Origin of the sequence: Massilicoli timonensis (genome assembly GCF_900199515.1) — a bacterium.
GTDB lineage: Bacteria > Bacillota_I > Bacilli_A > Erysipelotrichales > Erysipelotrichaceae > Massilicoli > Massilicoli timonensis.
In genome coordinates this window covers 716,112-773,782 of sequence record NZ_LT963434.1, presented here as the reverse complement: position 1 = coordinate 773,782, position 57,671 = coordinate 716,112, and the positions used below count along the sequence as shown (strand labels likewise).

The 57,671-nt window shown below is 52.6% G+C and carries 52 protein-coding genes (2 of these 52 cut by a window edge); 14 read left to right on the top strand and 38 right to left on the bottom strand.

The genetic code is table 11. The features are described from left to right. Positions 1-81: the 5' portion of a helix-turn-helix domain-containing protein gene (locus tag C1712_RS05840; RefSeq protein ID WP_102267631.1), read on the bottom strand. Its footprint begins 444 nt before the window's first position; only the first 81 of its 525 coding nucleotides appear in the window; its start codon is at positions 79-81; the stop codon falls past the left edge of the window. A gap of 288 nt (positions 82-369) precedes the next feature. Between C1712_RS05840 and C1712_RS05835 the strand changes: the two genes are divergently transcribed. Beyond that, entirely contained in the window at positions 370-561 is a 192-nt protein-coding gene (locus C1712_RS05835; protein WP_102267628.1) for a helix-turn-helix domain-containing protein, read from the top strand. After that, the gene (locus tag C1712_RS05830; protein WP_102267626.1) at positions 561-1,598 is read left to right on the top strand and encodes a site-specific integrase; all 1,038 of its coding nucleotides are present in this window, start codon (positions 561-563) and stop codon (positions 1,596-1,598) included. Before C1712_RS05835 ends, C1712_RS05830 begins: the two co-directional genes overlap by 1 nt. On the opposite strand, the gene C1712_RS05825 is transcribed toward C1712_RS05830, so the two are convergent. The 5 genes from C1712_RS05825 to C1712_RS05805 form a co-directional block, all read right to left on the bottom strand. Then, positions 1,576-2,490, bottom strand: a complete 915-nt coding sequence (locus C1712_RS05825) for a hypothetical protein (protein WP_102267624.1) — start codon at positions 2,488-2,490, stop codon at positions 1,576-1,578. The two genes, C1712_RS05830 and C1712_RS05825, sit on opposite strands and share 23 nt — an antisense overlap. A gap of 149 nt (positions 2,491-2,639) precedes the next feature. Next, the gene (locus C1712_RS05820) at positions 2,640-4,166 is read right to left on the bottom strand and encodes a recombinase family protein (RefSeq protein WP_102267622.1); all 1,527 of its coding nucleotides are present in this window, start codon (positions 4,164-4,166) and stop codon (positions 2,640-2,642) included. Continuing rightward, the gene (locus tag C1712_RS05815; protein ID WP_102267620.1) at positions 4,151-5,809 is read right to left on the bottom strand and encodes a recombinase family protein; all 1,659 of its coding nucleotides are present in this window, start codon (positions 5,807-5,809) and stop codon (positions 4,151-4,153) included. The genes C1712_RS05820 and C1712_RS05815 overlap by 16 nt, the downstream gene beginning before the upstream one ends. A gap of 3 nt (positions 5,810-5,812) precedes the next feature. Beyond that, positions 5,813-7,441 carry a recombinase family protein gene (locus tag C1712_RS05810; protein ID WP_102267618.1) on the bottom strand — a complete coding sequence of 543 codons (1,629 nt, stop codon included), beginning with the start codon at positions 7,439-7,441 and terminating at the stop codon, positions 5,813-5,815. A gap of 122 nt (positions 7,442-7,563) precedes the next feature. After that, positions 7,564-7,776, bottom strand: a complete 213-nt coding sequence (locus C1712_RS05805) for a DUF6870 family protein (RefSeq protein ID WP_102267616.1) — start codon at positions 7,774-7,776, stop codon at positions 7,564-7,566. Between the two features lie 721 nt (positions 7,777-8,497). Between C1712_RS05805 and C1712_RS05800 the strand changes: the two genes are divergently transcribed. Further along, positions 8,498-8,872: a helix-turn-helix domain-containing protein gene (locus tag C1712_RS05800; protein WP_102267614.1), complete on the top strand. Its 375-nt coding sequence runs from the start codon at positions 8,498-8,500 to the stop codon at positions 8,870-8,872. 59 nt (positions 8,873-8,931) lie between these two features. On the opposite strand, the gene C1712_RS05795 is transcribed toward C1712_RS05800, so the two are convergent. The 5 genes from C1712_RS05795 to C1712_RS05775 all read right to left on the bottom strand — a co-directional run bounded on the left by C1712_RS05795 (position 8,932) and on the right by C1712_RS05775 (position 15,059). Next, the gene (locus C1712_RS05795) at positions 8,932-9,357 is read right to left on the bottom strand and encodes an RNA polymerase sigma factor (RefSeq protein ID WP_102267612.1); all 426 of its coding nucleotides are present in this window, start codon (positions 9,355-9,357) and stop codon (positions 8,932-8,934) included. Positions 9,358-9,822: 465 nt separating this feature from the next. Further along, positions 9,823-10,194 carry a metal-dependent transcriptional regulator gene (locus C1712_RS05790; protein ID WP_102267611.1) on the bottom strand — a complete coding sequence of 124 codons (372 nt, stop codon included), beginning with the start codon at positions 10,192-10,194 and terminating at the stop codon, positions 9,823-9,825. Positions 10,195-10,226: 32 nt separating this feature from the next. Continuing rightward, entirely contained in the window at positions 10,227-11,591 is a 1,365-nt protein-coding gene (locus C1712_RS05785; RefSeq protein WP_102267609.1) for an MATE family efflux transporter, read from the bottom strand. Between the two features lie 4 nt (positions 11,592-11,595). Beyond that, on the bottom strand, positions 11,596-13,329 hold the full coding sequence (locus C1712_RS05780) for an ABC transporter ATP-binding protein (protein WP_102267607.1): 1,734 nt from the start codon (positions 13,327-13,329) through the stop codon (positions 11,596-11,598). Continuing rightward, positions 13,329-15,059 (bottom strand): ABC transporter ATP-binding protein, encoded by a 1,731-nt coding sequence (locus C1712_RS05775; protein WP_102267605.1) that lies wholly within the window; start codon positions 15,057-15,059, stop codon positions 13,329-13,331. Before C1712_RS05775 ends, C1712_RS05780 begins: the two co-directional genes overlap by 1 nt. A gap of 246 nt (positions 15,060-15,305) precedes the next feature. Between C1712_RS05775 and C1712_RS05770 the strand changes: the two genes are divergently transcribed. The 9 genes from C1712_RS05770 to C1712_RS05730 all read left to right on the top strand — a co-directional run bounded on the left by C1712_RS05770 (position 15,306) and on the right by C1712_RS05730 (position 23,979). Next, positions 15,306-16,283: a helix-turn-helix transcriptional regulator gene (locus C1712_RS05770; RefSeq protein ID WP_102267603.1), complete on the top strand. Its 978-nt coding sequence runs from the start codon at positions 15,306-15,308 to the stop codon at positions 16,281-16,283. 226 nt (positions 16,284-16,509) lie between these two features. Further along, positions 16,510-17,451: an ABC transporter permease gene (locus C1712_RS05765; protein WP_219718841.1), complete on the top strand. Its 942-nt coding sequence runs from the start codon at positions 16,510-16,512 to the stop codon at positions 17,449-17,451. Next, positions 17,448-18,266, top strand: coding sequence for an ABC transporter permease (locus C1712_RS05760; RefSeq protein ID WP_102267601.1), 819 nt, complete (start codon positions 17,448-17,450; stop codon positions 18,264-18,266). The genes C1712_RS05765 and C1712_RS05760 overlap by 4 nt, the downstream gene beginning before the upstream one ends. Before the next feature lies 1 nt (position 18,267). Beyond that, a complete protein-coding gene (locus tag C1712_RS05755) occupies positions 18,268-19,050 on the top strand; it encodes an ABC transporter ATP-binding protein (RefSeq protein WP_102267599.1) in 783 nt (260 codons plus the stop codon). A gap of 4 nt (positions 19,051-19,054) precedes the next feature. Continuing rightward, entirely contained in the window at positions 19,055-19,840 is a 786-nt protein-coding gene (locus C1712_RS05750) for an ABC transporter ATP-binding protein (RefSeq protein WP_245858072.1), read from the top strand. Between the two features lie 11 nt (positions 19,841-19,851). After that, positions 19,852-21,498: an ABC transporter substrate-binding protein gene (locus tag C1712_RS05745; RefSeq protein WP_102267597.1), complete on the top strand. Its 1,647-nt coding sequence runs from the start codon at positions 19,852-19,854 to the stop codon at positions 21,496-21,498. A 251-nt stretch (positions 21,499-21,749) separates the two neighbouring features. After that, entirely contained in the window at positions 21,750-22,352 is a 603-nt protein-coding gene (locus C1712_RS05740) for a hypothetical protein (protein WP_102267595.1), read from the top strand. A gap of 124 nt (positions 22,353-22,476) precedes the next feature. Continuing rightward, the gene (locus tag C1712_RS05735; protein WP_102267593.1) at positions 22,477-23,199 is read left to right on the top strand and encodes an MBL fold metallo-hydrolase; all 723 of its coding nucleotides are present in this window, start codon (positions 22,477-22,479) and stop codon (positions 23,197-23,199) included. Between the two features lie 114 nt (positions 23,200-23,313). Further along, complete coding sequence (locus C1712_RS05730; protein ID WP_245858070.1) at positions 23,314-23,979, top strand: SprT-like domain-containing protein; 666 nt, start codon at positions 23,314-23,316, stop codon at positions 23,977-23,979. A gap of 294 nt (positions 23,980-24,273) precedes the next feature. Here the strand turns inward: C1712_RS05730 and C1712_RS13110 are convergent, their stop codons facing one another. Further along, positions 24,274-24,939, bottom strand: a complete 666-nt coding sequence (locus tag C1712_RS13110) for an ATP-binding cassette domain-containing protein (RefSeq protein WP_281254629.1) — start codon at positions 24,937-24,939, stop codon at positions 24,274-24,276. Positions 24,940-25,765: 826 nt separating this feature from the next. On the opposite strand from C1712_RS13110, the gene C1712_RS12660 reads away from it, so the two are divergent. Further along, complete coding sequence (locus C1712_RS12660) at positions 25,766-25,918, top strand: hypothetical protein (RefSeq protein WP_180963085.1); 153 nt, start codon at positions 25,766-25,768, stop codon at positions 25,916-25,918. Positions 25,919-25,975: 57 nt separating this feature from the next. Here C1712_RS12660 and C1712_RS12655 read toward each other — a convergent pair whose 3' ends face one another. From C1712_RS12655 to C1712_RS05700, 4 genes are all read right to left on the bottom strand, one after another. Further along, complete coding sequence (locus C1712_RS12655) at positions 25,976-26,152, bottom strand: hypothetical protein (RefSeq protein WP_180963084.1); 177 nt, start codon at positions 26,150-26,152, stop codon at positions 25,976-25,978. 66 nt (positions 26,153-26,218) lie between these two features. Continuing rightward, positions 26,219-26,899, bottom strand: coding sequence for a DUF4367 domain-containing protein (locus tag C1712_RS05710; RefSeq protein WP_102267588.1), 681 nt, complete (start codon positions 26,897-26,899; stop codon positions 26,219-26,221). Beyond that, on the bottom strand, positions 26,896-27,414 hold the full coding sequence (locus tag C1712_RS05705) for an RNA polymerase sigma factor (protein ID WP_102267586.1): 519 nt from the start codon (positions 27,412-27,414) through the stop codon (positions 26,896-26,898). The genes C1712_RS05710 and C1712_RS05705 overlap by 4 nt, the downstream gene beginning before the upstream one ends. 192 nt (positions 27,415-27,606) lie before the next feature. Then, on the bottom strand, positions 27,607-29,016 hold the full coding sequence (locus tag C1712_RS05700) for a relaxase/mobilization nuclease domain-containing protein (protein WP_102267584.1): 1,410 nt from the start codon (positions 29,014-29,016) through the stop codon (positions 27,607-27,609). Between the two features lie 227 nt (positions 29,017-29,243). Here C1712_RS05700 and C1712_RS05695 point away from each other — a divergent pair, with 227 nt between their 5' ends. Beyond that, positions 29,244-30,725: an RNA-binding domain-containing protein gene (locus tag C1712_RS05695; RefSeq protein ID WP_102267582.1), complete on the top strand. Its 1,482-nt coding sequence runs from the start codon at positions 29,244-29,246 to the stop codon at positions 30,723-30,725. A 169-nt stretch (positions 30,726-30,894) separates the two neighbouring features. Here the strand turns inward: C1712_RS05695 and C1712_RS05690 are convergent, their stop codons facing one another. The 22 genes from C1712_RS05690 to C1712_RS05580 all read right to left on the bottom strand — a co-directional run. After that, on the bottom strand, positions 30,895-31,194 hold the full coding sequence (locus C1712_RS05690; RefSeq protein WP_425436023.1) for a CD1845 family protein: 300 nt from the start codon (positions 31,192-31,194) through the stop codon (positions 30,895-30,897). Positions 31,195-31,202: 8 nt separating this feature from the next. Next, positions 31,203-31,508 (bottom strand): hypothetical protein, encoded by a 306-nt coding sequence (locus C1712_RS05685; RefSeq protein ID WP_102267578.1) that lies wholly within the window; start codon positions 31,506-31,508, stop codon positions 31,203-31,205. Positions 31,509-31,675: 167 nt separating this feature from the next. Beyond that, entirely contained in the window at positions 31,676-32,965 is a 1,290-nt protein-coding gene (ltrA, locus tag C1712_RS05680; protein ID WP_102267576.1) for a group II intron reverse transcriptase/maturase, read from the bottom strand. 597 nt (positions 32,966-33,562) lie between these two features. After that, a complete protein-coding gene (locus C1712_RS05670) occupies positions 33,563-33,907 on the bottom strand; it encodes a plasmid mobilization protein (RefSeq protein ID WP_102267574.1) in 345 nt (114 codons plus the stop codon). After that, a complete protein-coding gene (locus C1712_RS05665) occupies positions 33,904-34,971 on the bottom strand; it encodes a DUF3849 domain-containing protein (protein WP_102267572.1) in 1,068 nt (355 codons plus the stop codon). Before C1712_RS05665 ends, C1712_RS05670 begins: the two co-directional genes overlap by 4 nt. Before the next feature lies 1 nt (position 34,972). After that, positions 34,973-37,591, bottom strand: coding sequence for an SNF2-related protein (locus C1712_RS13325; protein WP_245858192.1), 2,619 nt, complete (start codon positions 37,589-37,591; stop codon positions 34,973-34,975). Positions 37,592-41,646: 4,055 nt separating this feature from the next. Continuing rightward, positions 41,647-42,003, bottom strand: a complete 357-nt coding sequence (locus C1712_RS12985) for a TnpV protein (protein ID WP_245858069.1) — start codon at positions 42,001-42,003, stop codon at positions 41,647-41,649. A gap of 848 nt (positions 42,004-42,851) precedes the next feature. Continuing rightward, positions 42,852-43,067 carry a transposon-transfer assisting family protein gene (locus C1712_RS05655; protein ID WP_102267568.1) on the bottom strand — a complete coding sequence of 72 codons (216 nt, stop codon included), beginning with the start codon at positions 43,065-43,067 and terminating at the stop codon, positions 42,852-42,854. 1 nt (position 43,068) lies between these two features. Further along, positions 43,069-46,032: an LPD16 domain-containing protein gene (locus tag C1712_RS05650; RefSeq protein ID WP_102267566.1), complete on the bottom strand. Its 2,964-nt coding sequence runs from the start codon at positions 46,030-46,032 to the stop codon at positions 43,069-43,071. A gap of 2 nt (positions 46,033-46,034) precedes the next feature. Beyond that, positions 46,035-46,316 (bottom strand): hypothetical protein, encoded by a 282-nt coding sequence (locus tag C1712_RS05645; protein WP_054334841.1) that lies wholly within the window; start codon positions 46,314-46,316, stop codon positions 46,035-46,037. Next, a complete protein-coding gene (locus tag C1712_RS05640) occupies positions 46,313-48,412 on the bottom strand; it encodes a type IA DNA topoisomerase (protein ID WP_002576342.1) in 2,100 nt (699 codons plus the stop codon). The genes C1712_RS05645 and C1712_RS05640 overlap by 4 nt, the downstream gene beginning before the upstream one ends. Then, on the bottom strand, positions 48,393-49,085 hold the full coding sequence (locus C1712_RS05635; RefSeq protein ID WP_102267564.1) for a conjugal transfer protein TraG: 693 nt from the start codon (positions 49,083-49,085) through the stop codon (positions 48,393-48,395). The genes C1712_RS05640 and C1712_RS05635 overlap by 20 nt, the downstream gene beginning before the upstream one ends. Positions 49,086-49,278: 193 nt before the next feature. Beyond that, the gene (locus tag C1712_RS05625; RefSeq protein WP_002576344.1) at positions 49,279-50,061 is read right to left on the bottom strand and encodes a DUF4366 domain-containing protein; all 783 of its coding nucleotides are present in this window, start codon (positions 50,059-50,061) and stop codon (positions 49,279-49,281) included. Continuing rightward, positions 50,051-50,305 carry a DUF4315 family protein gene (locus C1712_RS05620; protein WP_002576345.1) on the bottom strand — a complete coding sequence of 85 codons (255 nt, stop codon included), beginning with the start codon at positions 50,303-50,305 and terminating at the stop codon, positions 50,051-50,053. Before C1712_RS05620 ends, C1712_RS05625 begins: the two co-directional genes overlap by 11 nt. Before the next feature lie 33 nt (positions 50,306-50,338). Then, positions 50,339-52,072, bottom strand: coding sequence for a C40 family peptidase (locus C1712_RS05615; protein ID WP_102267562.1), 1,734 nt, complete (start codon positions 52,070-52,072; stop codon positions 50,339-50,341). Next, entirely contained in the window at positions 52,065-52,445 is a 381-nt protein-coding gene (locus tag C1712_RS05610; RefSeq protein ID WP_002576347.1) for a DUF3851 domain-containing protein, read from the bottom strand. Before C1712_RS05610 ends, C1712_RS05615 begins: the two co-directional genes overlap by 8 nt. Beyond that, positions 52,442-54,889, bottom strand: a complete 2,448-nt coding sequence (locus C1712_RS05605) for a VirB4-like conjugal transfer ATPase, CD1110 family (RefSeq protein WP_102267560.1) — start codon at positions 54,887-54,889, stop codon at positions 52,442-52,444. Before C1712_RS05605 ends, C1712_RS05610 begins: the two co-directional genes overlap by 4 nt. Then, positions 54,819-55,235, bottom strand: coding sequence for a PrgI family protein (locus C1712_RS05600; protein ID WP_007045884.1), 417 nt, complete (start codon positions 55,233-55,235; stop codon positions 54,819-54,821). The genes C1712_RS05605 and C1712_RS05600 overlap by 71 nt, the downstream gene beginning before the upstream one ends. Before the next feature lie 15 nt (positions 55,236-55,250). Further along, the gene (locus C1712_RS05595) at positions 55,251-55,787 is read right to left on the bottom strand and encodes an MT-A70 family methyltransferase (RefSeq protein ID WP_087290320.1); all 537 of its coding nucleotides are present in this window, start codon (positions 55,785-55,787) and stop codon (positions 55,251-55,253) included. 12 nt (positions 55,788-55,799) lie between these two features. Then, the gene (locus C1712_RS05590) at positions 55,800-56,669 is read right to left on the bottom strand and encodes a VirB6/TrbL-like conjugal transfer protein, CD1112 family (protein WP_102267558.1); all 870 of its coding nucleotides are present in this window, start codon (positions 56,667-56,669) and stop codon (positions 55,800-55,802) included. A 69-nt stretch (positions 56,670-56,738) separates the two neighbouring features. Continuing rightward, positions 56,739-56,957 carry a Maff2 family mobile element protein gene (locus tag C1712_RS05585; RefSeq protein ID WP_007045882.1) on the bottom strand — a complete coding sequence of 73 codons (219 nt, stop codon included), beginning with the start codon at positions 56,955-56,957 and terminating at the stop codon, positions 56,739-56,741. Positions 56,958-57,175: 218 nt separating this feature from the next. Beyond that, on the bottom strand, positions 57,176-57,671 hold the 3' portion of the coding sequence (locus C1712_RS05580; protein WP_102267555.1) for a VirD4-like conjugal transfer protein, CD1115 family. Its footprint extends 1,334 nt past the window's final position; only the last 496 of its 1,830 coding nucleotides appear in the window; its start codon lies beyond the right edge, outside the window; it ends in the stop codon at positions 57,176-57,178.

Here is a 57,671-nt window from a genome sequence, read left to right as displayed (position 1 = left end):
AAAGCCCACAGCCTGACCGAGCCACTTTTGGGTCATACCCCTTAAATTTCTAAAGAAACGGATTCTTTCACCGATTGCCATTGCGCTTCCTCCTAACGATCTATTGATAATATACATTATACAGATACGCTTAGCATATGTCAAGACTACAAAAACAAAAAAGTTTAATATTTTCTCGTAACCACTTGACTTTACGGAATTTGCTTAGTATAATAATGATACAGACTTAAACTAATAGCGTTAAGTCTGTGAAAACTGAATAACCGTCGTACACCACGGTAATGGCGTACCCGCCCGGGCAAATCGGAAGGCGGTCAGAAAGCATTCCGACACGAAATAAGGATGACTATTTTTAAAGGAGTTGATTTTATGACAGATAAGACTTTTATGCGAGCAGATGAAGTTGCAGAGGAACTTGATGTTTCAAAGGCTTACGCCTACAAGATTATCCGACAGCTCAACGATGAACTGAGAGCAAAGGGATTTATTACAGTTGCAGGGCGTGTCAGCCGACAGTATTTTAGTGAAAGAATTTACGGAGCAGAAAGGAGAGATGATTAATGCCCGTTTACAAGAATAAAGACAACGGCACTTGGTATGTGATGACGCAGTATACCGACTGGAAAGGCGAACGCAAACCAAAGTGCAAGCGTGGCTTTGCCACAAAACGAGAGGCGCAGGATTGGGAACAGAAATTTCAGCAGCAAAGCTCAGGAGATTTGGATATGCCCTTTTCTGCCTTCGTTGAAATTTATTGCAGAGAACAGCAGCCACGATTAAAGGAAAGCACTTGGCAGACCAAAGAGAACATTATTCAGCAGAAAATTCTGCCGTACTTTAAAGACCGCAAAATTAACGAGATTACCACCAAAGATGTGAGAGCGTGGCAAAATGAAATGCTGGCTTACCGCAACGAGGAAAACAAGCCCTACTCATCATCTTATCTTAAGACTTTGCACAATCAGCTTTCAGCCATCTTTAACTATGCAGTCAGATTTTATGACTTGCGCAGCAATCCCGCCTCAAAAGCAGGCAATATGGGCAGTGAGGAACGAAAGGAAATGCTGTTTTGGACGAAGGAAGAGTATCAAAAGTTTTCCGAGGTGATGATGGATAAGCCGCTTTCCTATTACGCATTTCAAATGCTTTATTGGACAGGTATCCGTGAGGGTGAGTTGCTTGCTCTTACCCCTGCCGATTTTGACTTTGAAAAAGGAACGGTAAAAATCAGCAAGACTTATCAGCGTTTGAAAGGTCAGGATGTAATCACCTCACCGAAAACAAAGAAAAGCAACCGTACCGTGCAAATGCCTGATTTTCTTTGTACCGAAATGCAGGAATTTTTCAGTATGCAGTACGGGCTGAAAAAGAAAGACCGTGTTTTTACCGTTACCAAAAGCTATCTGCACCACGAGATGGACAGGGGTGCAAAAGAAGCCGGGGTAAAGCGTATTCGTATCCACGATCTTCGCCACCCGTATGTCAAGCACACGACAAAAAAATATAATTCTGAAAAGCAGAAAACCCAAACTACCAATCTTAGTGCTGATAGTCTGGGTTTTCTGTTTTTGCTTTTTATTCTACGACTTTGCCCGTAGTATAGGTGGGATTATCTCCATCATTTCCTTCAAAGACTACTTCTGTTGTAGCACCGCATTCTTCACAACGGAGATATAGTTTTTTCACCATTCCATCTTCATCCGAATCATCACCATCAATGCTTAATTTCTTACTTTGGCAAACTGAGCAATGGTATTGAGAAAGTGGATCGAAAACTTTCTGAAGGATGTTTTCATAAACGCCAACAAGAGAAATACAAAGCGTAACACAGGTTGAGGCTTCGTAGTATGTAGCACTACGCGAATGTGTAATCTTATTGGCGTAATCCCAGGTGGATTCTGTTAGTTTCTTAATAATACTTCTGTAATCTGCGTTTTCCGATCCTTTCAAATAGAACTGAATAAATAGTTCACATTTTCGCTTGAAATTCGATGCTTGGGGCTGCTCCCCATCACCAGCCATTGCAGGGGCATAAATGTGGTTGCCGAGCTCAATCAATGTTTCTCTGCACTGAACACCTATCGCTTGAAAATCTTCAATCTCCTTAGCGGTATCAATTAGCGCAGCGACACTTTTGAGCTTTCGGAAAAGTTGAGGAGCAATTTCTGCATCGAGCGTCACACCATTTACAAAATCCTCTGGACTATATTCACCCTGGGCTGCGCTCATTCTCTGCATTAAGCCCATGTGGAAAGAATACACTTCATCTGCTCCAAAATAATATGCACTTTGGGGATAGAGATTCATCGGAATCCCGTCGCCCTCCACTACCCACCAATCTCCATCAGTATCGGTTTTGACATTCCAGACGCGCACATCAACACCCAAATCATCGAAGTGTTGCTCTGTTTTTGCGCTCAATACTGTGCATTTCCCTTGAGATTGCCATTCTACATAGCTTTTCACATCTTCAAATGTTCGATTTCCCATTTTTGTTCCCCCTGGTACAGCTTTCATAGTAAATAGAATTTAACTATATTGTACCACTTGTCGTTTGACTATAAAAGCGCCAAAGAGCAGAAAACCCAAGCCACTAAGATGGATTTGATGGCCTGGGTTTTCCGTTTTTGTATCTTCAATTATCCAAAGAGGTCATGGACCTTGTAAACAATCTCAATGCGATTGTCGGGGAATACATACACCTTTTCAATCAGCAGATCGGTCAACTCGGAGGTTAGCGCATCTGCTTCCTCAATCGAGTGAGCAATCTCTTGTCGGCTGCTTTGGCGGGCCTGTTCTTCCCGCTTCAACTTTGCCTGAGCGGTGACAGCAGCATAGGCATTTTTGACTTTCAGTATTTCTGCGTCATAAACTGCTTTCTCCGATTTATATGTGTCCAGCTCGATCTGCCCCAAGAGATACCGTTCAAAGAGAGCTTGCTTCTGGTCCTTCAGAACTTCCATCTGCTTCTCATACTCAGAGCATTTGGCAGCGGTGGCCTCCAAGTGAATGGTGCCGTCTTTATGTACGGGCAGCAGGATTTCCAGCTGCTTTTTCAAAGTGAGGAGGACGGCTTCCTCCAGACCGGCAGCATCTGCCCGGACATCTCGGCAGCGGCTGTTCACATCAGCGGTAGAATGGCGGCACATATAAAATGGTCTTTTGGGGACGATGCGGGAGAGTGCATGATCACAGCAGCCACAATAGACCTTGCCTTTTAGTGGGTACTCCCTGGTTTTCTTGGTCGGCAAGGAGAATCGGCGCTGCACAGCCTGCACCTTTTCAAATAGTTCTTTATCAACGATTGCCGGATGATGGTCTGGGATAATGAACCACTTGTCCCGGTCCTTCTTGCGGCTCCTTGTGCCGCCCACTTCAATGACTGCACGACGCCCGATGACATAGGAGCCGATATAGCGTTCGTCCTCCAGGATACGGAGAACCGTAGAACTGCTCCAGCGTCCACGGGAGCGGGAGACATCGTGGTACTGCTGCCCATGAGTTGCTTTGTATTCTCCGGGGGTCGGGATGCCTCGCTTAAAGAGTTCCCTGGTAACGGCTGCCGCTCCAATTCCGGTTGCGGCAAGTTGGAAAATAAGCTGTACCACAGCAGCGGTTTCCGGGTTCGGTTCCATTCTGCCATCGGCGCTTTTGCGATACCCGTAAGGGCAAACTTTGCTCTGGTATTCGCCGCGCTGCATTTTGGCGTACTTGGCGCTTTTGGTCTTGATGGACATATCACGGCTGTAATACTCGCTGATCAGATACTTGAAAGCTACATCCATACCGCCAGTATCGCCCTTGTGCTGATCGCTGTCAAAATCATCGTTGATGGAAATGAACCGGGTGTGAAACAGCGGGAACACACGCTCAATGAAATAGCCAGTCTCAATGCTGTTTCGTCCAAATCGGGAAAAGTCTTTTACGATGATACAGTCGATCTTATTGGCCCGTACCATCTCAATCAGCTCCTGGACTTTGGGACGCTCAAAGTTTGTCCCGCTATACCCGTTGTCGATAAACTCAAGGACTTCTGCATGAGTGGACTCCGGCATGGAAGAAATAAATTCGTTCAGCGCAAGGTGCTGGTTTTCAATGCTCATACTGTCGTATTTATAATCCTCCAGGGAAAGGCGGATATAAAGGGCAATCACATATTTCTGCACTGGCTCAGCACCTCCTCACAATGCTCAAATTCGCTCTGGAAGCGGAAACGAACCGTAATCCGCTTTTCTCTTGAGACCTCTACACGGTCAATCAGGCGGTCAATCAGAGCTGCCGTCAGCTGGCGATCTTCCTTGATATGCTGTGCATCCTGGGACAGCATTTTATACTGTTCCAGCTGCTTGGCGAGAATCGCAAGCCCTGCTTTCAGCTGCTCGATTTCTTTGCTGATGGCCTCGATTTTGGCTTCGTATTTTTCTTTGAAGGTAAAATACTCGTCTTTTGAAAGACGGTTCTGGATCAGGCCCTCATACAATCCACGCTGATAGGTTCGCAGCTGCTGGATTTCCTGTTTCCGGCTGGCGATTTTAGCCTGTATGTTTTTCTGTTCCTCGGCTTCTTTGGAGAGGTTTTCCAGACCAAGAGAGTATTGCCCCAGCGTGGTATCAAGCTGTTCCTGTATCATATCGGCCAAGGTATCCAGCAGCTCTTTTTCAAAGATAAATGCACCAGGACAAACGCCCTTTTTGATACGGTTGTTGCTGATACAGTGGTAGACATATACCTCCTGTGACTTTCTGCGGACGCATTTCTGTCGGTGAAGGCTGCGTCCGCAGTGGGCGCAGAAGATTTTGCCTTTCAAAAGATTGGGGGACCAGGAATGGATCTCCCTGTCTTTTGCCTGCTGTGCAGCCTGGTCCAACGCTTTCTGAACAGCGGCAAACAGCTCCCGGCTGATGATGGCTTCATGGGTGCCGCGTACCGTTGTCCATTCATCGGCGCTGGCTCTGACCTGCTTGTGGTCAATGATTTTAGATACCCCTTGCACCAGATCTCCGGTATAAACCTCTGCGCGAAGAATTTTGGCTACGGTGCGGGTTTGCCAATGCCCATTGCCTACCAGATTTTCATGGGTGATCTCTCCCAAAGTCCTCTTGTAGTGGCTGGGAGAGAGATACCCGGCCTCGTTCAATCGTACCGCTATGGTGTTTAATCCTGCGCCCTCGGCGGCCCATTGGAACATGGTTTTGACTACCTCGGCAGCCACAGGATCAACAATCAGCTGGTGGCAATCATCTGGAGCTTTCAAATATCCATAGGGTGTGCGCCCACCAACATACTTGCCGTCTTTCATGGCCTGCCGCTGCTGGGCTTTGATTTTCCTGGCAATATCCATCGCATAGGCTTCGTTAATCATGTTCCGCAGCGGGATGATGATACCATCGTGGGCATTATCCGGGGAAGAAGAATCGTAGCGGTCATTTACGGCAATAAAGCGGACTTTCTGCATGGGAAAGTAACGCTCGATATAGTAGCCTGTGTCTATGACATTTCGCCCCAGGCGGGAGAGGTCCTTTACAATGACGCAGTTGATAAGACCCGCTTCAATATCGGAGAGCATCTGCTGGAAGCCGGGGCGGTGGAAGTTCGTACCCGTTGCGCCATTGTCAATGTAGGTCTGTACCACAATAATCTCCGGGTTCTGCTCCAGATACCGGGCGATAATCAGCTGCTGGGTTTCGATAGAAACGGTGTGGGTATGCTTATCCTCAACGGAAAGCCGCACATAAACTCCAGCGCGGCAAGAGGGATCTATCTCCGGTGCAGGGAGCACCACAGTTTCCTTTCTGCTTTTTCTTGCCACAAATCATCCCACCTTTCTTTGGCTTGTTTGCTCTGCCAGCTGGATCAGCTGGATCGCTTTCTGGTATTCGTCCTGGTATGTAAAGGTGATCTCCAATTCCTTTTTTCCAATCACCTTGATACTCTGTATCATGTGAACCACAGCTTTGCGGTCCAGGGTCTCCATCGTAGAAAACTGTGTGAAGTGGGAAATCCAGCGGTTCCGTTCACTCCGGTTCTCCAGAACATCAGCCAGCTTTTCCTTTAAGACCCGAATACTCTCTTTCGCGTTTTCCGCAATCCTCGTGTATCTGGCCTTATAGTCGGTATATTCCTCTTTGCTGATGGTGCCGGTAATCAGGCTTTCATACAGTCGGGCCTTAAATTCAAGCGCCTGTTCCACCTGCTGCTCATTGGCGGCGATGTGGGAGGCGTATTCATTGGCAAGTGCTTGGTTGATGCTGCTCTGGTCGATGCCGTCCAGGATGGCTTGCAGGCAGCTTACATTGTCGATGTAGCCTTTCAGACTGTCCTTGACGCACTCTACAAGATCGCTTTCCTTGAGCATTACCGGGTTGGTGCAGCCATGCTTTTTCCCGGTGGGGCAATAATAATAGTGATATTCCTTGCCCTTGACCCGGTTTGTTTTTCGCGTCATGCGGCTCCCACAGCACCCGCAGATCAAGACGCCGGAAAACAGATACACTGTATCCTGCTTGGGAGAAGTCCGGGTATCCAGTCTGCGGATACGCTGGACCAGTTCAAAATCCTGCTTGGCAATCAGCGGCTCATGGGCATCAGGAACGCGAATCCATTCAGAGGATGGCCGCTGCTCCATCTGCTTGATTTTATAGTGCGGGGTGCCTTGCTTCCCCTGTACTAATGTGCCAATGTAGGTTTCATCCTGCAAAATACGAATAATCGTTGTAGCAGACCACTTGCAATCCTCTTTGTCGGCATAGCCGTGTTTGGCATAAGGGAAACCATTGTTTTTCTTATAGGCCAGTGGCGACAGGACGCCCATCTCATTTAAGGTAGTGGCGATCCGCAGGGCGCTTGTCCCATCCAGACGCATACGGAAGATGTCGCGGACAACGCGGGAAGCATACGGGTCAGGTACAAGCAGATTTTTGTTTTCCTCGGATTTCATATAGCCGTAAACAGGGAAAGCTCCAACAAAATCTCCGTTCCGCCGCTTTATATCCAAAGAGGTACGGGTCTTGATGGAAATGTCCCGGCAGTAGGCTTCGTTCATAATGTTCTTGACGGATACGGTCAGATCGTCACCGCTGCCTTCATGGGCGGTATCGATGTTATCCGTGATGGCAATAAAACGAACCCCATAAGTGGGGAACACCCGGCGCAGATAGCGTCCGGTTTCGATGTACTCCCGTCCCAGACGGGAGAGGTCCTTTACAATGACGCAGTTGATCTTGCCATCGGTGATGTCCTGCATCATTTCCTTAAACGCCGGACGGTCAAAAATGATACCGCTGTAACCATCGTCGATTTTTTCGGATACGATTTGAATGTCCGGGTTTCGTTCAATGAAGTTCTCAATCAGCTTCCGCTGGTTGGTAACGCTGTCGCTCTCGCTGGAGCGATCATCGGTGTAAGACAGACGAATGTAAGCTGTTGCCTGATATTTTGGCATGAAAAAGCACTCCTTTCCTCCTGGAAGCTCCCGCAAGAAAAGAGTGGATTTCGAGGTTTTCAGTTTTCATCCTTTTCCATACACATCGTAGCACGCTTTTGGAAAAAGAGCGAGGATGTCGATCACCTTAAAATCCCTTGCAGGCATTCCTCCAATGTGACCCCGTTGCTGGCAAATGCGGCGTTTACCACAAAATCACCGCAGCGAAAGCGATAGGGATTTTTGATCTGGTGAAGAAAGGCCGCGATTCGTTCCTCTTTGGGGAGGTCTTTGTCTACCGTGACTTCACGGATGTCAACCAATTCATCGGTTGATGTTTGTGTTAGCTGGCTCATAAGGGTTCTCCTTTCTTTGAAGTCGGTTTCAAAATCACATGAATGAGCTGGCAACCAGAGCTGCCAGCTCATGGTATCTGACTTTGAAAAGAAAGGACTGCACCCAAATGATGCCTTGTTGTTGCTAACAGCAAATGGACGCAGCCTTTCAGATAATATCCGTTACTTTCGTCACATTTGCCACGCGCCCCTGACGATAGGGACATTCCTGGTCTCCGCTGGCGCGGCTGTCATAACTCCGCAGCGTCGTTTTGCTCGTGCGCCGCAGGGTTCCCCCCAAGTCTTTAGGAGGCCGTGAGGAAGTATCTTTAAGCCCCCATGCAGTCACCGCGACCCGAAGTGCCACCTCCGGGTTTCAGGCTTGCGTTGATCGCTCAGGACAGCCGGTTCATCACCTCCTTGGCTTGTCCTTCTTGGCGGCGCGCCTGATTCGCTCGTACATGGGCTATGTACCAGAAATGCCGTCTATTCGTTTGTCAAAGAACAGAGAAGAAAAACTCCTTCTTGACAACCATGACAAAAATAGATGATTTGTCCTGTCTGGTAATGCGATTTTTTGAAAATATTTTTGGTCTTGCCGCCTTACAAGGAGTTTAGTGAAGAGCAAGTACCCAGCAAGCACAATAAAATAGGTACTATCGTACCCTAAAATACCTTTTATAAGGTTCTTCCGGCAAGAAAATGGGCACGATAAAATATTATTAAGGAGACGATAGTGCCTATGGAACTGTTAAAAGAGCTAGGACGAAGGATACAAAAAGCGCGTAAGGAAAAAGGTCTGACGCAGCAGGAACTCGCAGATCTGAGCCATGTTTCTCTGAAGCACGTTCAAGGCTGCGAAAGAGGGGTGAAAAACCCTTCTTTTGAGGTTCTACGCGCTTTTGGCAAAGTCTTGAATTTATCTTTAGATTCCCTGATGAATCTCGATCTGCCAGAAGATGAGCAAGCCGCCAACGATATGCGGCAGCTTTATCTTTCGTGCCCTCCGGCTGCCAGAAAAGTGCTGTTAAATTCGACCCGTGCTTTGGCCGATGAGCTAAAAGAGATGGTGCAGACGGCCGGGGTTGATCCAGATGAACATTTAGAGGATAAGTAAGCCGGTGGAGGAATAAAAATCCCCCACCGGCTTTCTTTTGGCACTATGCGGCGGTCAGATTATCGGGCCGTGTCCAGCAGACGTGCCAGCTTCTTCAGCCCGCGCCGGATGCTCTCCCACACGCGGCGGCGGTCAGCGCCCTCGATTCGGGCGATCTCGGCCACCGTCATGCCCAGGTAAAACCGGGCGTAGATACGCCGGGCCTGGATGGCGGTCAGCTGCATCAGCGCGGCGTACACTTCCTCCCGCAGCTGCTTCTGCTCCAGAATTTCCTCCGGGGTGAGCGGCCGGTTGAGGGCATCGTTTTCAATACCATCCTCCCGGTTCAGAGAGTAATGGGCCTTGTGCCGGTACATCCGGCGTTCGTAGGCGGCATCGTCCTGCTCCTGGCCCCGGATCGCGGCCAGGACTTCCTCAGCTACATCCACAAAGACATCGGTTTTATACACATCGGGATACAGTTCCCGAAGATTGATCTTCTGCATTATGTACCTCCATTTCGATTCACGGGTTGACGGGTGAACAGAAACGGAGGCGGTGGGCGACACCGTTCGGGATAATTCCCGAAAAAACGACAAGCAAAAGCGCCAGCATCCGGTGTGCGGCGGCTGGCGCTTTCGAAAGGGATTTGATAGTGCTTCTGAACCAGCCATGATAGTGCCTGTTCAAAAGCAGATGGAGACCGATAAACGGTCAGGATTTTTTTAGCAGGTTGATTCCTGTCAGATTATGTCGAAGCTCTCTGTGCTTCATGGCGGCTCCCTCCTAAAGCCGCCGTGTCAGCGTATAGGCGTCACTCCTTTGTCGAGGGTATAAGAAACGGCGGCCTTGATGTACTCAAAACCGCCGCAGTATCCTGAAAATCCATTATGGGCGCACGAAGCTACCTGCCCTGCAACGGTTTTTTTCTTTCCCCGTCAGGCGGGGCAGGATAGCTTGGCTTATTCGGTTTATTCTTGCTCTTGTGCAGCTGCCTCTTTCAGCCGTGAAAAGCTCTCATCGCTGATAATATGTTCAATCCGGCAGGCATCTTCTTCCGCCACTTTCGGGTCAACTCCTGCGGCGATAAGCTGCTCAGTAAAAAAGCAGTGCTTTTCATAAATCTGTTCAGCAACCTCTCTGCCAATATCGGTCAAATGGAGAAAATGATTTTCGTCCATTGTGAGAAAGCCGCCATCTTTCAGAGTATTGACTGCCACGCATACACTTGGCTTTGACACACCCATGTGCCGGGCAACATCTACAGAGCGCACCATACCGAGTTTCTTTTGGAGAACAAGGACGCTTTCCAGATAGTCCTCCCCGGACGCATGAAGTTTCATTTTTGAAATTCCCTCTTTTTCTATATTGATAATCAATCTGCGCTTTGATTCATTATCTTAATGGATCTTTGTAGCTCTTTGTGAATATGAACCGCAAATACAACCGTTACAAGAGTGGTTAAGATGTCTGCAACCGCCTGTGCCCATATCACTCCATTTAGTCCCAAGATTCCAGGCAGAATTAGAATGACCGGCATAAACATAATCCCTTGCCGACAAATGTTTAGGAAACCACCCCCCAATGCTTTTCCCATGGAGAGATAGAGCGTAGAATAGGTAAACTGAAAACCAAAGGTAAAAAACAAAATTGTGTTTGCTTTTAGAGCCGGAACGGCAATCTCCAGGACTTGCGGATCATCGCCAAACAGGGAGAGAATAGGCGTAGCCAGTAGGAAAATCAATATCGTCCATGCGACACAAAAAATGGTAGTCCACTTCATACAGCTCCGGATAGCTTCGTTTAAGCGAGAATAGTTTTTTGCTCCGTAATTGAACCCAGCCATGGGTTGAAAACCTTTCATATACCCGAATACTACATTTACCCCCAATGTCACAATCCTCAGCACAATGCCCATGGCCGCAATCGCGTCCTCGCCATAAACTCCGGCAGCGGCGGATATACGGCTCATGGAAAGACTGGAAAGCAGCTGAAGCAACAGCATGGAAACGCCCACCTTCAAAATCTCACCATAAATTCCGACAGAAGGCTTAAATTTGGAAAAGGCAATCTTCAGATAGCTCTTTCCACCCACGAAAAACCAAACATAGATGGCACTGGTAACAATCTGTGAAATCAACGTGGCGACCGCAGCACCACGAACCCCCATGTTCAAAGAAGTAATACAAATCGGGTCTAAAATTACATTGAGTACCGCGCCACCGATCATTGCAGTCAGCGAAATATTGGACGCTCCCTGGGCAACGGCCAGATTTCCCGCAGTTACATTCGCTGTGCTGAAAACAGTGCTGATGATAAAGAGCACAGCATAGTCCTTTGCCAAATCAAAGATGGAAGGGATTGCTCCCATAAATTCCAGGACTGGATTTAATGCCACTAATAGTATCACGGCCACAAGCAGACCAGTAACAATGCTACTGAACATGGCGGTAGAAGCCACCCGCTCCGCCATCTCTTTGTCCTTTTTTCCGAGGAGCCGGGAGATATAGGAACCCGCACCGGCACCGAATGTCAGCCCAATGCCGGAAAAAATCAAGGAAATGGGAAAGGCAACTGATACAGCGGCCACTGCCTGTTTTCCAAGGCCGGAAACAAAATATGTATCTACCACGTTGTAGAGCGCAGTCACCAGCATACTGATGACCATTGGGATTCCCAACTGAAACAACGCTTTTGATACGGGTGCTTCACTCATGAGTTTGATACGATCCGTTTTCATCTTCTTACTCTCCTTTCGCAATCCAGGCTTTTGCCTTTTCCTGTTCCTGGATCATGGAATAATAGTGTCCTCTCTTTTTGAGCAGTTCTAAATGTGTTCCAATTTCTTCAATGTTCCCATTGTTTAATAGGATGATTTGATCGGCATTCTGAATAGTGTTAAGCCGGTGCGCTATGACAAAAACTGTCTTTCCCTTCATTAAGTGGTCTAACGCCCGGTTAATCCGCTCTTCGTTATCTGCGTCCAGTGATGCTGTGGATTCGTCCAATAACAGAATAGGAGCGTTTTTCAAAATAGCTCTTGCGATAGCTATCCGCTGTTTCTCCCCTCCAGACAGGGAAGCTCCACCTTCTGCCAAAACTGTGTTATATCCGTCCGGCAGTTTTGAGATGAAATCGTGACAGCACGCCGCCTTTGCCGCAACGATGACTTCCTCCATGGTCGCATCCGGTTTTCCAACACGAATATTATTTAGAATCGTGTCGGAGAGCAGTGTATTTTCTTGGAACACAGCGCTGATTGATTGCAACAGACGATCTGGCTCCAACTCTCGAATATCCCGGCCACCAATGGTAATTACACCTGAACTTACATCCCAAAAACGCGCGATCAGATTTGCAACCGTCGATTTCCCAGAGCCGGATGGGCCTATCAACGCAGTCACACTTCCTTCTGGAGCTGTAAAGCTAATGTGATGTAGCACTTCTTCTCCGTTGTCATAGGAGAAGCAAACCTTTTGAAATGCAACATCATACTGTTCCAGAGTAAAGCTATCATCCTGATAGGGCAGCGGGGCATGGGACATTGCTTTTTCCAGATTATCTGCAGCCAGTTTCAAGTCCTTGAGCATAATGTAGTAATGCTCAAAAGAGATTAGCAGGCCGGAGATTGCCATGCTCATAATAAGAAACGCAATAAAGGATTCATTTGGAATCTGCCCGCCCAGCAATAAATAGCTGCCCCCCAACAGGACCAATGGCATCAGAAAATTGACAAGGATCGAGTAAATCGCCGTAGGCGGAGCCATCTGACACTCAATTTGTACGCTGATTTTCCGTACTTTTTCCAAGCTCTCCAGCAGGCGCTCAAAGTGGGTGGAAGTCATGTTGTGGGCCTTGAATATTTTAATTCCTTTGATGTACTCCATTACGGTAGAGACCATGCGGGCCGTCATTGTCCTCTTTTTTGTTCCGAGTTGCTCTACCAAACGGTTTCCCCAACGCAGTAACGGAACAGCAAAAAGGAGAACCACGCATTCCGCCAGTGCAAGTTTCCAGTTGATGAAAAAGGTGCCAACCAGTATAAGACCGCAAAGAGTTACGGTTTTCATCAGGAAAGACAGTGCATGAGACAAAACGCCCTCGAAGCTCCCCATGTCGTTCGTCATGGTATTGATCAGGTATCCCGTACTGTTCTGGTTGAAATAGCCAAGACTCAATTTACGGAAATGATCAGCCAGCTTAATTCGGAACTGTCCTGTTACATTGAAGGCTCTTTCAAAACAAAGGAGATAGCTTTTCCGGTAAACGATGATCCGATAAATCACCCCCAACAAGCAGGCCAGTGTGTAAATGCCAATTTTGTTCATGGTAAGTGTGCCGAAAAAGAGATCCAGCACCGTTAGATACAGGACAAAATAAAGTGCCATGCTGCCCATGGAATCAATGCACATAAGAAAGATGGGAAAATATAATTCCTTTTTGCTCTTTCCAATCAACTTTTGAATTGTATGTAGCATCAGACCGCCTCCTTTCCCAAATAAGCCTTCCACATATGACTGTATATCCCCCCGGCAGCCACCAAGTCCTCATGCCGTCCCTGTTCTACAATTTGACCAGCATCGAATACCACAATGTTATCTGCGTTTCGTATGGTATGCAGACGGTGGGCAATCATGATGGTTGTCTTTCCTTTCAAAAGGCTTTGAAGGGCGAGCTGGATTTTATGTTCGTTTTCAATATCAGAATAGGAAGTCGCTTCATCAAAAATCACGATGGGAGCATCCTTCAGGATAGCACGGGCAATGGCGATCCGCTGCTGCTGGCCTCCGGACAACTTCACTCCCTTATCCCCAATTCTCGTCTGGTATCCTTGCGGAAGTGTGCAGATAAAATCATCGATCTGCGCGGCCTTGGCAGCGGCTATGACCTGCTCCTCCGTTGCATTGCTTCCCATACGGATATTCTCAAACAGGGTATCCTCCATCAAGAAAACATCTTGAAACACAAACGCTGTCAAATCCATCAGCGATTCGGAATCTATATCTTGCAGGGGAACTCCGCCAATAGAAATCGTGCCACTGTCTGTATCCCAATACCGTCCAATCAACTGGGCCGCAGTTGTTTTCCCGGCACCGGATGGACCGACAAAGGCGGTCAGTGTTCCGGGGTTCAGCGTCAGTGACACATGGGAGAGAGCCTGTCTGTCCCGGTCATATCCAAAGCACACATCATCGAAACGAACTTCATAACTCCCGGTTTTCGGAAGTTTCTTATCACCGCCACAAATGGGCTGGGTATTTAAGATTTCTTTAATGCTGGCAAGCCCGCTTTCCAGCTCCATGTGCCCCATCATGATATTCAGAAGACTGAAAAAGGCGCTGTAAAAGCACATCGTCAACAGGATAAACAGCAAAAAGACTTCCGCGGTAAGTCCCCCGTTCAAATAAAGAAGGCCCCCGATAGGAAGGGTAAACAAAATACCAGAATCCAAAATAACAATCGTAATGGCAATCGGTCGGCAGGAGCAACCAGCCATCTTTTTCAGACATCCGGTATAAGCTAAAGCTGCCGAACTGTATTTTTTGAATTTCTCTGCTGTAAGTCCATACATTTTGATAATGGGCATACAGCTTACAAACTCATTGACAGAGCCAGACAGCTCCGACATGGTTTTCGCATATTCATTTGTCAAATCTGGGTATCTCCGCATCATTGCCATAGGAAGGGCGATTCCTAAAACTGCAGGAATCAACATACACAGAGCCATGACCGGTTGGAGAAACAGAAGAAGCAAGAATAGCAGCACTGGAACCACAATCGCCTGTGCAAGCTCAATAGTATTGTGAGCAATAAAGTCTTCTAACCGTCCAATATCATCGAACAATGCTCCTTTCAGTCGGCCAGGTGCATGGTCATGGAAAAAGCCGAGATTCAGCCGGGAGAGATGTTCCAGCACACGGAGTTTCAGGCGGTGCATGGTATTGAATGCTGCCGTGTGTGTGCAAATAGTGGCACATGAGAGCAATACATTTTGTAAAACAGCAGCCACCACGGCAACCATAGCCCAAAATAGGGCGTTGGAGAAAGAAAGCGTTTGCCGGATCAGAGACAAAATCATCTGATAGATTACAAAATACGGTACAAAGGAAAGCGCCGAGCAGAGTATCGCCAAAAAAATACCGGCTGACAGTCTACCGCGCTCTTCTTTCATCAATGTTAGAACGCTCAAGGTATTTTTGCGTTGCATATTGAGCCTCCTCCTTGTTAGATTTATTCGTTAGAAGCAGCTAACCACATGGCTATAGATTACAACCTGGAAAAGCAAAAATCAATTATTCTGTTCATTTCAAATTTGATTTTCAATCCGGTGAAAAAGCATTGTAAACACAAGGGTTTTGTCAACTTTTTGCCAAGCGTTTTAGAAATATCTTGATATAAAAATACTTGATTGTGATACTATCTTGTGATATGCTGAACATATGGAGGTGAACCTATGGAACAGACCGTAATTGACTATTATATGGATCTGCCAAAACACTTGCATTTTGTGCGTGTGGCAGAGCAGTCAGATGAATGTTGTGACACTTATCGGATGTTGTCCGATTATGGTTCTGGCAGTGTTCGCATTCTCAATTTTCACCAGCAGTTTCTCATTGTCCTGGCGGATTTCACGCCACAGGAAAATTTTGAAAAGGTTTCAGAAATTAAGCAGGAGTATTTTGAAATCAGCCAGTTCGAGACAGATTCCAGCTCTTTCAAAGTGGGTGGGCGCAAAATCAAACAAGTGGATCGAGGAATCTGCTGCTATGCAAACTCTCACAAGACTGCTTATGCGTTTTGCGAAGCTGGCAAGCCAACCCGATTTACCAAGGTGATCGTTACCCGCTCCTATTTTGATCAGTTTTTACAGCGGCGTTATGGAGACACCTATGAAACTTCCAAAAATGCGCTGGATTATCTGTTGCAAAACCCCAACTCACCTGAATTGAACTTCGTTTTTCAGCAGATCAAGGACTGCCCTGCGGAGGGGAGCGCTCGCACACTCTACATGGAAGGAAAGGTCATGGAGCTCCTGTCGTTGGTTACACATAATTTGGAGCAAGAGCAAAACCGGCGACACCTGCCGGTTAAATTGGATAAAAAGGATAAGCGATCTCTCGGAAAGGCTGTTACGCTGATGAAGCGGGATTTGGCGGCTTACCCTTCGATCTCCGAATTGGCTCAAACCGCAAATATGAGTCCCTCCCGTTTCCAGATGGCTTTTCGACAAGTGTATGGAACGACAGCCTATGAATATCTCAAGGTCATGCGAATGAACTACGCTTTGCTGCTTCTTCAGGATTCGGATGATAGTATCCGTACCGTGGCTCTCAAAGTGGGCTATCGAAATGCAGGTCATTTTTCCAAATTATTCAGAGATACCTTTGGCATGGGGCCACAAGAGTACCGCAACATTCACAAGATTAAATGATAATAGTGTCACGATACAGTTTTTATCTATCACAATATTTTTAATTTTTTCGTTTGTATCATGGAAAACCACTGGGTTTAATGGCGTTTCCAACGATTCCTAAATTGTACTTTCCAATATCGCCACACTATTGATAGTAACGCTGATTTAATATAAAATGTGGACTGGTTAGTTTCAGCTAATCACTCCACATTTTTATTTTTGCAAGAAGGGAGAGAGGAGGATTTTGCATTTCATAAAAAAACTGATAAGAGTTCTGATCGTGCTCATCGGTGTGAGCCTGCTGTCCTTCATTTTGGCAAATCTATCCTCGGTCGATCCAGCAGAAGCGATTGCCCGACGTATTTACAGCAACCCAACACAAGAGCAGATCCAAGACATTCGTACAGAAAAAGGGCTGGATCAACCAATCCTGACACAATATGCTCGATGGGTCGGCAACTGCCTGCGCGGAGATCTCGGGACTTCTTATCAGAGCAATCAGCCTGTAATACAGGAGATGGCAGGAAAATTGACTGCTACGCTTTTTCTGGTGGGAATGGCACTGTTATGGATTGTCCTGATTACCATTCCGCTTGGAATTGTGTCAGCAGTCAGAAAGGATCGGTTTTGCGACCATTTGATTCGGATAATTACGATTCTTGGGATTTCCATTCCTGCTTTTTGGCTTGGGTATCTTCTATTAACCGCTTTTGCAATTCGTATTCCGGTATTCAAGGTCGTGGATTACGGAAATTTGCGCAGCCTGATTCTGCCGTCGATCACACTGGCGGCATCAGTTGTGTCTTCTTCCGTCCGGATGCTCCGGGCCACGATCCTGGAAAATCTGAAAAAAGATTATGTGATTTACGCACAGGCCAGAGGACTGTCTACCGCTCAGATCCTTTGGAAGCATGTTCTGAAAAATGCCTTGCCCCCTATGGTCACCTTGTTTTTCCAAAACATTGGGATGATGATTGGCGGTAGTGCCATTGTGGAGAGTGTGTTTTCCTGGCCGGGGCTGGGAAATTATTTTGTCAGTGCCATTGTTAATCGGGACCTTCCTGTTATTACAGGCTGTGTTTTGGTTCTCGGACTGATTTTTGTTATCTGCAATACGGTAGGAGAACTGGTCAATCGAGCGTTAAATCCACGCATGATAAGCGGAAAGGAGGGCAAGGTAGTTTGAGGAATAAGCTGTTACATAATCCACAGGCTGTCATAGGGACCCTTTTAATTGCAATCATTCTGCTTATGGGCGTGCTTGCTCCTTTTCTCGCGCCTCATGATCCTATGGCGGTTGACATCACAAAAAAATTTTTAGAACCATGCAATGAGTATCCTTTCGGCACAGACCAGTTGGGACGCTGTGTTTTATCACGTTTATTGTATGGGGCCAGATACTCTCTTGGCCTGGCGTTGCCGATTTTAGCATTTCTCGCTTTGATCGGTACAACGCTTGGTATGTTGTGCGCTTGGTTTGGCGGGATATTTGATCGGCTTATGACCATTGTCTGTGATATTTTTATGGCTTTTCCACCGTTGGTCATCGTACTGACTCTTATTGGTGTAATCGGTCAAGGAGCGGTCAATCTCATTCTTTCCATTATCCTTTCCATGTGGGTATGGTTTGTAAAAGTAGTTCGCAGTTATGTTCTGATAGAAAAAGACAAGGATTATATCACTGCTGCAAAAATTTCCGGGTGTAGCGGGGCAGACATTTTATTCTCCCATATCTTGCCCAATATCCTGCCGTTGCTTGTCGTTTACTTTAGCACAGGCATCGCTTCGATTATTCTGATGATTTCAGGCTACTCATTTCTTGGCCTTGGGCTTGGAAATGATATTCCGGAATGGGGTGCAATGCTGAACAGCGCCAAGCAGTACCTTTATTCAAATCCCATGCTGATTGTCTACCCCGGCACCTGTATCCTGTTGACTGCAGCTGGCTTCAACCTTTTTGGTGAGGCCCTGCGCGATATTCTTTCTCCGGAGGAGGAATGACATGGAACCATTGCTTACAGTCAATCATTTATCAGTAAGATTAAAGAAAAAAGGTACTTCATTAGTAAACGATGTGAGTTTCCAAGCCAATTCAGGTCAAATTTTAGGAATCATCGGGGAAAGCGGTAGCGGCAAAAGCATGACATGCCGGGCCTTGATGGGGCTTTTGGACCCCAGTCGTTTTCTCATCAGTGGCGAAGCTCTTTTCAAAGGTCAGGATTTATTCAAGCTACCATCGAAAAAACTGCGGCCGTTGCGTGGAAATCATATCGCTATGATTATGCAGAATCCCATGACTGCTTTCGATCCTGTTACTCGTATTGGCAGCCAAATGGTGGAGACCCTTCGCGCACATCAGCAAAGCTCCAAGGAACAGGCCATAGCTTCTATTACGCAAGAATTAGCCAAACTTGGTTTGGATGATGTTCCCCGCATTTTGAACAGTTATCCTCACGAACTGAGCGGTGGGATGTTACAGCGGATCATGATTGCACTGGCTTTGCTACTTTCCCCGGAGCTCATCATTGCGGATGAGGCTACGACTGCGTTGGATGTACATACACAAGCAGTTATTTTGGAAGAGTTTACTGCTATTCGTAATGCGGGAATTTCGATGATTGTTGTCACGCACAATTTTGGCGTCCTCGCAAAACTGGCAGATGATGTAGTGGTTCTACATGACGGTTCAGTGGTAGAACACGGATCTGTATATCAAATTTTTGATAAACCTACGCAGCCTTATACGCAGGAACTATTGCAAGCAAGCAATCTGAAAAGGGGGTGATTCTGTGATAGAAGTTCGACACTTGACAAGAACTTACTTGTCACGCAGATCGCCAAAAAGTAAAGAACCATTTGTATCCGTAAATGATGTTTCCTTTTCTCTGCTGGAAAATACACCTTATGCACTGGTCGGAGAAAGTGGCAGCGGAAAGAGCACGCTGGCGATGATGCTGGCAGCCATACTTCCCCCCACAAACGGTGAGATACTGTTAGACGGAAATAATATCTGGGCCCTCTCCCCCAAGGAACTTCGGCTGATGCATGGAGAAGTTCAATTAGTTTTACAAAACAGTCAGGGAGCGCTTGATCCTCGACGTCGCATCTATGAGAGCATTGCGGAACCCTTGCGAAAATTACGGCATCTTACCCGGCAGGAAGAACAGCACACAGTACATGACATTTTGCACAAAGTACAGCTGCAGGACGATATATTGATGCGTTTTCCAAGTGAACTTAGTGGTGGCCAGCAAAGCAGGGTTTGCATTGCGCGAGCTATGGCGCTTGCTCCGCGGCTGGTGATTTTCGATGAGTCCGTCAGCGGACTGGATGTTACCGTCCAGAAAAAGGTTCTGGACCTTCTTCTGAATTTGAGACAGGAGTATCAAAGCACCTTTCTGTTCATCACACATGATATTGATGTGGCACTTTACATGGCCGATCATATTTTTGTCATGAAAGAGGGAAAAATCGTCGAATCCATTACTGACGCTCATGGATATGACGACTTTAACCACCCATATTCGAGGGAGTTGATCGAATCACTCCCTCCCAAAACACCTTATAATCGTTAGGAGGAATCATAATGAAACGAATTAAAAAACTACTGGCACTGCTTCTTACTGCAGTGATGACCACCTTATCTTTTTCTGGCTGCGCTTCAGACCCCGATTCGCCCCCTTCCACCAGCCAAGAGAATACCGTCAAAGAAGTGACTTTCTGCGAAAGCTGGGATTTTGAAGGCGGCTTCTTTTCACTCCAGGCACCCAATGTGACCAATGGTACTTACGGTCTGTATTACTTCCTGACAAACTTTTATGAAACGCTGGTGCGATATGAGGATGGAGAAATCGTTCCTGGCCTTGCGGAGCGATGGGAAGTATCACCCGACGGACTGACTTATACTTTTTATCTGAAGCAGGGAATAAAATTTTCAGATGGGACCGATTTTAATGCGGAGGCAGTCAAAATCAATCTGGATAATATACCGGGAATCCTGGCCGAGTTCAACGGTGGCTGGGGGCTAACCAGCACCCTGTTGGATGAAGTGACTGTTGTGGACGAATATACTGTGGCAGTCAAGCTAACAACACCATATTATGGTGCTTTGCAGGACTTCGCTGTTCCCATGCCTATGTCGATGATGTCCCCTGCCGGATACAATGAAGACGGAAGCCTTGCCGAAATCACCAAGACAAAAACGCTCGGCACCGGTCCGTATATGTACGATGGACAGAAAGAAAATGAAATCTATACATTTGTACGCAATCCATACTATGACCGTGGCGAATCCGATGTGGATGTATTCCATGTGAAAGTTATTCCGGATAATGATGCGAAAGTTTTAGCTCTGCGTAACGGCGAAATCGACATGATTGTTGGACAGGCTAATCTCACTTATAATACCTTTGAGGAATTGTCCACCGCCCCGGGATTTACTGCTGTTTCTTCTGATGCCACCATCCAGAGCCGTACCATGGGATTCAATGTTTCACACGCACCTTTTAACGATCCTGCCGTTCGGTTGGCCGCAAACCATGCAATCGACACACAAAATATCTCCACAAACATTTTCTATGGTGTAGAAACTCCGGCTGATTCGGTTCTGGATAAAGAGTTGCCCTATTGTGATGTGGATACCGGAACTTATGAGTATGATGTCGAAAAAGCAAAGCAAATTCTGGAAGATGCCGGATGGGTTGACAGCGATGGAGATGGTATCCGTGAAAAAGATGGCGTTAAGTTGTCCGGGAATCTTCTTTACGCCACCGATCAGGCTTCCCTTGGAGATTTGTCCTCAGTTCTCGCCGCACAGCTAAAAGAAGTTGGCTTTGAAATTACCCCGGTGGGTAAAGAACAGATGGTTTATTTCCAGGACATCTCCAATGGAGATTTCGATTTAGCGATTGCAATTACAAATGCGATCCCCTCCGATCCATATCTGTTAATTTCTCGTTGCCTGACAAACACTGTCATTGATAACTATCTGGCTCAGGGGTTAGCCGGTATGGAGAATGCAGACGAACTCATCAACAGCCTTAATGCGATGACAAATGAGGACGAGATTCAGAGCGTTTACAACACTCTGCTTCAAGAGCTCCATGATGAAGCAACGATTATTCCTCTGACTCGCGTGAAGGGGATGGCTGCATACGATACGAATGTCATTTCCAGCTATGAGTTTTATAATCAGCCGGATTATACGGATGTATCCGCCATCATAATGAAGTAAAGAATTACGGCCAAGCGCCCAATTTTCCCGCTTGGCCGTAGTCTTTCTTGCTATGGGGGCACTGGCCTTTAATTCCCCCGTCACACCCACCGTTTCCATCATGCAGGGCAGCATGGCCTCCATACGCCTTTAATTTCTAAAAATGATTAAACTTTATTATTGTGAAAGCCTTGCTTTTCCACCCGTGATGTGTAAGCTGTGACTCACACAAGGCACAAGCCCAAGCACAAAAACGAAAGGTGGAAATGATAATGAAAACAGGAAAAATTACGGCGAAACTGAGGGACGCGGTTCCGGTTTGCCTTATGGTAAACGGCGAGGAAGTCAAGCGGTACAAGAACATCGAGTTGCCGGACGAGCTGAAAGAGGTGGAAATGACCGACTTCCATTTCAACGTACACATGGACGGGAAGATCACCTTCGAAATCCACTATGAGGAAGGCGCACTGCCGGAGATATTCCCGGAGGCCCGCACCAGAGTAAGCCGGGCGGCGAAGGCCGCAGCCAAAGCCGCCACGCAGGAAAGCGCAGAGGTTATGACCGTAGAGGCTACCGAGCCGGAAGAAAGGTCACAAACCGAAGAAATCCCGGCGGAAGAACTTGGTGAGCCTGCCACAGAGGAAAGCGGGCCGGAAAGCATCGAAGCGACCTATCATGTGACAGGCGTGCGCCGCAAGGAGCTGGTGGCAGCAGTAGGCGGCTTCATTGGCGCAAAGCCGGAATATCTGAGAGCGCCGACATACGCTTTCGCAGTAGGAAGCTATAACATTGACAAAGAAGGAACCTTGACCGGTCCTGAGAATCCAGCGCTGATCGAAAGTCTAAAAGAACAAGGCTTCATTGCAGCAGAATAAATCGAGAAGGCCCCGCTTCGGCGGGGTCTTTCTTGGGTTATAACATGCTTCCCTTTTGTAGCTCGATATACTATAATCAGAAAAACAAAAACGAATTTGTCAAATGGGAAAGTGAGAATTAACTATGGATATATATAATGCAGGAAGCAGGGTAATGAACACTTACATCTATCATACGGTAAATGGATATATTATGATTGATACAGGATATGAACACAGTATGAAAAACGTAGAGAAAAGAGCTAATAAGCAAGGTATAGCATTTTCTGAAATTAAATATATCTTTTTAACTCATGCTCACGATGACCATGCAGGTTTCTTAAACGAACTATTATCGAAATACCCCGAATTAAAGGTTATCATAAGTCACCTTGCTATGCCCACGCTATTAAGAGGACAAAATTCATTTGTTGGTGGTTGCAGTAGTTTGAGTGCATTGATATTTTGTAAGTTCATGAGGATTGTCGGCCATGGTAATCATCTCTTCCCTGCAATCGACAAAAAATATATTAATAGGTTTATAGAAATAACCCCTCAAAATTTAACAGAATTGGAGAACATATTACAAGGAAAGATTTTATTTACACCAGGACATACTTGTGATTCCATTTCTCTTAAATTAGGTGATATTATTTTTTGTGGAGATGCTGCGATGAATGGTATACCGAGTCTAAGAAAAATCACGATATGGATTGAGGATAAAAATGCTTTTCAAAATTCATGGAATATACTGATTGACGAAAAAGCAAATTGGATTTATCCTGCACATGGAAAACCATTTAGACCAGATGATTTGAAAAAAAACATAAATTACATACGCAAAATAAAGCTTTATAAATTAAAATGATTTGTGCAAATCCTAATTCGCTGTTTTGATTAGCCCCGCTTCGGCGGGGCCTTTCCTGTCCTCAGTGAAAAAAGATATGTTTTAAGACCTTTAGAGCTTGCTTTTTGACAGGTGGTGTGTAAGCTGTCACTCACAGAAATAAAACATATCTTTAAGGAGGACGCCATCATGCTGCAAATATCTGAAATTGTAAGAAAAACTGAGGAAATGTTCGACCTGTTCAATAAGCATTTTTACGAAGGAGAGCTGAACCGCCCGGCCATCACTGTATCACCAGACGGAGGGCGCGGGGCGTATGGCTGGTGCAGTATCAACGAGATATGGAACGCCAGCGGTGAGAAGTATCGGGAAATCAATCTCTGCGCCGAGTACCTTGACCGGCCCATCTTCGAGCTGGCAGCCACGCTTCTGCATGAGATGGCGCATCTCTACAATCTGGTTCATGGCATCCAAGACGTAAGCAACAACGGCTACTACCACAACCAGAAATTTAAGGCCACTGCCGAGGCTCACGGCCTGCGTATCGAGAAGCACGCCAAGTATGGCTGGACGGTAACAACGCTGGCCCCGGAGGCGGAGGCATGGATCAGAGAAACTTTGGGCGAGGACAAGATCAACGCCAGCCGCTTGCCGGTGGAAGGCACCACCAAGGGCGGAAGTAAGAAATCCATTAACCGCAGCATCAAATATGTCTGCCCCTGCTGCAGCACCATTATCCGGGCAACGCGGGAGGTCAATGTAATCTGCGGGGATTGCGGCGAGGCTTTCGAGCGGGAATAAAACAAAAGCGGGAGCCGCAAGGTTCCCGCTAAATTGTTCTCATTGAAAGAGGTGACGCTGTCCGGGAGTGGATACTTTTTAGCGTTTCCTCGGTTCTGGCATATACGGGCCGGGCAAGGGTGTGCAAAAATGAGCCGCTATGGGACTTTGTGATCGCCGCGATAGGAAGTGGGCTGATGGCGGCCTATTCCGCCAAGTCCCCGGAAAACAGAAAAAGCCCGGAAAGCCCATAATATCAGGCTTTCCGGGCATAGATACAAAAACAGCCCTCCGATTTGGAAGGCTGTTTTTGTATTAAAGATTGTTCCTTAATATGGTTCGATGCCATTGACACTCCCCTTGAAGATGGAGCTGTGTTCTTTGCCGCCGGGGTGTTCTATTAACCTTATCCATCAACGCATCCAACGGAATATCCCGAATGTCAACACCGCCGATTTTAATACTTCCGTCCGTCACATCATAAAATCGGGAGATCAGGTTGGCTATGGTACTCTTACCGCCACCAGAAGGGCCGACAACGGCTGTTACCTTGCCCTGAGGCGCAAGGAAAGAGACATGAGCCAGGGCCTTGACTTGGGAATCAGTTTCATAGGAAAAGCTGACATCCTGAAAAGCAATGTCATAGTTTTGTATAACAGCCGAAGTATTCTTTTCTGGCAGGACCGGGATACGCAAGATTTCATCCATGCGCTCTACACTGCCGTCAATCTGCGTAAAGGACTCCGAAATAAACATGATTTTATTTAGGATGCCAGAAATCGCATGGACAATAATCAGGTAGAAAATAAATGTCAACGAATACTCTCTGAAATCCGTAGTGTGCATCCCGATCAGAACACCCACCGGAATTAAAAACAGATAAATATTGTTGATGATTGTGGTAAATGCAGGCATACAGTTTTGCCAGCCCAATGCGTACTCCAGCACGAAAGAGGTATAGTCCGTAATGGATTTGCTCAACCGCTTAAAAGAATCTGCGGTCTGATTAGTAATAGTTGACTTGATGGGACGAAACGCTCCATTTCTCGCTGGCTTCTTTGATTGTCATGTAGTCTATATTCTCAAAAGAATTTCAAGAAATTAGCCCATTCCTATGTCAGCAAAGATAAAATCGGCAAGCAATGCTCCTGGATAGCCATTCGGCTTCCGGCGCTGCTTGTTGAGGGTATCCCCCAAGCCCCCATGAACGCAGAATTTCATTCTGCGGCTGCGCGTCCGTTAGACGCTTTTATCAGGCTAAGAATAGCCCCGAATATGACTTTTGAGGGATCTGTTCCATTGACAGCAAAAAAGAATCGTGAGGCTAATTTGCTGCCTACTTTTTTGGCTGGGTTCAGTCTATTCTTTTCCCCCTTGATCCGACAGGGAAACAGACACTTACGGGCAAAGAAATAGTAAGCGGCTGTGATGATGGCACATTTTAATCAAACAGCCAAGTGAAATATGATTGGAATGGGCAACTCGAAATTTTGAAGTTGTGCAGCAACAGCTGAAGCTCTTGTTGGGAATGGGTAGAGTTGCATTGGCTGGTTCATACTTTTCGAAAAAATGCTTTATGATGGTGTCCAAATCAGGAAGTGTCATTCGTTATTGCGTATGGACAGGACCAACGATTTTAGAACATACTATACTGAATCGAGGTGAGTGTTTTGAAGTTCTTTAATTAGTCGGATAATAATGGAATCAAGTTTGATAAAAGGGGAACTTGCATTTAGTTGTCTTTTGGGGTATCAAGGAGTATTTTTGCTCACATTAAAACAATTAAAAAATGAAGGGAGTCTTGCTTGTGGAAATATTATTCTTTGTTATATCAGTTCTTGTCGGTGTTTTGACGGAAGGTGTGGCTGTCAAAGTTAATATGGCTGGTTTGGGGATTATGGTCGAAATAGCTCTTGTGGGTGCTGTTATTTTGTGGAACATTCGTCATAATAAAAAATAAAAGCAGTGGGTGCGCTGTCCAGTTACAGCTCACCCACTGCTTTTTGTGAAACAAACCTTAGTATTCAGTGATAACGCCAGTATTGCTCATTCGGATAGCTTCTTCAACCATTTTTTCTGTACCCCAGGAGAAACCAATTCCAAAAGATGCGGGCAGAGAAAGGGAAGGAGAAACTACAATAGTTGTGTGACCATAGCCGAATACAAATGCAGCCTCTTTGATATAATTCTTCATTCGTTTATATCCCGTAAACGAATGAAGGGGGTCATTTTGGACAGTTAATCTGAATTTTTTTAGAACTTATTGATTATTCTTTTGTACACCTTCGGCCAGTTTCAGTATTGTGTCTTTTGGCAAAGAAGCTGTAATGCAAAAGCACATATTTTCCTCTTCTGATACCCAAACTAGCCCGTTAGGAGATGTTTCCTGGCTGGCTTGGTAGAAGTCCGCTTTTACGTTTCCTATTTGAACTGATTGTACCTCGGTGTAGTCCGCCATCATAAACAAACTTGTGGCATCATCTCCTTGTAAATAGGAGAAAAGAATACGCTGTCCAGAATCATTAGCATAAGTGAGATATGAGCTGTTACCAAGACTCTGTTCCTTTTGGAACGAAAAACCTTCGGGTAACCATGCCAACTCATAATCTACAATTTCACTTTCTTGCGGCGCTTCACCAATAAATCTGTACTCAACAAATGCCTCGTACTTTTCCCGCACCCATGCGAAAAAAGCAGCTCTGGCTTCAACATCAACGGTCAACCATGTACCGCCAGCGAGAGCTACCACAAGAACAAAGCAGGCTGCATATTTGGGCAGTTGATAGAACACAGGATGGTTTGCTTTGCGGAAGATTCGGCGCATTTTTCTTTGAAACGATGGGGAAAATTCATGTTTACAGTCTGCTGGAGCGGGGAGCGAATTCCTAATTGCCTGATCCGCTTCAGCTGCCGCTTTTTTCAGCATTTCTTCGCTTATCACAGGATTCCCGCCTCCTCACACAATTTTTTCAATTTGTTTTTAGCCCGCTGATCCAATTTGATTGCAGCTGCAAGGGAGATGTCCATTATGTTGGCAATCTCTCTAACACTGTATCCATGATGATAGCGAAGCAATATCATTTCTCGATAACGGGCAGGTAATTTTAAGATGCATTTTGTTAAATCGTTATTCCCTTCATAATGTGCCTCTGTCCCTTGAATATCATCAATTAGTTCGACAGTCTGGTGTTTTTGCCGCTTTCGGTACTGATCTATTGCTTTATTCTCAACAATAGTAACGACGTAGCTATGCGTTTTTGGACACACCGGCTCACCGATTTTTTTAATGTTTTCCGCCACCTTTACAAAAGCCTGATGTACAGCATCCTCGGCATCCTGCTCATTATGTAAAATATCATAGGCCACATGGAACATGAGCCCTTTATACTCCAGATAGATCTGTTCAAATTTTGACCGTTCCTCTGGAGTGTCAATCATTTGCAAGTATATTAGCATAAATCTGCCCTCCCGCAGTTGTTACCATTAATTATACCGTAAACCACGCCTACTTTCTATGCCCAACGTAATGAGGGCAGAATAATTTGGAAGGAATAGAGGTTGCAACAGTTTAAGAGAAAGTAAGCCGATAACAACAAGGGGTACATGAAATGAAACGACCTCGCTTCAAATTTTTCCGCTTATAAGGTCTTATCGGCCATGCCCATGGTCTTTATCTTCCTGTCTTTCTTCCTCCATGCTCATAAGTCGATCCACATTGTTCTTGACGGTCAGCAGCTCCCGCATGGTGGCGCGGGCCTGCCGGTACTCTCCGTAAGCCTTTTTCTTGTCCGCCAGCAGCTGGGCATACTCGGTCTGAAGCTCCTTGATGGTGGGCAGCTTCTTCACGTTCAGCTCGTTGAAGGCTTCCTTGGCGGCCTGGTGCAGCAAGATTTCCTCCTCATGTTCCTGCCGGAATTTCCGTGAATACCCGGCCTTGCGATAGGCCACATAGGTGTTACGGGTCTTGGCGTAGTTGACGATGTGGGTGCGCAGCACGGCAATCTCGGCCATGCGCTTCTCGGCGGCCTTGATCTGATCGGACAAAGCATTGTAGCGGACCGTCGCCTCTGCTGTTTTTGCTTCCAGATTGACATAATCCAACAGCCCATGTTCGGACAGGTAGTTGAGGGTCTGCGCCATCTGCTTGAGGTTGAACACCTTTGCCCAGCGGGCATATCCGGCGCCTTTCCCTGCCTGCAATTTTGCCTGGATGTCCACCAGCAGATTGACCTTGGACGGAGCGGCCTGCGGGACGGCTTGCTTGCGGGGCGTATGTTCTTTTTGGCCGGAGAGGACCGCCAGCAAATCGTCCAGCGTGTAGCCATCTCCCATCCGGTCAAAGCGGACGTTGTTGCCCCAGCCCTCCGCGCTGATGGAGATGGTCTTGCCCCGCCGGTGAACGGTAAAGCCGTCCTGCTCCAGCAGGCGCAGCAGCTCCTCCAGGCTGGCCGGTTTCTGTGCCAGCGCCCGGTCGATGGCCTGGCGCAACAGCTCCTTGTGGGAGGGCTTGGCCGCATCGCCCAGCCATTTGTTGTAGCTCTGGCCGCGCCGCTTGGGAGCCTCCACAATGGAGTAGCCGTTCTCGATGCAGATGGTGTCGCTCAGGCGGTGGACGGCGCGGGTGCTGCCCCAAAAGTTGCGGAACTTGCGGTCACACTCCAGCGTGGTGGAGTTCCATATAATATGGTTGTGGACGTGAGCCTTGTCGATGTGGGTGCAGACGATGAAAGCGTGCCTACCCTTGGTGAAGCGCCGGGCCAGCTCCACGCCCAGCCGGTTGGCTTCTTCCGGCGAAATCTCGCCCGGAACGAAGGATTGCCGCAGGTGGTAAGCGATCACATCGTCCGCACCGCGCACCCGGCCAGTGCGGGCGGCGTAGGTCTGCTTATCAAGAAGGAACTGGGCGTCGGCCACGCGGCTGTCGCATTGGTAGCTGGTGATGAGCCTGCCGTGATCGGTCTTATCGGGATTTTTTACATAGTCGATGATGTCGCTGATTGCCCTGCCGACCGTGCGGCCCTTGCCAGCGTGAAGCGGCATGATGCGGGTGGTGGCCATAATGATTTTCCCTCCTTTTTAACAGACGCTGTCTGTTGAATTGATTTGACTGATCAAAGGCGATGCCGAATCGCAGCTTAATTCGCCAGACACTGTCTGGCATTTTCCAGAATCACAGAGAACCATTTCAGAATTATATACCCACGCAGAATGGGTTTGATAATGCGTGAAAAATCCCGTATAATAAAAACGTATAAATCCACATCGAAAGGGGGGCTGTTGCTCCTATGACAGAAGCCGAACTTCTGAAGCTGATCGAGGACGGCGAGAACATCCGGGTGGAGTTTAAGAAATCCACCACCGAGATTACAAAGGATGTTTACGATACCGTCTGTTCTTTTTCCAACCGAGACGGTGGAATCATTCTCCTGGGCGTCAAAGACAACGGGGAGATTTTGGGTGTTGCCCCGGATGCGGTTGACCGTATGAAAAAAGACTTCGTGACTTCCATCAACAACGGGCAGAAAATCAATCCGCCTCTGTACTTGCAGCCGGAAGCCTGCACCGTAGACGGCCGCACGCTGCTGGTCATTCAGGTGCCGTCCGGCAGCCAGGTCTGCCGCCATCACGGGCGCATTTTTGACCGCAGTCACGAAGCAGATATTGATATAACCGACAACTCCGACATGGTGTACCAGCTGTACGCCCGGAAAAGCGGCAGCTATTTTGTAAACAAAGTGACCCGCTTCCAGATGGACGACCTGCGCCCTGACCTGATGGAGCGCGCCAGAGCCATGACCACCAGCCGCACGGCCAACCATCCGTGGAAGTCCATGTCAGACGAAGAACTGCTGCGCAGCGCCGGTCTCATCTTAAAAGACCCCGAAAGGCAGCTCGAAGGCATTACCCTTGCGGCGATTCTTCTGTTCGGGAAGGACAGCACGATTCTGTCCGTATTGCCGCAGCACAAAACGGACGCCATTTTCCGGGTGGAAAACCTGGATCGCTATGACGACCGGGATGTCATCATCACAAATCTGCTGGAGACCTATGACCGGCTGATTGCGTTCGGTCAAAAGCACCTCAGCGACCCCTTTGTGCAGGAGGGCCTCCAGAGCGTCAGCGCCAGAGACCGCATCCTGCGTGAAATTTTCTCCAACAGCCTGGCGCACCGGGATTACTCCAGCGGCTATGTGGCAAAATTCGTAATTGAGCGTAACCGGCTCTACACCGAAAATGCCAACCGTTCCCACGGGCACGGCGCTCTGCACCTTTCCTCCTTTGAGCCGTATGCCAAGAACCCGCCAATTTCCAAAGTGTTCCGTGAGATTGGACTGGCGGACGAGCTGGGGTCCGGGATGCGGAATACTTACAAATACACGAAGCTCTATTCCGGTGGAACCCCGGAATTTATCGAGGGCGATGTGTTCCGCACCGTGGTTCCGCTGGCCCCGATTGCGGTGGAAAAGGTTGGGCCGCAGGACGAGACCCAAGTGAGGACCCAAGTGAGGACCCAAGTGAGGACCCAAGTGAGGGCCCAAGTGGGAACCCAAGTGACACTTACAGACCAGATTTTAGCCTTTTGTGCAGAACCGCGCTCGAAAGCTGAAATTGCGGAACATTGTGGGTATAAAAACACAAAGGGATTTACAAAGAGGTACTTGCGTCCACTGCTGGACAATGGACAGCTGCAAATGACCATCCCAGATAAGCCCAGAAGCCAACATCAAAAATATGTAACGGTGCAAAAGCCTGCACCAGAAAATTGAACCAAATCAGGGTGTCGGAGGAAGTTGTATGCTCCGACACCCTGATTTTTTATATGCCTTTGATGTGCGTGGACTTTACTTTCATGCTAATCTCATCGCTGAAATTAGCACGAAAGTAAAGTCAAAAAAATTGCCGGGCAACTACTCCCGGCAATTCTGCATTTTCGATTCATCCATACACCGCGTCCTGGATCACATACCGCAGGTCCTGTACCTTGCCCACCAGCCAGACGGCGGCCATCGGCAGGCCCAGCGGGCTGACCAGGAAGGCGATCACCAGCAGGATTACGCCGTTTTGCGGCGAGTAGGTCACAAGCACCGCGATCCCCAGCAGCGCCACCACCGTGGAGACCAGGCCGAAGATGAAGCTGGACACATACAGCAGCCAGAAGCACAGCCAGGTGAACAGCGTCAGCGCCAGCACCACCGGCACGGCAAGGATTTTCAGCCCCAATTTCAAAATAAACAGCACCGCTCTCATTTCAGCGCCTCCTTCCGCCAGTCCAGGTAGGGCTGGCACAGTTCTTTCACGGCTTTTTCATCGGCTTCTGTAACTTCCCGGCGGCCTTTCGTCCGGCGGAGCAATTCAAAGTCCTGGTAATCCGTGAGCAACAGGTCAAACAGTTCCTCCGGGATTCGGCAGAGGATACCGTCCACACAGTAGCGGGAATCCTTGTTCCAAGTCAATCGGACATAGCCGCGTTTGCACGGGAGGACTTCTTCCTCCGGGTCACACAGCAGATACTCTTGAAACAACTCCAAGATATTTTCAAATGTCAACATCAGCCTTCACCTCCGTTTCTGATGATATTATCGCTTGTGGTTTGTAAAAGTGCAACGATACGGGGTAGAGTAGGTTAGAGGGCTTTGGCCCTCTTTCCCCTCATCAAACCGTGCATGAGGTTCTCCCTCACACGGCTTTCCGACATTCTTCTTTCTACAGCATTACGTCATGCTCTAGCCATTTTCTTTAATCCTTTTTCGTAAATGCTATTTCTAACAAATCCCACCTTTGACATATGGTTACGCCTTTGGTGTTTCTTGTTATACCATCTTGTAAAAGTACAGATAATGTACCAGTCGAGCGTCTGCATCCACCTTTCGTTTGTCTTGGTAGAATAGTAATTCTTCCACCCTGTGATTTTCGGGTTCAGATTCTTTATTAAATCTTCCTCTTTTGCTACCAGCAGACTTCGGCTGTTTACATTCCTTTTGATTTCTGCTTTCATTTTCTTCATGGCTTTTCTGCTTGGATACTGATATGTTTCCTTATACAGTTGTCCTTTGCTTGTTTCCGTTGTCATTCTTCTGTGATGCATTCCGAGAAAATCAAATCCCTCTTTTCCATCCCACATGCTGACAATCTTCGTCTTCTTTGGATGCAGCTTTAAGTCCAGTTTTGCCATGATGTAACGCAATAAGTTCAGTGCATGGTTTGCACTTTTCTTATTTTTGCAAATGATTACTGTATCGTCTGCGTACCTCACAAGAATACCGTGGGTGAGTCCATACTTTTCCCACAATCTGTCCAGTGTGTTCAGGTAGATATTTGCCAGTAACGGAGATATAACTGATCCCTGACTTGTGCCCAGTTCAGAGATTGTCAGTATATTCCCGTATAATACTCCTGATTTCAGCCATTGCCTTATCAGCTTTTGTATTCTCCGGTCTGATATTCTCTGTTCTACTAACACCATCAGCTTGTCCTGGTTTACATTGTCAAAGAATTTCTCAATATCTGCATCTACTACATAGTAGCCTTTGTTGTTACATGCTTTTCTGACTTTTTCAAGCGCCTGCTTAGCACTTCTTTTGGGTCTGGAGCCATAGGAGCAGTCTCTAAAATCTGCTTCAAAAACTGGCTCTATAGCTATCTTTGCAGCCATCTGCACGATTCTGTCTTTGACCGTTGGTATTCCAAGGGGTCTTTTACTTCCGTCTGGCTTTGGTATCATCACCCGCTTTACTGGGGACGGTTTGTATCTGCCGTCCGCCAGTTCTGCTTTTATATCTGTCAGATATTTCTCAATTCCTATCGCTTCAATATCCTCAATTCCGATACCATCCACTCCATTGGAACCCTTATTAGCTTTTACCCGTTTCCATGCCTCGAAAAGTACATCATCCCGGTATACTTTATCGTATAGTGCATGAAATCTTCGGCTAGCACATTTCTTGGCTGTTAGATATAGTTTGTTTTGAAGTTGTCGAACTTTTTCCTTGGAGTTATTAGTCTGCATGACATTCTCTCACTCTTACCCTCTCTACAAACATGAATGAAGTAAGGAACCTTCCCATAGACTGCGTTTTCTTGCACAGCCATTATCGGTACTATGTTCCTCTCCGACTCCCTCCCATCAGAAATACGATTTCGCCAAGCTTATACGCTTTCTCTTTACCCTTCGGTGATGGGTAGGGTCTCTCCAGTTCCGAACCACACTTTTCATACATACCGCTTCCTCTATACCGAGAGATTCTTCCGTGCTGCTTTCCAGTTTCTTCACACGTTCCATGGTTTTCGCCCATATTCGCAGGACTCAACTTCTCTTTGCTCTCTTTCGAGACCTTTTTAACGATACGGCAGAATTCACTTTATGTTACGGTCTGCATGATTGCTCGCTCCTCTTATCGAGGCTACTTTATCCACTCGCTTAGTACCCTGCATTACTGCAACGCACCGAGTTTAGCTACACAGCTCACTGGCGATTACTGTGACCGGACTTGCACCGGCTAGTGTGGTCCAGCTTTGCTGGACACACCAAAGAAAAAAAGAGGGAGGCCCGGCGCAGCCGCACGCACACGCCGGACCTCCCTCAAAGCCGGGGCGTATGCCCCTGTCACGACAGCTTTGCCAGCTGGGTCAATACCTGATGCACCCCATCCCACAAAGCCTCCTGCCGCCGGGATATATCCTCCAGGTCGGCGTCGTAAATGCGCCCGGTTTCATGCACACGGCGGGTCAGCTGGTTCAGGTTGTTGCTGGAATAGCGCATCAGGGACACCAACTCCTTCAGCTCCGGCAGTTCCAGGCGCACCACATAGCCGTCCAGGGCCATCTTGCGCAGGTAGGCTTCCCGGTTCTTTGTCCCCAGCTGGACCATCTTCTGCTCGATCAGCGCCAGTTCTTCCGGCGAGACCCGGAAGTTCAGCTGCACCTCCCGTTTGCGCTTGGGGGCGCTCACCGCTCCGGCTCCTTTTCCTTACGAACGGGCGCTTTCTTTTCAGCGGAACGCGGCTCCTGTTTCAGCTGGCGGCGGACCGAAGGGCGGCGCTGGCGCAGCTCCTTGGAGCGGTCCTCGCTGGCCAGGATGGTAACATAGGTGCCGGGCAGGTCCTTCATGCCGGTGATCGCCAGACTGCGGAACGGCAGCAGCGCCATCAGCCGGTCATGAGCCTGGGTGCCTGCGCGGGCCAGAAAGTCCGGCGAAACGCGGGCCATGTAGTGGGTGCCGTGGGGGCTGTTGGGCGTATCCGGCGCACGAAGCTCCTGCAAGAGCCGGACGGCCTCGGCGCGGATTTCCTCCGGTGTCAGCGGCTGGAGCCGCAGATAGTCCTGCCGCGCCTGGCTCAAGAACAGATCGACCAGGCCGGAGTGGCTGTCCACCACAAAGTCCAGGTTGCGTTCGCCGCCAAAGCCGTCCGGGTTGGGCGGGATGTCCACCGTCCTGGCCCACGCCTTGTTGGCCGGGCTGAAACGCTCATCCCAATCTTTCTGCTGCACGGTGTTTGCCAGCACATAGAGGGTGCGGGTATAGCCGAACTGCTCGATCACCTGGGGTACCGCGTCCTTGTCCAGCCGGCTGTCCCGGTAATGTTCCGAAATGGACGCCTCGATGGCCTCCTTGCAGGCGATGTTGGCGCGGCGGGACGCCCGGTACAAATCCAGGTCGCCCTGTTCGCGGGCATAGGCGGCGTCGTGCCGGTAGAGCGGCAGTTCCCGCTGGGCGTCCAGCGCCGCCTCGGCCCGCTGTTCGATGCTGTCCCGCACCACATCCATGTAGGAAATTTCCCGGTCAGAAAACTCCTTGTAGACATCGGCCAGCGGGGACGGCGATGCCAGCAGCGCGGCGGCCCGGCTTTGGGGCAGGTCAAGCTCCTCCATCGCCATCAAAATGTCCTCCCGGACCGTGTACTCATAGGTATGCTTTAGAATTACCTCCGGGGGCTGGCTTTTCAGCCAGTCCCGGAACTTGTCCTGTTCGGCGGCCATCTTTTCATAAAGGGCCGTGTTTTTATCGGTATTCATCTTATCGCACCTCCTGTTCGTGGTGTTTGGGTTTCTTTTCGGGATTGCGCGGCGGCACCGGGCGTTTCAGCCCTTCCAGCACCGAGGGGCGGCTGCTCTTGGCAAGCACCGCCTCCGGCGCAGGGCGGCCCCGGCCGTCCATATTCAGCAGTACGTCCAGTTCGGCCAGCCGGGCGGATTTACCCCGCAGCTCCTGTTCCTGGGGGAAGGGCTTGCCCTCCTCCGCTTTGGCGGCGGCCTGCTGTTGGTAGAGATTGTCCAGCTGGTTCTTCACCGCCTCCAGCCGCTGGGGCATCTGGCTGAGCGCATTGTCGATACGGGTGAGATTTCCACGGGGGTCTGTGCCAAGCGTCGCCCGGTGGGTCATCTGGCCTTTCAGCAGGAGCATATACTCCTGCCGGAAAGCGTCAAACGACACCGACATGGTGAAGCCCCGGTAACTGCCCACCGGCACCGGGTCGGCCCCTTTGACCTCCTTGCAGGCGTCCAGCAGCGCGGCCCCAGCGTTTTCCTTGTCGGTGAGGGTGTCGCCACGGACTTCCATCCCGGCAAAGCCGTCCTCCGGGTGGGGATGGGCGGCCAAGGTCGCCATATCGGCTTCCAGTCCGGCGATAAACCCCTTGTTTTTCTCGATCTCCTCCGGGAAGGTTTTCAGTAGCTGGTCCTCCAGGCGGTACTGTTTGCTCTGGTGGTCGGCCTTCATCAGCTTTAACCGCGCCACGTCCACATCCAGGTCCATGCGTTCCTTGATGCGCGGGTCCCCGGCGCACAGCGCCTTGATCTCGGCAAAGGACAGCGCCGTTTCGTCCACATCGTCGCAGCTTCGCACCGGCGATTTGGAGGTCATGATCTGGCTGATGAATTTCTGTTTGTTTTCCACCGTCTGCCAGAGGTAGGCGTCGAAAGTCCCCTCGGTGACATAGCGGTACACATGGACGGTTTCGTTCTGGTTGCCCTGGCGCTCGATGCGTCCCTTTCGCTGGGCCAGGTCGCCGGGCCGCCACGGGCAGTCCAGGTCATGCAGCGCCACCAGGCGGTCCTGCACGTTGGTGCCCGCGCCCATTTTGGCCGTGCTGCCCAGCAGGACGCGCACCTGGCCGGTGCGGACCTTGGAGAACAGCTCCTTTTTGCGCACCTCGGTGTTGGCCTCATGGATAAAGGCAATCTGCTCGGCGGGTACGCCCTGGGCGATGAGCTTCTGCCGGATGTCCTCATACACGGTAAAGGCCGGTTCCGGCTCATCCAGCGGCACCGCGTCCTCCAAAGCGTGGAGGGTCGGGTTGTCCAGCGCCTTGGCCACCTTTTTGGCGGGTTTGGCCTGGGGCGTGGAGATGTCGCAGAACACCAGCTGGGTCAGCTTGTCGGCCTCGCCATCCCGCCAGATCTGCATGATGTTGTTCACGCACTGATTGACCTTGGTGCCCGGCTCATCCGGCAGCAGCTGGTTGATGATCCGCTGGTCCAGCCCCAGCTTGCGCCCGTCGCTGGTGATCTTGAGCATATTGTCTTGGGACGGGTCCACTGTACCGCTGTGTACCAGGGAAGCGCGCTCCGAGAGCGCCTTCACCATTTCCTGCTGCTGTTCGGTGGGCTGAGCCACGATGTTGTGGTACTCCACCTGGGGCGTGGGCAGGTGCAGCTGGTCGGCGGTTTTGATGTCCGCGATTTCTTTGAACAAGTTCATCAGCTCCGGCAGGTTAAAGAACTTGGAGAAACGGGTTCTGGCCCGGTAGCCGGTGCCCTCCGGGGCCAGCTCCAGCGCCGTCACGGTTTCGCCAAACCGGGACGCCCAGCAGTCAAAGTGGGCCATGCCCAGCTCTTGCAGCCGGTCATATTGGAGATACCGCTGCATGGTGTAAAGCTCGGTCATGGAGTTGGAAACCGGCGTGCCGGTGGCAAAAACTACACCGCGCCCGCCTGTGATTTCATCCATGTACCGGCACTTGGCAAACATATCGCTGGATTTCTGCGCGTCCGTAGTGGAAAGGCCCGCCACATTCCGCATTTTTGTATAGAGGAACAGGTTTTTATAATTGTGCGCCTCGTCCACAAAGAGCCGGTCCACGCCCAGCTGTTCAAACGTCACCACATCGTCCTTGCGGCCCTCCGCTTGCAGCTTTTCCAGCCGCGCCTCCAGAGACTTTTTCGTGCGTTCCAGCTGCTTGACAGTGAACCGTTCCCCGCCGCTGGCCTCCACCTCGGCGATGCCCTCGGTGATTTCCCAAATCTGCTCGTGCAGCAGTCGCTCCTGGCGTTCCTTGCTGATGGGGATTTTCTCGAACTGGGAGTGACCCATGATGATGGCGTCATAGTCGCCGGTGGCGATGCGGGCGCAGAACTTCTTGCGGTTGTGTTTCTCAAAGTCCTTTTTGGTCGTAACAAGAATGTTGGCGGACGGGTACAGACGCAGGAACTCCGAAGCCCACTGCTCGGTCAGGTGGTTGGGCACCACAAAGAGGGATTTCTGGCACAGACCCAGCCGCTTGGCCTCCATCGCGGCCCCCACCATTTCAAAGGTCTTGCCTGCGCCGACCTCGTGGGCCAGCAAGGTATTGCCGCCGTACAGCACATGGGCGATGGCGTTTTTCTGGTGTTCCCGCAGGGTGATGGCCGGGTTCATGCCGCCAAAAACAATGTGGCTGCCGTCATATTCGCGGGGCCGGGTGGCGTTCATTTCCTCGTTGTACTGGCGTACCAGCGCCTGCCGACGCTCCGGGTCACGCCAAATCCAGTCGCGGAAAGCGTCCCGGATGGCCTGTTGTTTTTGGGCAGCCAGGGTGGTTTCCTTGGCGTTCAGCACCCGGCGCTCCTTGCCGTCTGCGTCCTCCACGGTGTCGTAGATACGCACGTCCCGCAGATTGAGGGAATCTTCAAGGATTTTATAGGCGTTTGCGCGGCCGGTCCCATAGGTCGAGTAGGCGGCCACATTGTTTTGCCCCACGACATTTTTGCCGGAGATCTGCCACTCCGCCGTAAAGGGGGTGTAGTGGACTTCAATGCTGCGCTGGAGGTAAAAAGGCGTGTCGAAGGTCTCGTACATGAATTGCTGGATGTACTCCTTGTCGATCCACGTTGCCCCCAGCCGCACCTCGATCTCGGAAGCGTCCAGGTCCTTGGGCTGGGCGGCAGTGAGGGCCTCCACGTTGACCGTAAAGGCCGGGTCTTGCTCCGCCGCACGCTGGGCCTGGCGCAGCTTCCGGCGCACGTTGCCGGACAGGTATTCATCGGCGGTCACATAATGGGGCGTCCCGTCCGGCTCAGTCTGGCCGGGCACACGGAAGATGACACCGCGCAGCTCGTCCGCCAGTTCTTCGCCGGTTTTGCCGGTAAGCTGTTCCATGTAGGCCATGTCCACGCAGGCTTTCTCCGAGATGGAGACCGCCAGCGCCTCGCTGGCCGTGTCCACGGTGGTGACGGCCTCATGGGGTTTGATAGTGCGCTTGGTGAACATATCTGCCTTGCGTTCCAGCCTGCCGTCCTCGTCCAGCACCTCCAGGGCGCAGAGCAGGTAATAGCTGCTGTCATCGGAAAAGGCCAGCCGGTTTGCCCGGTCATTGATAAGGCCGTACTTGGCAGAAAAGGCATCATAGAGCCGGTTCAGCTCGGCCATCTGTTCCCGGATGTCGGCATCCGGCGCGGCGGCGTCCATCTCCAGGTCGATGAGCCGCTGCACACAATCCCGCAGCCCCACCAGCCCTTTGACGCGGGCCTCGGCGGTGGCGTTCAGGTCGGGGCGCACCATGCGGCTGTTTTCCCGGAAGTACACCGCGCCGTCCACCACCGTGTAGGAGTAGTTCTTCACATTGGGATCAGCCGGGAGGGATTCGTCGATGTCCTCGCCCTCGCCCAGCTCCGGCAGCGCGGCCTCCTGGTAGGTGCCGCGAATGTACTTCACGGCATCGTGCAGCTGATCGGCCAGCTCCAGCCCCTCGATGGGGGCCACGGTGTAATCCTGTTTGCCGTATTGGGTGCTTTCGGCGGTGGGCCGCCCCAGCACCATCTCCGGGTGATCCAGAAAATACTGGTTGACCGTGAAGCCTTCCTCGGTCCGGCCGGTTTGGGTCCAGTCCGGGGCGATGTCCAGCGGGCGGTCCCGCTTTTGCAGAAACAGGATGTCGGACACCACATCGGTCCCGGCATTGGCGCGGAAAGCGTTGTTGGGCAGGCGGATCGCCCCCAGCAGCTCGGCCCGCTGGGCCAGATACCGGCGCACGGTGGAATCCTTGGCGTCCATTGTGTAGCGGCTGGTGACAAAGGCCACCACGCCGCCGGGGCGCACCTGGTCCAGCGCCTTGGCAAAAAAGTAGTTGTGGATGTTGAAGCCCAGCTTGTTGTAGGCTTTGTCGTTCACCTGGTACTGGCCGAAAGGGACGTTACCGATGGCAAGGTCATAGAAGTCCCGCCGGTCGGTGGTCTCAAAGCCCGCCACGGTGATGTTAGCCTTGGGGTAGAGCTGCTGGGCAATCCGCCCGCTGATGGAATCCAGTTCCACGCCGTACAGACGGCTGCCGGCCATGCTCTCCGGCAGCATCCCGAAGAAATTGCCCACACCGCAGGACGGTTCCAGAATGTTGCCGGTGCGGAAGCCCATCTGTTCTACCGCGTCGTAGATGGCGCGGATCACAGTGGGGCTGGTGTAGTGGGCGTTGAGGGTGGAGGCCCTGGCCGCTTCATATTCCTCCGGGGTCAGCAGTTCCTTCAGCTCCGCATACTCAGCGGCCCACGCGGGTTTGTCCGGGTCGAAGGCATCCGCCAGCCCGCCCCAGCCTACATATTGCGAGAGAATATGCTGTTCTTCTGGGGTGGCATAGCGATTTTCCTGCTCGATCTGCTTCAGTGTGGCGATTGCTTTGATATTGCACCAGAATTTTTCCTTTGGCCCGCCTTTCCCCAGGTCATCGTCCAGAATGCGGAAATTCTCAGGCGGACGCGGTTCGGGCGGCGTGGCTTCCGGCTGGTCAACGTGCAGCCGTTCCACCACTACGTCATAGGGCAAATGGTTCTGTTCGCCAGGATAGACGGTCACCGGTTCGGAATGGAACGCCGGGGCCTCGGCGGCGGGTTCCTCGACGGGCTTGGCAGCTTCGGCAGGTTCTTCCACGGCAGCAGGGGCTTCCATGTACGGTTCGGCCTGCTCCTGCCCAAAGCCGTCCAGCTGGCGGGCATACAGCCCGCGCAGCAGCGGCGCGACCTCATCCCAGCGAAAATACAGCATGGCCAGCCGCTTTTCGTCAGCATCCAGCACTTCAAGCTCGATGCCTTCGGACGTGGTGCGGTAGTCGGCGGTGTCGCCGGTCTCCAGCTCCATCGTCTCCACGATGCCGGGGAAGGCCCGGCCCAGCCACTGGGCAATCTCGCGGTTGGGCTTGCCGGTGTGCAGCAGCTCGGACAGCTCCGCCTTGTCCGGCGCGCCGATCAGGCTGTGGGCCAGCACGTCCCGCAGGTCCTGGTCCGCCGTGTCGGGGTTTACAGGCAAAAATTCGTTGATGGCTTCGTTGCGGGTGTCCGCACGCAGCAGCGTCTCGAACCGCTCCTGGCTCTCGGCCCGGAAGATGGGGTAGCTCATGCCAGAGGGCAGCAGCTGCACCGTGTCCTCCCGTAGCTCGGTGATCTGGTATTCCTGATTTTCCAGATAAACGGTATCACCCACATGGTAAGGGGGTGTTGCAGGGTCAGAGGCGGTGGGGGCCTCTGTTTCCGGGATGGCCTGCCGGATGGCTTCATATTCCTCATCCGATACGGTAATATCCATCTCATGGGTAGGTTCGCCGCCGCCGATGGTGAGGGTGTCTCCCTCGCGGGTGACGGGCTGGCCGGATAAGTCCGGCGCAGGAGGCTCCGCCTCGGCCTGTTCCTCGGCTGAAACAGCCTCCACATCCTGCATCACCTGTTGGATAAACGGGTCGTTGTCCAGTTTTTCCGGGGCTACCACCTGGCCGTTCACGATGCCGCGCTCGGCCAGGGCTTCCCGGATGGCGATGGGGTCGATGTTGTCAAAACGGTCCTGTTCTTCTTGGGTATAGAACCGATCTTCCTTGATAAGCTGGGCGATCCGGCGCTGCACCTTGGGCCAGGGCAGCATCGTTCCATTGGGGCTTTCCGGGCGTACTGCAAACGGGGTTTTGCCGTCGCCGCCGTCAAACTCATGGGCCAGCCATGCGGCGGTATCTTTTTCCCGCGTATGGTCTTTCATGTAGCGGACAACGGCGTGCTTGCTTTCGATCTTGCCGTTCCAGTCCTGGATAGCTCGGTCAATGTCATTGTCCGAAAGTGGGCGCAGCAGCTCATGGAGCTTGGGATAAGTCTCAGCGATGACTTCACGATGAAGGCGCTGCCGGAACTCCGGGGTGTAGGAATAGAGGTGAAGCAGCTCCTTATTGCCAGACGCTAAAACAGCGCGCTGGATAGCCGATCTTCCTTCGATCACGGCGCTTTTATAATCACTGTGACCGCAGGTGTTCTGGTATCTGGTGTCTTTGGTAACGGCCTCCAACACAATGGGTTTGTATCGCTCATGCAGCTCCCGGAGAGTGAGCCTTGCCGCCTCCGGCTCATGGTCGGCAGCTTCTGGCTGCGGCTGTTCCTGGGCAAAAGAAAAAGCAGAGGGCGTTTTCACACTCTCTGCTTCGTCGATCTGTTGAATCTGTTCCGCTTCGGTGAGGAACAGGTTTAAGGTCAGCTGTTGATAAGTTCCGCCAGCAGAATCTCCTCCGCCTGGGCTTTGCAGGTGTTCATCAGGCCCACCCACTGCATCGGGTCGGCGGCTTTCAGCGCCTCCGTCGCGCCCGCCGTCTCGGCTAGTTGGGGCATCATCTGCTCCAACCGCTGGTTCGCCGTCTCGTCGATCTCCCGCAGGTGCGGGTACAGCTTCTCGGTCATCAGCAGCTGGTTGTACAGAATGGGCCGGTGCTGCTTCAGGTACGCTTTGCGCATCCTGCCGTACTTGCCCAGGGGCTTCTCCGGCTGCTCGCTCAGGCTCAGGTCGGGAATCAGGTAGTCCCCGTTCTGAATGTAAGTCAGATTGTTCTCCATGTGTGGCACTCCTTTCCGCGCTCTTGGCGCGCTCATAGTTCTGGATGGTGACGCCGATTTGCCGCAGCACCTGCTGGTTTGCCTGGCTGACGGCTGTTCCCAGCGCCCCGATCACAGCGGGGGTGTTGAAGTCGAAAATCGGCATGAAGTCCTCATGGCTGAAATATTGCTCCGGCTCCAGCCCGCAGCGGGACATCAGGGCGTAGGTGATGCTGACCGTGGCGGCGGATTTGAACTGGACTTCGATGTTGTACTCATCGTACTCCTCCAAAAAGGAACCGTCAACGATAGGGAGAATATCCCGCCGGTGGTCAGCCCAGTATTCCTCCGCCAGTTTGGCGGCCACATCGGCCAACTGCTGGGCCAGGTCGCCGCCGCTCACATCATAGTTTCGCTCCAGCATCGCCATGACCGGCGCGGTGTGTTCCTCGTTCAGCGTCCACAGCCAGGGGGTGCGGGAATGTTCGCGGGTGCCGGTGTCGGAAATATCAAATACATACCGCAGCCGGGGCCGGTCCCCGGAATCATCCACCAGGGCGATGCCCTTGGACCCGCGCCGCACATACCGGCCCATGCGGTTGTTCCACAGGTCGTATTCGGCGCAGGCGGTGGCGTCCGGGCGCTGGGCGTAGATCATCAGCTGCTCATGGAACGGATATTTGTAGAGGCGGGCGGCGTTGGTGAGAAAGCCCGCCCACTCCTGCCAGCTGCCGGTGAGCTGCCGCGCCACCTGATCGGCCATCTGCGCATATTGTTCTGCTTTGGTTGGCATGGGGTTCTATCCTCCCTTCCTTCGGATATGAAAATGGGGCGGCACGGCGGCCGCCCCGGCTGGTTAAAACAGGGGGTTACTCGTCAAAATCCGGGTACAGCTCCAGCTCATCAAACTCGGCGTCAGTCATGGCGCGCAGCTTGGCGAGGGTACTGTCAGTCAGAGCCAGCAGCTCGGTCTCGTCCGGCGAAAGTTCGCCGCGCATCTCGGTCAGGGCCTCGATGGCCCCCTGGCGGGTGCCGGGGTTGTAGATACACAGCAGGTTGGTTTCCTCAAAAGTCAAAGCGTTCATATCAAAGCTCCCTTTCCGCGCTCTTTTTGGGCGCTGATTTTTTGTGTTCGGGTTTGGGCTGGCTTTTCAGCTGCTCCACAACGGACTTCTTCTTATCCCGGTCCTCCCGGTGAGCGGCGGCAGCCAGGTCCATCAGCGAAATAGGCTGGCCGCTGCGGGCCTGCTGTTCCAGCTGGGCCACCGTCGGTTCCTTGGAACCGTTGTTGAGAATCCCGTCGATCATGCCGTAATCATCTTCCACGGCCATCTCCGCATTTTTCAGCGGATTGTCCGGCAGGAAACCTGGCACCTCGGCAAAGCCGAAGCTGTCGCAGTAGTGACAGGATACCTTGCCGTCCCGCTTGATGGCAACAATGTCGCTGACACTCATAGACGGGTGGCGGTAGTCGGCGGGGTGTTCGTTATTGAAGCGGTATTCGAGATTGTCCAGCACGCTGCCTTTCAGGTCGCCGGGGGCCAGCGGCGCGGTGTAGACCAGATCATAATTGTCCCGCTGCACCGTGCGTCCGATGGACTTGATCCATTCCAGCCCCTCATAGCGGATGTCCCGCAGCTCATCGGTGTGCTTCACCTGGTAGATGGCAAAGCAGTCGCCCTTGTGGCCGAGGAACGCCTGTTCCCGTTCCTGCTGGTGATCCATACGCTCCTTAACCTGGGCATCGAAAGCCGGGCTTTCCTCCCATTCCTCGCGGGTGACGGCGAAGATCCCGTCATGGGCGTCCAGGTCAGTGGTATCAAAAGCCATCGCCGGATTCTCGCCCTGCTGAACCATGTAAACGGTCAGGTCCTGCGCCATCAGCTCATAGGCGCGTTCTTTAGAGAGGGGCAGAAGGTCCCCGTCCAGATAGCCGCATTTCTCCAGATCGTCCTGGGTCAGCGAGGGGTCGGGCATAGGGTATTCGTCCAGGTGCTGTTCCGGGGCGTCCGGCAGCATGGTAGTTTCCGGCGTGGTGGCTTGGGCCGCTGTCTGCATCTGCTGGACAGCCGCCTCCTGCAAAGTTTCGATCATGTTCAGTGGCGCATACTGAATGTTCTGGCCACCCAAGTCGTACATCTCACAGATTTTCAGAGCGGCGGTGGACAGAGGAAGCTCCGGGGCGTCCAGCTGGCCGCCGTCCAACTGCTTCCTGGTGGCGGCATCGTAGAGTGTGTAGTCCCAGCCGGTGTTGCAGGACTGAACATGAAGATAGGTGGCATCATCAACCAGCAACAGGGCCTCCTGGGCTTCGGCGCTGGGAGTAGGTGCGTCGGGTGTTTCTTCTGCGGGCTGCCGGGGTTCAGCCTGTTCCGGCTGGGCGGTCAGGTCAATGCCGCGCTCCTTGCAGATAACCTTATAATGCCGGTCAATATCAGAAATCAGCTCACCGGCCGCCTTGTTGATGGTCTCCAGACTGGCCCGCAGCTCCGGCAGCGTCTTGTCCTGGCTCCAGGTGGCGATATAGCCAAAGCTGTTGTCGGCAGTCTGGATGCCGTAATACTGGCAGACGGCGTAGGAAATGCTCTCGGCCTCCACCTCCTCGGTGTTGCGGTTCTTGACAGCCTGTTTCACCGCCGTCAGATCTTTCTCCACCTCCAGCCGCCACTCAAACTGATTTTCGTCCACATAGCGCCAGTCATCCTCGGCGGCGGCCTGTTCCGCCTCTGCTTCGGTGGCGAAGTCCAGGCGATAATCGTGCTTGACACCGCCCCCACTCACCATCACGATTTTCCAGGTCGGCTCCGCCTCATACTTTTTGGGGTCGTGCAGCTTGCTGTGGGCGATCTCATGGACGGCGGCGGAAACGGTCTGTACCTCGCTCATGCCCTCCCGGATGGCGATGCGCTGCCGGTCCGGCGAGAAATATCCGTCCATGTTGGCAGCCATCGGCTCCACAGAGAGCGGCACCGGCGCGGACCGGCGCAGGGCCTCCATGAAAGCCTCATAGTTCTGGACGTTCCCGGAAAGGGTGGACGCCAGCTCCGGCAGGGGCTTGCCGTCCGTCTGGCTCACATCGAACACCTTGACCGGGCGGAACATGGGAATCTCAACTTCCCGTTCCTCCATGATGACCTTGCCATCCTGATCCAGCATAGGTGCCTTGGTGTCCGGGTCCAGCTTCTGTTCCTCGATTTTCTTCTTATATGGTGTCGGGGCAATGATGGTGATTCCGTGTTCACCGCGCTTCACATGGCGCTCAAACTGATTTTTCCACTTGTTGTACCCGGCCACCAGCGTGGCGTCCGGCTTCTGCATATAGATGAGCATGGTGTTGTTGACAGAGTAGCGGTGGAACCGGGACATCACGGACAGGTAGCGCATATACTTTTCGCTCTCGAACAGCTCTTTAATGCCCTGCTCGATGCCTGCCGTGATCTGTTGCAGCCGTTCCCGGTTGGTGGGTTTGTCAGCCATGATTTTCACTCTCCTTTCTATGGCCGAAAGTTCAGTGGTGTGTTCTGCGATCCACTGGTCCTGTTCCTCGGTACTGCTGTCGAGAAAAGTGTCCAGCAGATAGCCTATGTACTCTTTTTTCTGAACAGCCTCCAAAAAGCGCGGGTGCGGGTCCTCGTCCGGCGTCCTGGGGGAATAGTCGGTCTCCCATTTTCGGAGCAGGTGGTAGTAATCCGCCAGAACGCGCCAGGCGTGTTCCCGATTTTCTTTCCTTGCCTGCGCCTCGGATTTCTGCCGGACATGGTTTCGCCGGATCGGGGCCTTGCTGTCATAAGAAAGGCCAAAATCCTGGGCCAGCTTTTCAGCGGCCCCCTTGGGGGACAGGTCATAGAGCCGGGCGGTGAAGTCGATCACATCGCCGTCTGCGCCGCAGCCAAAACAGTGGAAACGGGTGTCCACCTTCATGCTGGGGTGGCGGTCATCGTGGAAGGGGCAGCAGGCCATACCGCCGCGCCCCACTGCGATGCCGTAAAGCTCCGCCGCCTCTCTGGCGGTGACGGACTGTTTTACGACTTCAAAGACGCTCTCGCCCATGCTTACTTGCCGCCCGCTTTCGGGACGGGTGGTTTGTACCCGGCGGCCTTGGCCCGTTCGCTGGCGGCCTTGCGGCGCTCGGCGCTGTACGGCTCCCGCACCGATACGCAGCGTTTGGGCACCGTAAAGGTCTGACGGTCCTTTTTCACGATCTGGTCCGGGTATTTTTCCGCCAGCCGCCGCAGCTTTTCCAGCAGGCGCGGGTCGTGGGAATAGACCTCGGCGGTGGCCTCGGCCTGGTTGTAGAGGATAATCGTTTCCTGTTCATACAAACTCAGTTTCATTTGCCGCCGCCTTTCTGCCGGTCAAATTCCAGCTTGAAGTTGACGTACTGGCCGGTATCTTCCAGCACCACGGTGGCGTCGTAGGTCTTGCCGCTTTTCTCGGAGTACAGCCCGGTCACATGGGCGCGGCCATCTTTCAGCAGCGCCGCCACAATGGCCTTGGTGGGTTGTTTGCGCTTCGCTGCCCACCAGTTGTTGTTCTTCCAGATCGCAAATTTGCAAGATTGGTCCTGACAGAAGAAGCCTTTTTGCATTTCTGCAATTTCACCGCCGCAGCGGGGGCATTTGCCCACCACCTCGCGGGGCGGGGCAAACAGGTACTCGCTGCCCTTGATGACCTGATAAGTTCCCACCAGCTCCTTCAGCATGGCGGTGATCTCAGCCATGAAGTCCTCCGGGGCCAGCTCGCCGCGCTCGATCTCGCCCAGCCGGTACTCCCACTCAGCGGTCAGCAGTGGGGATTGCAGTTGCTCCGGCAGGACGGTAATCAGGGAAATGGCATCGTGGGACGGCAAAAGCTGCACGGTTTTCTTGCTCTTTTTGCGTTCCAGGAAGCCGGTGGACACCAATTTCTCTAAAATTCCGGCGCGGGTGGCGGGGGTGCCCAGCCCCTTGCGCTCGGCGTCCTCCGGCATATCGTCTTTTCCGGCAGTCTCCATCGCAGAGAGTAAGGTATCCTCAGTGAAGTGCTTGGGCGGGGTGGTCTTGCCCTCCTTGACGGCGGCACCGGCAACCGGCAGCGCCTGGCCCTCGGTTAGTTCCGGCAGGGCCTTGTCCTCGGAATTGCCGTCCGGTTCCACATTTTTCATGCTGGCCCGGTAGGCGGCGTCCAGCGCCCGCCAGCCGGGCTGCTTCACCGTGCGGCCTTTGGCGGTAAACTCCGCACCAGCGCAGTCCACAACAACGGCGGTTTCTGCAAAGTTATAGGGCGGGGCCACCGCGCACAGCAGCCGCAGCGCCACCAGCTCCAGAATGGCCCGTTCACCCACCGGCAGAGCGGACAGATCCGCCTCGCGGATGTTCCGGGTGGGGATCACCGCATGGTGGTCGGTCACTTTCTTGTCGTGGATGACCGCCGCCGCATCGCAGGAAATGGCGATGCCTTTGCGAAACGGCATGGCGTTGGCGACCAAATTCACCAGCACCGGCAGGCCCTCGGCCATGTCGGAGGTCAGGTAGCGGCTGTCCGTCCGGGGATAGGTGCAGAGCTTCTTTTCATAGAGGTTTTGCAGGTAGTCCAGTGTCTGCTGCGCCGTGAACCCCAGCAGGCGGTTGGCGTCCCGCTGGAGAGTGGTGAGGTCATAGAGGGCAGGCGGCTTCTCGGATTTGTCCCTGCGCTCCACCTGCTTGACCGTCACCGTACCGCCCTGGCAGGCAGTTTTCAGCTGTTCGGCATCGGCTTTTTTGTCCATGCGGGCGCTGGCAGCGGTAAAACCGGGCAGGTCCAGAGCCACAGAATAGAACGGCACCGGCTTGAAGGCGTCGATCTCTGCCTCCCGCTGGACGATGAGGGCCAGCGTCGGGGACATGACCCGCCCGATATTGAGGGTGCGGTGGTACAGCACCGAGAACAGTCGGGTGGCGTTGATACCCACCAGCCAGTCGGCCTTGGCCCGGCAGAGGGCCGCCTGGTGCAGCCCGTCATAGTCCGCGCCGGGGCGCAGGTTGGCAAAGCCCTCCCGGATGGCAGAATCCTCCATGCTGGAAATCCACAGCCGTTTCATGGGCTTCTGGCAGCCCGCCAGGCAGTAGACCGTGCGGAAAATCAGCTCGCCCTCGCGCCCGGCGTCGCAGGCGTTGACTACCTCGGTCACGTCCTCCCGCCGCAGCAGGGTGCGCAGCACATCGAACTGATCCCGCTTGTCTTTGGCGATGGTGAAGCGCCAGGACTCCGGCAAAATGGGCAGGTCATCATAGCGCCACTTGGCGTAGTCGGGGTTGTAGGTGGCGGCGTCCGCCAGCCCGGCCAGGTGCCCCAGGCACCAGCTCACCAGCCAGCCGCCGCCCTCCAGGTAGCCGTCTTTGCGGGTAGCAGCGCCCAGCACGGCGGCCAGGGATTTTGCCACAGAGGGCTTCTCAGCGATCACCAATCGCATCTTCCTCTACCTCCATTTCTTCGTTGGATTTTTTCAGTTTTCTGGAAACGCTGTTGCCATCGTCCAGAAGGCAGTCATAACCGACGTTGTAATCATAGCGGTACAGCTTTCCCAGCAGGTCGTTGATGATGACACGGCAGGCCAGCAGCACCCGCGTCTTATCCACCTGCATGAGCTGGTAACGGCGGTAATCGCTGAAATATTCCTCGCGCAGATGTGTCCGGGCGGCGGTTTCCTCCATCAGAATGTCGATCACGTCCTTGTCGCCGTCCTCTTTCGCGCCCTCGGCATAGTTCAGCATCTCCATCACCATCGGGAAGCTCTGCTCATCCATCGGGGCTTCCTCTTTGAGATAGCCGATCAAGGCGCGGAACAGGAACCGGGCCGCTGTCTGCTCCGGCTCGGTCAGAGCGGAAAGGGTTTCCTGCCCGCTGGGTAGAAGTTTGTTGCAGACAAAATCGTGGACCTCGCCGCGGAACAAGTGGCGGATGGCGTCGATGGACAGCGCCGGTTTGGAGGTGTCTGTATCGTCCTCCACTTTGTAGATTTCAAATTCTTCTTCGTCTGTCTTTTTGCGCACCTTGGCGAGCGCCGTGCAAACGATGTCGCCGCCAAAGTAGACGCCGAAGCAGATCAGGTCGAACACAATGAGAAATTGGATAAAATAATTCATTTTGCTTTTCTCCTTTCGCGCAGCCACGCAGTCAGTTCTTTGTGGCAGAAGCCCACGCAGGGCTGGCCGGGGCGGTAGGTTCCGCAGCCATAGCAGGGGTGGCCGGGAGATAAAGAGGGAGGACGGGAAGCTGCCTTCCCGCCCTCCGGCCTGCGCGTCATCATGGGTTCATAAGGGCTGTCGGTGAACCGGGTCATTTGGCCGGGTTCTCGCTTTCCTCATCGCCGCCCCCGCCGGCGTCCTCCGGCTCGTCAGATTCCTCGGTCTCCCAAGGGTCCTCGTCCTCCTGTTCGGTATCGTCCTCGCCGTAGTCGTAATCATCCAGGTTGTCGCTGCCCTTGGTCTTGGGCTTCTGCTTGATGAATTTGAAGTAGACCAGCGCACCGATGCCGCCCAGCACAGCCAGCACCACCAGCAGCATCGCCGGGTTCAGCCCTGCCGGTTCCTGTTCCGGCTCCGGCTCTGTTTCCGGGTCAGGGGTGGGTTCCGGCTCCTGGCCCGTACACTCTGCCATATTCACGGCGCACACCGGGCAGGCCGTATTCACCGCACCGGCGGCGCACTTTTCCGTGCAGTTGCAGACGGCGGGCGTTTCCTCCGCCGTCTCGCCGTCCTCCATCAGCGCCTCCAGGTCGGCCTCGTCCACCTGGTTCAAGAAGTGGACGGCGGTCTCCTTGTCCTCGTTGGCGCGGTCAATGAGGATGTAAAAATAGTTACCCGCCTTGGTGGTGACGGTGATGAGCTGCTTGTTGCCGCCAAAGTCATCCACCAGGGCGGCGTTGCCCTCCGGGGTCAGGGCGGGGCTGTCCTCGGTTTCCTCCACCACCACGTTGCTGTCGTTGGTGGCGTCCGCCGCCGGTGTGGCCGTGGGCGCAGGGTCAGTGCCCTGGGCAAAGGCGGTCACAGAGAAGCCGCCCATCAGCATCAGGCAGGTGCAAAGGGCGGCAAAGGTTCTGAAAATCTTTTTATTCTTCATGGGTCATTTCCTCCTGTTCGGGATTGGCAGAACCCACCGCCCGGCCGGGCACCATGCCGCCAGACAGCATGGCGGACAGCTGGGCCGGGGTCATACGCAGGGCGCGCACCATCTGGACGATCTCCAGGTTCTCCGCCTCGGTTTTCTGCGCTTCCAGGTCTTTCAGCTTTTCCTGCTGTTCCGCGATCTTCTCGCGGGTTTTGGCGATCTCCTGGTCGATGCGCTCGATTTTGTTTTTAGCCATAGTCAAATCACTCCTATTCTTCATAAAAATTTGTCACCAGTTCATCAAGCCGTAGCCCTTGATGCACTCGTAGGTCAGGGAATAACTCTTGATTTTGCAGGCGTCGCCGGAATTACCCTCTACGGTGTAAACCCGGCTGCCGTCGGTGCCCACTACGATGCCCACATGGTCGGCGCTGCCATCCAAGTCCCAATCGAAGAAGATAGCGTCGCCTGGGGCGATGTTGGCGTAATCCCGCCCGCCCCATTGTCCGTGCGACTGGAACCAGGGGATGCCCTGGGACTGGCAGGCGGCAAAGCGCGGCTCGGAAAGGCCCATCTGGCCGTAACACCAGGACACGAAGCAAGCGCACCACTCCACGCGGGAATTAAAGCCGTACCAGCTCCAATAGGGCTGGCCGCCCACGTTGCCCACCTGGCTTTTGGCGATGTCCACCACCGCCTGATTGCCGGGCCGGGTGCCGTTGACAAACTCCACACCGGCCAAACTCTCGGAATCGCTGGTGTCGGCGGACCCGCCGCCGAAGATCAGGGGCTTGTTGCCCAGCGTCTGCCGGTACACCTGGTACATTTCCAGCTGATCCGGCGTCAGCAGCTCCAACGCCACGGAGGAGATGGGCTTGCTGGTGAGGGTCACATTTAAGATGTAGTAGTTGTAGGGCACTTCCACGTCATACTCGTTGCCCTCGCTGTCTGTCCGGGTCTCGGTGCGGTAGCGCACCTCCACTTCCTCGGTCAGCGTCAGCTGGTATTGGGCCGCGAAAATGCGTTCCAGCTCCGCCTGGGCGCTTGCCCGCGTGTAGCCTTGCAGCACAGCGGACAGGTAGGCCGCCAGCTCGTGGGGGTCGTGGCCGATCATATCCAGGTCATAGCGGTACTCGTCATAGCCGGGGTGGCTGCTCTCGATGTTGTCGATCTCGGCTTGCAGCGCGGCCTCCTTGGCGGCGTAGTCGGCCTCCACCGCCACCAGCTCCGGGTCATCGGAGGGGTAGGTGGTGCCGGAGATCGCCGAACCGATGCTCTGCGCCATCATGGAACAGGAGGACATGGTGTTGAGCAGCAGGCAGACCAGCAGGAAAATCGCCAGCACGATGCCGAAGCCCTTTTTGTGGCGCATCACATAGGCCCCGGCCTGCTGGGCTTTCTCCTTGACCGTCTTGGCCGCCTTGCCGGTCTTTTGGGCGGCACCGGCGGCGCTCCCGCCGAACTGTGCGGCCCGTTTGGCGGCGGCGTACTGCTTCTTGATCTGCTGTTTCTGCTGCCAGCGGGACAGCGGGTTGCTGGCTGCCGCAGGGTTTTCATAGACAGACTTCTGGAACAGCGCCTCGATGTTGGCTTTTTCCAGCTTCCGCTCGGCCTGGGCGGCCTTGCGGTAAGGTTTCAGTTTGTGGCTGCGGTAGCCCTCCCGGACCAGATGCACGCCGGTCTCTACGGCTTCCTCGGACTTGTGGGCGCTCTCCACGCCCACGTTATCGTCCTCGGTCTTGCGGATCTCCTGATGGAGCTTACCCGCCACCGCGTTGCCCGGCGCGTCCCGCACCGTATGGGACAGTTTGGAGGGCGGCCGGGGCTTATCCTCCAGCACCAGCTTGGTCGTGACCTTGCCGGTCTTGGGGTCCACCTCGGCCCGCTTGACCTGCTTTTTCGGGATTTTTGCCTGCACCTTATCCGCTTTGGCGGCAGCCTTTTCCGCCTTGCGGATGGGCTTTTCCAGCGCCGGGTCCGCCCGTTCTTCCTCCGTGAAGCGCAGGCGCGGTTCCTTAATCAAACCATTCCCCCAGCATGAGGGAGGCCGCCATGCTGGAAAGCTCCGCATAGGCCGCCAGCCCCAGCGGACCCACGAAGCGGCACTCGGTCAGGCAGGCGTAGAGCTGGGCCACTACGTCGGCCAAAATCTGGACCTCGGTGCCCTCCAGCACAGTCTCACCGGCCTGCCCGCGCTGGACCTTGGCGGCGCACAGAATCTCCACCAGCCGCAGCAGGCCGGTCTCGCCGGTCTCGGTCAGTTCAGCGGCCTGATCCGCCGCCGTGCGGCACTCGGAAACAGCGTCCGCCATCGCCGTCAGGAGCGCGGTGCGCTGGGTTTCCAGCGCCCGGTCCAGAAACATCATGTGGTCGTTATGCAGAATTTCGGGTTTCATCGTCTATCAGCCTCCTTCATTTCCTGGGGTTTGGTCGTCATAATGCGATACAGTTCGGTGTTTTTCGGGAAGTGATCCACAAAGGGCAGAATCGTGGAGCCGTAGAACAGCAGCCCCTCGCCCTCGCCGGAGTGGGTCACATAGGACAGCTGGTGCGGGGAAATGCCCAGCTGCCGGGCCAAAATCTGCCGGTCACCGCCCGCCTGGTTGAGCATATACACGAAGTCGGAGTTTTCAAAGATGTTCTCCACCTCGCGGGAAGAAAGCAGGTCCTTGACGTTCTGCGTAATCCCGGTCGGGATTCCGCCCCACTTTCTGAACCGCTTCCAAATCTCCACCGTGTAGGCGGCGGTCTGTTCCTCTTTCAAGAGCAGGTGCATCTCGTCGATGTAGTAGCGGGTGGACTTGTGAGCGGCCCGGTTGATGGTGACGCGGTTCCACACCTGGTCCTGCACCACCAGCATCCCGATCTTTTTGAGTTGCTTCCCCAGTTCCTTGATGTCATAGCAGACAATGCGGTTGTTGATGTCCACGTTGCTGCGGTGGTTGAACACGTTGAGGGAGCCGGTGACGTAGATTTCCAGCGCCGTGGCGATGTACTGCGCCTCTTTCTCATCCTGCACCCGCAGCAGGTCGTACAGGTCCTCCAGAATGGGCATATTCTCCGGGCGCGGATCGTTGAGGTAGTCCTGATACACCAGCCGCACACAGCGGTCAATGATGGTTTTCTGCACCGGCTGCAACCCGTCCTTGCCGCCCACGATCAGCTCGCACAGCGACAGGATAAAGTCGGATTTCAGGGACAGCGGGCTTTCATCGTCCGAATAGTCCAGGTTCAGGTCCATCGGGTTGATGTAGTTGGTGGAGGTGGGCGAAATCTTGATGACCTGCCCGTGCAGGCGCTCCACCAGCGGCGCGTACTCGGCCTCCGGGTCGCAGATGATGACATCATCCGAAGTCAGCAGGAAGCAGTTGGCGATCTCGCGCTTGGCGCTGAACGATTTGCCGCTGCCCGGCGTGCCTAAAATCAGGCCGTTGGGGTTTTTCAGCAGCTTTCGGTCCACCATAATGAGGTTGTTGGACAGGGCGTTGATGCCGTAGTACAGCGCCTCTTTTCCGTTTTGAAAAAGCTCCTGGGTGGTGAACGGCACGAAGATGGCGGTGGAGCTGGTAGTCAGCCCCCGCTGAATTTCCACCTGGTTCAGCCCCAGCGGCAGAGAGGACATCAAGCCTTCCTCCTGCTGGAAGTCCAGCCGGGTCAGCTGGCAGTTGTACTTCTGCGCGATGGAGCTGGCCTGGAAGATGTTGTTGCCCAGCTGGCGGGGATTGTCCGCCGTGTTCAGCACCAGGAACGTCACCAGGAACATCCGCTCGTTGCGGCTTTGCAGGTCCTGCAACAGCTTCTTGGCCTCGGCCCCGTAGGTGGCAAGGTCAGAGGGGATGATGTCCATGTCATACCCGGCGCGGACGGCCTTTTTCTGTTCCTCGATCTTGCTGCGGTCCAGGTCGGTGATCTTGCGCTTCACCGTCTTGATGGCCTTCACCTGGTCCACCGACTGGATGTGCAGATTGACGATGAGGGAACTTTCCATATCGAGAAAGTCCGCCAGCATACGGTCATTCAGTTCCGGGGCCAGAATCTGCACGAAGCTGACAGCCCCGTACTTCTTTCCCATGCGGAACTGCTTGCCGGTACGGAACTCGAAGCCGGACGGGGCGATAAAGTCTTTGGTGGAAAGGCCGCTGGGGGCCAGCCAGTCCCACTCGAACTGGAACGGCGCCTGCTCGTCCATGTGGAAGATGGCGTGGAGCTGGGCCAGCCGGGCTTTGCCGTCCAGGACCTCGGCGGCCACGCCCAGCCGCTTGAAGTTGTTCAGCACATCAGTCTCGATGCGCTCCAGACGGGGCTTGGCGGAGCGGATGCTGTCGGCCTCGATGGAAAAGGTCAGGTACTTGGTCTTGATGAGACCGTTGTTGCCCCGCGCCAGCTGATTTTGCAGCATCTGCGTGTACTCCACCCGGATGGGGTCAAAGTCATCCCCCTGAGCCGGGATGGTGATGCTGTTGGCGAAGGTCTCCTGGGACGCCGCCAGGTTCAAAAAGGACAGCTGGAAACGGATGGAGCTGTCAAAATAGTTGAGAAAATCACACCATCCCTCGAAGATGGCGGTCTTGTCCTCGTTCTGGCTCAGCTGGTAGTTGATGTCCTGGAACTGGATGGTCTTGGTGTAGCGGCCATCCGCCACCTTGCAGATGCCGTCCGGCCACATCCGTTCATAGGGGATGCTGTCCTGGGCGGACTGTTCCTTTTTGCCTGTGCGGTTGGCGCAGGCAATCGCTGCCTCGATCTGTTTTCGTTCGACGCGGGTCAGCTTACGCCGGGGTTTGGTCTGCGGCTCTGCCGGTTCGGCCTGCCGCTTTGTCTTTGCCGCGAACAATGTCATACACCTCCTTGTCGAGATTTGCCTGCCGCTCCAACACGGCATAGAAGTTGTTGGTGCGGTAGGGGCGCTGCTTGGGCCGGATGACGGCCACCTTGAGGATGTTGCCGATGATCTTTTCCAGGGGCTGGCCGTGTTTTTCATACATCGCCAGCATGAAGAAGGGCAGCATGACGAGCATCATGCACATGGCCGCCACGCTGTTGCCAGCAGGACCCCGGAGCAAAAAGAAAAGCGGCACGCCGATGAGCGCCCCGCAGCCGAAGCAGACAAGCTGCCTCTTGGTCAGGTTGAATGCGACCTTGGTTTTGACTTTCGTCAGGTCTTTGGGTACGGGTACATAAGCCATACGTTTTTCCCTCCTTTACGGAAATTCGATAGAGCTATTTACTTCATTGCCCCAAACGTCCCATCCAGGAGAGGCTTGGCGGGCAAACAGCTCAATTCTCGGCAAATCGCCCATTAGTTCCAAAATGCGATCTCTCACAATATCAGGTTTCTTGCTGTGTTGCTCAATAGGTGCAAAAACCAGCTGCCGGACACTGGCATTCTTCCTTTTGGGTTTTCCTTTCACAGCCAACAGACAAATCTCTGCATTGCTTCTTGTCCACCAGCCAAGCCCTAAGAAGAATCCCTTGCCGGATTTATTTTGCTTGAGCCAGACAAACGCAACCGTTTTGAAGGTGAATCCCCACGCTTTAATGAGGTTCAACGCTTCCGGCAATTTGGGAAAAGTACACCATAAAAATAAAACACTGGTATCAGCAGCCAGCGTAGATACCGGAAGTTGGTACAGCTGTTCGTCCGACATGGTTGGGTAATGATTTTGGGCTGCCCCCTGCACCTTGCCGCTGCGGTAGCTCCAGGGCGGGTCTGCATAAATAATCTGATATTTTCCCATGCGGAAGCCTCCTCAGTGCGCTTGAAACACTGCTTTGGCGAGACTGCCGGTCTTGAACAGCGTGAAGCAAAGCAGCACCGTGTAGCCCACGCAGGTCCAGATTGCCATGATGATGTCATCCTCGGTGGCGATGTTCTGCACCAGCACGGCGTAGATCGCCACACAGACGATAATCAAAAACGCCTGGAAGCCCAGCGCCAGCAGGCTGCGCAGGTAGTTCTGGCCCATGCCGCCCCATTCCTTGCCCATCATGGTGGCCATCGGGATGGGGGCCACCGACGTGACAAGGTAAATTTCGATCATGCGGCCATAAATGACAATAAAAATGCAGATATACAGCGCCCACATGGTGATGCCAATAAAGAGCGACTGGAACCACAGGCCGAACAGCGGCCCCAGGTCCATATCCATCAGCCGGGACTCCATATCGGTCATGACGGCGGAGATGTCGATGGAAGCGTCCGAGCCGATGATGCCGGACGCCTGGGCCACCACGCTTTGGGCCATGTCGAACACGCCCATGACGAGGTTCCAGGTGTTGGTGACCAGCAAAATCGCGGCGGCGGATTTGAACATCCACTTGAAGATCATCCAGGTGTCCACATCATGCAGGTTGTTACGGTCGGTTATCATCTGGATCAGCTCCAGCGTCATCACGATGGCCAGGATCACGCCTGCAATCGGCACCATGATGGAGTTGGAGAGGCTCTGGATCATGTTGAAAATGTCGCCGTTCCAGCCCTGCGGGGTCTGGCCCACCTGTACGGATATATCCGCGACCTGCTGGTTCACGCTGTCGAACATCCCCGTTAAGTTTCCCATGATACCGCCCACCAGCATTTCTTTCAGCCAGTTGGTCAGGGCATCCAATAAGAAATCCATACGGTGTCAGCCTCCTTTCTGCCCCTCCCGCGCACAGCGGGAGGGGGCGAGGATTTCAGCGGGAAACGATCAGACGGTGAACAGGCCGGACAGCAGGGGCACCAGCACCATGCCGACGATGGCGACGCCCGCGCCGGCCATGAGCTGTTTCATGCCCTGCGATTTCGCACCGGGGTTGTCGTTGCCATAGCCTTCCAGCAGGTTGATGACACCCCACACGCCGAGACCGGCACCGAGGGCGATAACGAGGGTCTGGAGAACGGTAATTGCCTGATTGAAAAATTCCATAAATAAAGTTGGCCGGAATCAGTTTGAAAAAGATTGATTAGTTATGGTTCATAGGCATACAAAAGCCGGACAATCCGCCGCCCGGTTTCCGGGCTGGCTGACTCCGGCCTTCCTCCTTTTTCATTATTTTTGATAGAGATCGTCCGCTTTGTACGCCGATGGCCCCAGCGGGGCGGTTGTGGCGGATAGATACGATCACTCCCTTCTAAAGCGGAACATCATTCGCCAGCTGCGGCGTCGATCTCATACACGTCGCAGACCTGGTTGGTTTTGAGCTTCAGCCGGGCCTTGAGATAACCTTCGATGTCAAAGGCGTTCTTCGGGTCAGCGTCAGCGGTGTACTTGTAGTTGGGGTGCTGGGTGATGTCGTACTTGTCCGACAGGAAAGGCCGCACCCCGCGCAGCTGGAGGATGCACTTGCCGCCGTCCATGACGGCCAGCTCATCCTGGCTCATCAGCGCCTTCCCCAATTTTTGATAGTTGAGCGAGTGGGAAGTCTCCCGCCCACGGCTCTCGCCGGTGTTGTAGGTGTCGATGGTCTCTTTTCCCAGCACGGCCTCCAGCTCCTTGAGGGTGGTCGGCTCCTTGCCGCCCAGGAAGATGGAGGAATCCATGTTGCCGATGATGGTATCCGCGTTGTCCTTGTAGATGGCCTTGAGCTGGCTCTGTGCCTGCAAGACCAGGCAGGCGGAAATCTCCCGGCTTCGGATGGTG

Coding starts and splice junctions, on each gene's coding strand:
- C1712_RS05640 (WP_002576342.1), bottom strand. CDS start 48,412: ATGCGATTGGTGATCGCTGAGAAGCCCTCTGTGGCAAAATCCCTGGCC.
- C1712_RS05810 (WP_102267618.1), bottom strand. CDS start 7,441: ATGCCAAAATATCAGGCAACAGCTTACATTCGTCTGTCTTACACCGAT.
- C1712_RS05790 (WP_102267611.1), bottom strand. CDS start 10,194: ATGAAACTTCATGCGTCCGGGGAGGACTATCTGGAAAGCGTCCTTGTT.
- C1712_RS05635 (WP_102267564.1), bottom strand. CDS start 49,085: ATGAATTATTTTATCCAATTTCTCATTGTGTTCGACCTGATCTGCTTC.
- C1712_RS05700 (WP_102267584.1), bottom strand. CDS start 29,016: ATGGCCACCACCCGCATCATGCCGCTTCACGCTGGCAAGGGCCGCACG.
- C1712_RS05775 (WP_102267605.1), bottom strand. CDS start 15,059: ATGCAACGCAAAAATACCTTGAGCGTTCTAACATTGATGAAAGAAGAG.
- C1712_RS05605 (WP_102267560.1), bottom strand. CDS start 54,889: ATGACATTGTTCGCGGCAAAGACAAAGCGGCAGGCCGAACCGGCAGAG.
- C1712_RS12985 (WP_245858069.1), bottom strand. CDS start 42,003: ATGGAGAACAATCTGACTTACATTCAGAACGGGGACTACCTGATTCCC.
- C1712_RS05595 (WP_087290320.1), bottom strand. CDS start 55,787: ATGGGAAAATATCAGATTATTTATGCAGACCCGCCCTGGAGCTACCGC.
- C1712_RS05805 (WP_102267616.1), bottom strand. CDS start 7,776: ATGAGCCAGCTAACACAAACATCAACCGATGAATTGGTTGACATCCGT.
- C1712_RS05585 (WP_007045882.1), bottom strand. CDS start 56,957: ATGGAATTTTTCAATCAGGCAATTACCGTTCTCCAGACCCTCGTTATC.
- ltrA (WP_102267576.1), bottom strand. CDS start 32,965: ATGCAGACTAATAACTCCAAGGAAAAAGTTCGACAACTTCAAAACAAA.
- C1712_RS05735 (WP_102267593.1), top strand. CDS start 22,477: ATGGATATATATAATGCAGGAAGCAGGGTAATGAACACTTACATCTAT.
- C1712_RS05835 (WP_102267628.1), top strand. CDS start 370: ATGACAGATAAGACTTTTATGCGAGCAGATGAAGTTGCAGAGGAACTT.
- C1712_RS05600 (WP_007045884.1), bottom strand. CDS start 55,235: ATGGCTTATGTACCCGTACCCAAAGACCTGACGAAAGTCAAAACCAAG.
- C1712_RS05620 (WP_002576345.1), bottom strand. CDS start 50,305: ATGGCTAAAAACAAAATCGAGCGCATCGACCAGGAGATCGCCAAAACC.
- C1712_RS12655 (WP_180963084.1), bottom strand. CDS start 26,152: ATGAAGAATTATATCAAAGAGGCTGCATTTGTATTCGGCTATGGTCAC.
- C1712_RS05610 (WP_002576347.1), bottom strand. CDS start 52,445: ATGAAACCCGAAATTCTGCATAACGACCACATGATGTTTCTGGACCGG.
- C1712_RS05795 (WP_102267612.1), bottom strand. CDS start 9,357: ATGCAGAAGATCAATCTTCGGGAACTGTATCCCGATGTGTATAAAACC.
- C1712_RS05590 (WP_102267558.1), bottom strand. CDS start 56,669: ATGGATTTCTTATTGGATGCCCTGACCAACTGGCTGAAAGAAATGCTG.
- C1712_RS05705 (WP_102267586.1), bottom strand. CDS start 27,414: ATGCTAATATACTTGCAAATGATTGACACTCCAGAGGAACGGTCAAAA.
- C1712_RS05625 (WP_002576344.1), bottom strand. CDS start 50,061: ATGAAGAATAAAAAGATTTTCAGAACCTTTGCCGCCCTTTGCACCTGC.
- C1712_RS05780 (WP_102267607.1), bottom strand. CDS start 13,329: ATGCTACATACAATTCAAAAGTTGATTGGAAAGAGCAAAAAGGAATTA.
- C1712_RS05800 (WP_102267614.1), top strand. CDS start 8,498: ATGGAACTGTTAAAAGAGCTAGGACGAAGGATACAAAAAGCGCGTAAG.
- C1712_RS05665 (WP_102267572.1), bottom strand. CDS start 34,971: ATGAATACCGATAAAAACACGGCCCTTTATGAAAAGATGGCCGCCGAA.
- C1712_RS05825 (WP_102267624.1), bottom strand. CDS start 2,490: ATGGGAAATCGAACATTTGAAGATGTGAAAAGCTATGTAGAATGGCAA.
- C1712_RS05830 (WP_102267626.1), top strand. CDS start 561: ATGCCCGTTTACAAGAATAAAGACAACGGCACTTGGTATGTGATGACG.
- C1712_RS05785 (WP_102267609.1), bottom strand. CDS start 11,591: ATGAAAACGGATCGTATCAAACTCATGAGTGAAGCACCCGTATCAAAA.
- C1712_RS05655 (WP_102267568.1), bottom strand. CDS start 43,067: ATGAACGCTTTGACTTTTGAGGAAACCAACCTGCTGTGTATCTACAAC.
- C1712_RS05650 (WP_102267566.1), bottom strand. CDS start 46,032: ATGGGCGAGAGCGTCTTTGAAGTCGTAAAACAGTCCGTCACCGCCAGA.
- C1712_RS13325 (WP_245858192.1), bottom strand. CDS start 37,591: ATGAACCCGGCCATCACCCTGCGGGAACACCAGAAAAACGCCATCGCC.
- C1712_RS05645 (WP_054334841.1), bottom strand. CDS start 46,316: ATGAAACTGAGTTTGTATGAACAGGAAACGATTATCCTCTACAACCAG.
- C1712_RS05770 (WP_102267603.1), top strand. CDS start 15,306: ATGGAACAGACCGTAATTGACTATTATATGGATCTGCCAAAACACTTG.
- C1712_RS05685 (WP_102267578.1), bottom strand. CDS start 31,508: ATGTTGACATTTGAAAATATCTTGGAGTTGTTTCAAGAGTATCTGCTG.
- C1712_RS05755 (WP_102267599.1), top strand. CDS start 18,268: ATGGAACCATTGCTTACAGTCAATCATTTATCAGTAAGATTAAAGAAA.
- C1712_RS05745 (WP_102267597.1), top strand. CDS start 19,852: ATGAAACGAATTAAAAAACTACTGGCACTGCTTCTTACTGCAGTGATG.
- C1712_RS05695 (WP_102267582.1), top strand. CDS start 29,244: ATGACAGAAGCCGAACTTCTGAAGCTGATCGAGGACGGCGAGAACATC.
- C1712_RS05740 (WP_102267595.1), top strand. CDS start 21,750: ATGAAAACAGGAAAAATTACGGCGAAACTGAGGGACGCGGTTCCGGTT.